Genomic DNA, 57,345 nt, shown 5'->3' with positions numbered 1-57,345 from the left:
TGAGATCACAGCCGGCAGCACGCAGTTCTTCGGCCGCCCGATCACCTTCCCGGGCGTCGCTGATGAAGCCGACGTCCGTCACCTCGCAGTCCAAAGCGGACAGACGCTCGGCGACGCGGGCCGCCGACTTCCGCAGCTGGGGAAGGAGGTCGGGGAACTGCGGCCAGTAGGCACCGAGCCCACCGGAAACCAGACCGACTCGGGTCGGTCGGCGCGCAATTCGTGCGGGAAGGTTCACGGCCGGCTCAGAAGTTGTACTGGTCGATGTTGGCGCTGGTGAACACCGTGGGCGGGCCGAGCACGATCTCGCCCTGCGCGCCGATGGTGTACGGGCCGAGCTCACCGGCGGTGAACTTCTCCCCTTGCTTGCCGGTGATCTGGCCGGAGACGAGTGCGGCCGCGGCGTACCCGGTCAGCTCGCCGAGCTTCGCCGGGTCCCAGAGCGCGAACTCCTTGACCGTGCCGTCCTTGACGAACTGTTTCATCTGGTTCGGCGTGCCCAGCCCGGTGATCGCCACCTTGCCCTTGTAACTCGACGTGCTCACGTACCGCGAAGCGGCCGAAATACCCACCGTGGTCGGCGAAACGATCGCCTTCAAGTTCGGGTACGCCTGCAGCAGGCCCTGGGTCTCCTGGAACGACTTCTGGTCGTCGTCGTTGCCGTACACCGTGGTCACCAGTTTCAGCCCCGCGTACTGCGGCTTGGCCAGCTCCTGCTTGAAGACCTGGATCCACGCGTTCTGGTTGGTCGCGTTCGGGGTGGCCGACAGGATCGCGATGTCCCCGGTCCCGCCGGTGACCTCGGAGGTCATCTTGGCGAGCGACTCCCCGACTCCGGCCGTGGTGGCCTGGTTGACGAACAGGTCGCGGCAGGACGGGCTGGCGTCGGAGTCGAAGGTGACGACCTTCGTGCCGCCGGCACGCGCCTGGTTGAGCGCCGGGCACACCGCGTTCGGGTCATTCGCCGCGATCACGATGGCGTCTTGCTGCTGCTGCACCAGCGTGTTGATGTAGCTGACCTGCGAACTCGCGCTGGCCTCGTTGGGACCGACCAGTTTGTACACGCCCTTGAGCGCGTCGACGGCCTTCTTGCCGCCGCTGACCTCGATGTCGGAATACGGGTTGTTGAGCTGCTTGGGCAGGTACGCGATCTTCAGCCCGGTCTTGATGGTCGCGTTCGGGTTCGCCGCGGCGGTGTCGGACGGGGCCGCCCCACCGGTGGCCGTCGAGTCGTTGCGCGTCGTGCCCGAACAGGCGGACGCGATCAGCGCGACGGTGGCAACACCCACCGCCATGAACGTGAGCTTCCTTGCTCTCATGGACTGGTCCTCTCTCAGGGGATCTGGGAAGTAGGGTTAGCCCGGCAGGGCTCTGGCCCGTTGTCGCCGGGCTCTGGCGGCGCGGACGCGCTCGCCGACGTTCGGGGCGACCACGGAGATGATCAGCAGGCCGCCGGTGACAATGGTGAGGGTGTCGGCGGAGACGTCGGCTAGCTGCAGGGCGTTGGTCAACGTGCCGAGCAGCAGCACCGCGGCCACCACCCCGCCCATCGACCCCTTGCCGCCGAAGATCGACACCCCGCCGAGCAGGACGACCGCGACCACGGACAGTTCGAGCCCGGTGCCGTTGTCCGCGCGGGCACTGGCGTAGCGCAGGGTCCAGAAGATCCCGGCCAGTGCGGACACCGTCCCGGTGGCGACGAACAGCAGCAGCTTGGTGCGCCACACCGAAACCCCGCTGAACCGCGCGGCCTCGTCGTTGGCGCCCATGGCGAACAGCGTCCGGCCGAACGCGGTGTAGTGCAGCAGCACGGCGAACGCGATCGCCAGCACGACCAGCGGCAGCAGCACGATCGGGATCGACGTGCCGGGCAGGTTCGCCGTCGCCGCCTTGGTCCACGACGCCGGGAAGTCCGCGACAGCCTGGTCTCCGAGCATGACAGTGGCCAGCCCCCGGTACAACGCGAGCGTGCCGATGGTGACCGCCAGCGACGGCAGCCCGAGAATCGTGATGAAGAACCCGTTCACCAGGCCGAGGACGATCCCTAGCCCCAGGCACAGCACCACGGCCAGCTGGATCGAGTACCCGTGCAACCACAGCTGACCGAGGAAGGCGCTCGACAGGCCGAGCGTGCTGGCGACCGACAGGTCGATCTCCCCGGTCACCACGACGAGCGTCAGCGGCAGCGCGATCAGGCCCACCGCGACGACGTCCAGCAGCAGGAAGCTGAGGTTGCGACCGCTGGCGAACCCGTCGATGGAGAACGACGAGACGACGGCGACGACCACGACGGCCACGGCCACCACCACCGCCCAACTCGGTTGGTAGCGGCTTGTCTTTCGCGTCCCTGTATCAGCCATGAGTGGCATCCCCTCGAAGCCGTGCGGCCACCCGGACGGCGACGAGCCGGTCCAGTCCGATGGCTGCCAGGATGAGCGCGCCGACCACGGCCTGCTGCCAGAACGGGTTGATGCGCAGGACCGCGAGCGCGCTGCCGATGACTGTGAGCAGCAGAGCGCCGAGCGCAGCGCCCCACACCGAGCCACTGCCGCCGAAGATCGCCACCCCGCCGATGACCGCGGCGGCGACGACGGTGAGTTCCATGCCGCTGCCCGCGGTCGCGTCGATGGTGCCGAACCTGGCCGCGTACAGGACCCCGGCCAGCCCGGCCAGCGCGCCGTTGAGGATGAACGCCGAGAGCACACGACGTCCGACGGGAACGCCGGAAAGCCTTGCGGCCTCAGGGTTCGAGCCGATCGCGTAGAACTCCCGGCCACTGCGGTAGGCACGCAGCAGCCAGGCCGCGGCGGCCACCACGACCGCGGCGATGATCGCGAGCACCGGTACGCCGACGATGTCCGCCGTGCCCAGGTGCAGGAACCCGCTCGGGAAGTCAGTGGCGTTGATCTGCTGCCCGCTGGCCCAGGTGTAGTCGATCCCGCGGAAGATGTAGAGCGTGCCCAGCGTGACGACGAGCGCGGGCACCCGCGCCGCCGCGACGAGCGAGCCGTTGATCAGCCCGCACACCGCCCCGGCGACGATGCCGACGAGCACAGCCACGATCACCGGAGTCCCGGGCGCGGCGAGGAACAGCTTGCCGACGCCGAAGGAAACCAGGCCCACCACCGATCCGACGGAGAGGTCCACGCTGCGCGTCACGATCACGACCGTCTGCCCGACCGCCAGGATGACCAGGATCGCGGCGCCCAGCAACAGGTCCCGCAAGCTCTGCCCGTCAAGGAACCGCGGGTTGTCGATGGCCGTCACCGCGACCAGGATCGCCAGCGCCAGCACAAGACTGAGCTCGCGGACGCGCCGCAGCCGCCCGCCCGCGCGCGCCCTCGGATCGGGCGTCACCTCGGGTGCCGCGTCCGGCCGCGTCCCGGCTTCGGCGCTCATCGGAGCACCGCCGGCTGCCCGGTCGCGGCGAACATGACCGACTCCTCGTCGGCGTCGGCGCGGGCGATTTCCGCGCTGATCCGGCCCTCGTGCATCACCAGCACGCGGTCGGCCATGCCGAGGATCTCGGGCAGCTCCGAAGACACCATCAGGATCGCTATCCCGTCGTTCGCCAGCTTGGACAGCAACCGGTGCACCTCAGCTTTGGTGCCGACGTCGATCCCTCGCGTCGGCTCGTCGATGATCAGCACCTTCGGCGCGGTCGCCAGCCACTTGGCCAGCACCACCTTCTGCTGGTTGCCGCCGGACAGGGTCGACACCGCGTCGGACAGCGCCCCGGCCTTGAGCCGCAGGACGCCCGCCCACTCACGGGTCAGCGCGCTTTCCGAACCGCGCGTCAGGATGCCCATCTTCGACAGCGCGCCGCGCCGGGTCAGCGCCGCGTTGCCCGCGATCGACAGGTCCATCACCAGCCCCTGGTGCCGCCGGTCCTCCGGGACGAGCGCGAGCCCGGCCGCGATGGCTGCGGCCGGGCGACCGGGGCGCAACTTGCGTCCGCCGACCTTCACCTCCCCGGCGTCGTAGCGGTCGACACCGAAGACCGCGCGGACGACTTCGCTGCGGCCGGCGCCGACCAGGCCGGCAAGCGCGACGATCTCGCCGCCGCGGACGTCGAAGCTGATGTCGGAGAACACCCCGGCGCGCGTCAGTCCGCGGACTTCGAGCCGGACTTCCCGGACCTCGGCGTCAACCTTGGGGAACAGGCTTGTCACGTCACGGCCGATCATGCGGCGCACCACCTGCTCCACGGTGATGTCGGCGATCGGGTCGGTCGACACGTGCTCGCCGTCGCGCATCACCGTGATCCGCTGGCAGAGCGCGAAGACCTCCTCGAAGCGGTGCGAAATGAACAGCACCGCGGCCCCGGCGTCGCGCAGTGAACGGGCGACCGAGAACAGTCGCTCGACCTCGACCCCCGAAAGCGCGGCGGTCGGCTCGTCCATGATCAGCACTTTGGCGTCGAACGACAGCGCCTTCGCGATTTCGACGATCTGCTGGTCGGCGATCGACAGGCCGCGCGTGGGCCGGTCGGGATCGATGGCGACGCCGAGCCGGACGAACAGTTCGACGACCGTGCGGCGCATCGTCGCCCTGTCGATCCGGCCGAGGCTGCGCAGCGGCTGGCGGCCCATGAAGATGTTCTCGGTGACCGACAGGTCGGGGAACAGCGTCGGTTCCTGGTAGATGACCGCGATCCCGGCTTTCCGGGCGTCCGCGGGGGATTCGAGGTCGACCGCGACGCCGTCGAGCAGGATCTGCCCGGTGTCCGCGCGCAGCGCCCCGGCCAGGATTTTGATCATGGTCGACTTGCCCGCGCCGTTCTCCCCCACCAGCGCGTGGGCCTCACCCGCGAACAGGCTCAACCGGGCGTTCGACAGGGCTGCCACGGCTCCGAACACCTTCGAGACGCCCCTCATCTCGAGCAGCGGCTCCCCGGTGCCCGGTGTCACGACCACGGTGTCGCCTTTCGCTGGATGAATCGTTTCATTTTCTGAGCGCGTACGGTAGTGTCGCCGCTCATACGATGTCAAGAAGCCGCAGGATTTCTTTGGTGAATAGCCGCCATTCAGCCGTGAAACGATTCAGAACCAGGGGGTAATCAGTGTCCGGCATCCGTGACGTGGCCGAGCTGGCGGGCGTGTCGATCGGCACGGTGAGCAACGTGCTCAACGGCCGCAGCACGGTGTCGCCCGCCAACCGCACCCGGGTGGAAGCCGCCATCCGCAAGCTGGGCTTCGTGCGCAACGAATCCGCGCGCCAGCTCCGGGCGGGCAGCAGCCGGGTCCTCGCGCTGATGGTGCTCGACCTGGCGAACCCGTTCTTCTCCGACGTTGCGCGCGGGGTGGAAGACGTCGCCGACGAGCACGGGCTGATGGTCAGCGTGTCGAGCACCGGGGAGTCGCCCGACCGCGAACGCCGCTACCTCGACCTCATCGAGGAACAGCGCGTGCACGGCCTGCTGATAACTCCGGTGAGTGACGACGCCGAGCGCCTCGACCAGCTGGTGAACCGCGGCACGCCGGTCGTGCTCGTCGACCGCGGGTCCGCCGGGCCGCACCGCTGCTCGGTCGCGGTCGACGACGTCGAAGGCGGCCGGATGGCGGCCCGGCACCTCCTCGAAACCGGCCACCGCGACCTCGTCTACCTCGGCGGGCCGTTCGACGTCCGCCAGGTGCGCGACCGCCTCGCCGGCGCGCGGGAAGCCGTCGGCGGTGACGCCATGCTGGCGGTCGTCGAAACACCGTCACTCACCGTCGAAGCCGGACGCGCCGCCGCACGCGCACTGCTCGAAGACGTCGCGAACCGGCCGACCGCGGTGTTCTGCGCCAACGACCTGCTCGCGCTGGGCGTGCTCCAGGAGGTGGTCGGGCGAGGCATCCGCGTGCCCGACGACCTCGCGATCGTCGGTTACGACGACATCGTCTACGCCGCCGCGGCGGCCATCCCGCTGACGTCGGTCCGCCAGCCCCGCGAGGACCTCGGCCGCGCTGCCGCACAGCTGCTGATCGAGGAAGTCGACGACCCGAGGCACCGGCACCGCCAGGTGGTCTTCCAACCCGACCTGGTCATCCGGGCGTCGAGCTCGCGCCGGTAGGCCCGTCTCGTCGTCGATCGACTCAATCATGGGTGAATGACCTGATTTGCGAGCAGCAGGAAGCTCAGCGCGCCCCGGTCGAAAATAACCGAATTAAACCTTGACTGGTATAGACCAATCAGGTTGACTGCCCTCAGTCCCCCCGTGAATGCCTCGAATGCCGTGACCGACTGTAAGACCACCAGACTCAGGCGTCGAGTCGGCCCGATCTTCGAGTAAGTGCGGATCCTTTGCGCACAAAGGAGTGATCGAGTGTCGATTAAACGCATAGCGGCAGCTTTGACGGCGATGGCCATCGCGGGCGCGCTCGCGCTCGTCTCCCCCGGCCTCGCCACGACCGCTTCCGCCGCCCCCGCCTGTGTCGGAGCCTGGAATTCCTCAGCCGTGTACACCGGCGGAATGACTGCTTCGCTCAACGGCCACAACTACACCGCGAAATGGTGGACCCAGAACGAGGCCCCACCCGGCACCACCGGCGTCTGGGCCGACAACGGCGCCTGCGGCAGCGGCGGCGGCACGACCCCGCCGAGCAGCTGCAGCTACCCGGCGTGGGTCGCGGGCCACAACTACTCCGCCGGCGCCATCGTGCAATACACCAACGGCCAGTACTACCAAGCCAGCCACGACAATCCGGGTTACGACCCGGTGATCAGCACCTGGTACTGGTCGCCGTACAGCTGCAGCGGTGGCGGCACGACCCCGCCGAGCTCGGGCGGATTCGTCGTCAGCGAAGCGCAGTTCAACCAGATGTTCCCTGGCCGGAATTCGTTCTACACCTATGCCGGCCTGACTGCGGCGCTCAGCGCGTACCCCGGATTCGCCACCACGGGCAGTGCCACCGTCCAGAAGCAGGAAGCCGCCGCGTTCCTGGCCAACGTCGCCCACGAAACCGGCAACCTGGTCTACATCGTGGAGCAGAACACGTCGAACTACCCGCACTACTGCGACACGAGCCAGTCCTACGGCTGCCCGGCAGGCACGGCGGCGTACTACGGTCGCGGCCCGATCCAACTGAGCTGGAACTTCAACTACAAGGCCGCCGGTGACGCGCTCGGCATCGACCTGCTCCACAACCCGTACCTGGTCGAGCAGGACGCCTCGGTCGCCTGGAAGACCGGCCTTTGGTACTGGGACACCCAGACCGGTCCGGGCACCATGACCCCGCACAACGCGATGGTCAACGGCGCGGGCTTCGGCGAGACGATCCGCAGCATCAACGGCAGCCTGGAGTGCAACGGCCAGAACACCGCGGAGATGCAGGACCGGATCAACGACTACCAGAAGTTCGTCGGTGTCCTCGGCGTCCCGGCAGGCAATAACCTCAGCTGCTGAGCGTCGTCCCGGAGTAACAACCCCTCGGGGCCACCCTTGTGGCGTTAGAAGCCACGAGGGTGGCCCCGAGGGGTCTTCGGCGTACGACAAGTGCAGGGCGGGAACGTCGTGTGGTCGGGTGGCCTTGTGTACGAAACGTCCCCCGATACAAATGATTTGTACTAAACGTCCCCCGAGTCGCTCGCCCACGTCACAGACCGAGGTCGGCGCGGAGGGTGCCAATAGCGGCGTCGAGGCGGGTCCGGAGTTCCGGGTCCGCTGGGTCGGCGCCGTTCTCCAGCCGAGTCCGCCAGACGAGTTCGCCCGTCCTGGGGCGTCGTGACACGGTCACGGACGCGCGGTGTCCGTCGCCGAGATCGACGACGCTGGTGTTGACGTGCGTCGACGTGATCATGGTGTGCACGACGTCGGGCAGGTCACCCGGCACCGGCAGCCCGATGACCTCGTGTTCCGCGCCCGCGATCCGGAGCTCATGGTCGTCCTCGTGCCACCGCGCCTCGGACAGGTCCTCCCAGCCCACCCGACTCCAAGCGGCGTCACCGTCGCGGTAATAGAGCCCTTCGGTCGTCCCCACCGCCTCCGGAGCCTGCCCCGGTGTCCCCGCGGTCGCCAACACGCGCTCCCCCGGCCTGATCATCGCCCGCGCCGCCCGCTTGGTGGCACGCAGCGGCTTCGACGCGACGCCGAGCCGGATCGCGTAGACGACCGCGCTGGCCCCGAACATCGCGGCCGAGAGCAGCAGCCAGCGGCCGAGGTAGGGCGTCTGGTCGAGTCCCGTCGCCGCGTGAACGGTGTCCGCGCCCTGCATGATGATCCCCGGAAAGAACAACACAAAAGTCAGGCCGGCGCCCAGCACCGGCGTCCGCAGGTAGTTCAGCGGCGACACCAGCGCCGTCGCCGTCCCGGCACGCCGCGGCTTCAGCGCCCGCAGCGCGCCGGTGACCGACCAGTCGGCGAGCGCATAGAGCGGGAACAGCACCAGGTCGTGCCCGATCACCGCGGCGAGGAACCAGATCACCAGGCGCGGCAGCAGCGGATCGTCGAGCCAGAACGTCACCGCATACCCGGCGAGCGCGAAACAACCGAGCAACGCCAGCAGGTGCAGCGGGTTCGCGCCGTAGAAACCCTTGGCCCGCAGCAGAATCGACCGCATCTCACACGCTCCTGAAGTCGAGTGCGGTGACCCACTTCGTACAGTGGACCCCGGGTAGCGCAGGCACGATGATGCGCGCCGGGTACCCGTGATCGAGGCTGAGCCGGGCGCCGTTGACGCGCAGCGCGAGCAGCGCGTCGGGGTGCAGCACCTGGTTGCTCTGCAGCGTCGCCTGGGTGTACCCGCCGAACCGCTCGACCGAACGCACCCGGGCCGACGCCGGGTTGGGCACCCCGGCCAGCGCGGCGAGGTCCCGCAACGGGACACCGGTCCAGGTCTGGGTGACCGACCAGCCCTCGACGCACGCGATCGGCAGGTCCGCGGTGCGCTGGGCCAGGGCCGTCACCCCGTCGAGGTCGAGTACGACAGCCTTCGGCCCGCCGGTCAGGGTGAGCCGCCACGCGTCGCCGACATCGCCGGGCCGGATGGCGGCGGTGGCCGCGGTGCGGTTGATCTGGAAGTCGTTCGGGCCGTCGCCGTAGGAACGGCCGCGCGGCACGAGCAACGCGGCCTTGCGGGTGAACCCGCCGACCGTCTCACCCAGGGTGAGCGCCGCCACCAGCAGCGACCCACCGCCGACGAGCCCGAGCGCGCCGCGCCGGCTCAACGTCGGCTTGGCAGGGTGGGTGGCCACCAAGCCGCCCTCGTCCAGCGGTTCCGGGACGGTGTCCGCGCGGGAGGTCTTCAACTCCTGCCGCAGCGAGCGCGACCGCAGGGACCTGATCATCGTCGGGAGCTTGATCGCGACATGGGTGACGAACGCGGCCATGAACACCCAGGCCCCGTAGTAGTGAGCGGTATAGAAGCTGAACCCGAACACGTAGTCGTACTGTGTGTTCAGCACGCCGGTCGCGATCTCGAACAGGATCCCGCCGACGAGCAGCAGCAGCGAGAGCCGCTCGACGACGTGCGCGATCGACCGCGCCGGCGGCCAGCTGAACAGCTTCGGCACCACCGACCACAGCTTCGCCAGCACCACCGGGATCACGATGAAACCGACCCCGACGTGCAGGCCCTGGGTCAACCGGAACAGCCACGACGGGGTGGTCGGCCAGTTGAAGAACGGCAGGTGGAGCCAGCCGACGTTGCCCGGGATCGACTGGTGGAACTGCGGGCCGTACGCGATGTAGTCGAGCAGGCCGGTGAGGATGACCAACGGCAGAGCCGCCAGCAGGATCGCGCCGAACACCGACGTGAGCCACGGCCCCCGCAGTGGGCTGCGCCACAAGCGGGGGTTGCCCAGGCCCGGCGGGCGAGCCTTTTCGATCGCCTTCCACAGCTTCGCGGGAAACCCGTACTCGGGCGCCGCCGGGCGATCATCCTTTGTGGATTCCGCCGTGGGTTCGGCTTCCGGTGGCGTGTTCGCCGCTGACATGGTGGCCCTTCCGAACGAATACCGAAATGCGGCGTGATCGCCGCAAGTGGACGGTAAGCCAGGAGACCACCCCGCGGCGCCCGGAAGGCCCCATCGGTAAGCAACCCATAATCACCCGACCGGGGGCCACGGCGTCAGGAAAGCCGGGCAGGGCGTTCGGATCCCGTGAGGATCCCGACGGACGAAGGCCGCATCGTTCGTTCTTCGTAAGGATTGTCGTATGCGCGACGTCTACTACGAACAGCTGGAGCGGCTCGCTGACCGGCTACTGGACATGTCCCGCATGGTCGGCGAAGCGATGGACCGGGCGACGATGGCGATGTCCGGCGCCGACCTCGAACTGGCCGGGCTCGTGGTCGCCGGGAATGCTCGTGTCGAGCAGACCCGCGTCGACGCCGAGGACCACGCCTACGCGCTCTTGGCAGCGCGAAGCCCCGCCGCGACGGATCCGCGCGTGGCGGTCGCGGCGATCCAGGCCGCGACCAGCCTGGAGCGCATGGGACGTCTCGCCGTTCACGTGGCCGAAGCGGTGCAGCGCCGGTATCCCCAGCCCGTCGTGCCGTCGCCGCTGATGCCGCGGTTCACCGAAATGGGCCGCATCGCCGTGTGGCTGGCGACGATGGCCGGGCAGGTCATCGTGCGCCGGGACGCCACGCTCGCCCGCGCGCTGGTCAGCGTCGACGACGAGATGGACGACCTCCACCGGACCCTCTTCACCGTGATCGACTACCGGGAATGGACCTACGGCGCCGCTACGGCTGTCGACGTCACCCTGTTGAGCCGTTTCTACGAGCGGTTCGCCGACCACGCCGTCTCACTCGCGTGGCATTCGACCTTCCTCGTCCCCCGCCAGTCCCCAACGAAGGATCCGTTACCCCTGACCACCCCACTCCAGACTGCGAACACGCCATGTTGACCGTTACCCGAGCCGCCGCCCAGGCCATTGACCATCTCCTTGCCGCCCAAGGAATCCAACGAGACGACGGCGGCCTGCACCTCACCCTGGACCCGCTGTCCGTCGAAGTCGTCGCCCACGCTGACGCCGACGACGACATCATCGACACCGCCGGTACCCAGGTCTTCCTCGATCGCGAAACCCGGATCCGCTTGGCGGACAAGGTGCTCGACATCACGAAGGAGGACAACGGTCATCTCGCCTTCGTCGTGGTGTCCCCGGAATCGGCCCGGCGGCGCGTGGATCAGCGCAGGAAAGCGACGTCCGGATAGCGCGAGCTAGGCCCGTCGAGCAACTGTCCGTCGCCCTGGCGGAACTGCAGGTCGAGGTAGTCCCGGACCGTGGGCACCGAACGCACCGGCTCGATCGCACCCACCAAGCTGACGCGGCTCGCGTGCGTCATCAGCCCGGCCGCCTCCAAGTCCGTGGCGTCTGCGCCGAAGTCGGTGAACACGTGGTGCGCGGCAACGTTCAGTTGCGGCCAACTGGTCCGGCCGTGCTGGTGGGTCGGCAACTCCTGCCACGAACGGTCGATGTCGGCGTCGTGCCCTTCTCCGAACCGAACAGCAGCAAGGGCTTCGCGACGCCATGTTGCGCCACCAGCTCTCGATGGAAACCACCAGAGTCCTTACGTGGAGCGGAAACACCCCAGTTCGGGCACGGCCGGAAGCCGAACTTCCCCGTCCGGCTCGAAACGCAGCACAGCGGCACCGGATCCAGGCACAGCCAGGTTCAGCGACAGCCGTCGAACCCGGGCGGCACACCTGGGGCAAGACAACCATGACTCATCCGTCGAACGGCATGCTCCGGCGACATCTGCTCGCGCATCCAGGTCGCCGCGTTGATGAGCGCGAAGGCATCAGCTGCGGTGACGTCGGCTTGCAGAGCACCAGGCCGAGAACCGCGATTTGCTCCGTCAGGTGGTACCGACCACGGTCAGTGGACGCGCAACCCCTTGTGGGCCACTATGAAGTTCGGCCGGAAGCCCGGGGAGGGGTTTGATGCGGAAACCTGGATCACCAAGGAACGCTGGGGCAATGGCTCGACGGACGCTGCTCACGGGCACGATCGCCGTCACGGCCGCGCTGTCCGGCTCCACAATGGCATTCGCCGCACCGGGTGCGCGGCCGCGCGCTACCGCCAACCGGGTGGCCGTCCTCGGCGGTGGGGTCGGCGGGCTGACCGCGGCACACGAACTCGCCGAACGCGGTTTCGCCGTCACCGTCTATGAACGCAAGGCACTCGGCGGCAAAGCCCGCAGCATCCCGGTGCCCGGGACGGCCACGGGCGGGCGGCTGGACCTGCCTGGTGAGCACGGGTTCCGCTTCTTTCCCGGGTTCTACCAGAATATCCCGGACACGATGAGCCGAATCCCGTTCAGCGGCAACGCCGGCGGCGTCCGGGACAACCTGGTGAACGCCGCCGACGAGATGGGCGCCTGGAACGGCAAGACGTTCGAGCTGCCGACCGCGGGCAGCCTGGAAGGCAACCTCACCCCGCAGGCACTACTGGAGTATCTCAAGCTGCTGGCGACGGTGACCGGCGCCATTCCGCTGGCGGAGATCGCCGTGTTCGGCAGCAAGATCCTGACCCTGCTGACCAGCGGCCCGAAGCGACGACTCGGCCAGTGGGAGAACACCAGTTACGCCGACTTCATCGTCGCGGCGAAGATGTCGGAGAACTACCGCACGGTCATGGTCGACCTGCTCACCTCGACCCTGGTCGCCGCCAAACCCGACAAGGCCAACACGCGCACCATGGGCCTGATGGCCGAGGCGTGGTTGTACAGCTCGCTCGGGCTGGGCGGGTACGGCTCCCCGGACAGGCTGCTGTCGGCGCCGACCAGCGAAGCGTGGATCGACCCCTGGGTGAGCCACCTCAGTTCCTTGGGCGTCGGGTTCCGGACCGCGACCGTCACCGAACTGACCTACGGCAGCGGCCGGATCACCGGCGCCCGCGCGCTCGACGCCGCCGGAGCCGCGACCACGATCGAGGCGGACTGGTACGTCCTCGCCGTCCCGGTCGAGCGGGCCGTACCGATGCTGGGCCCGCAGCTCCTCGCCGCCGACCCGCGGCTCGCCCGGCTGAAGAACCTCACCACGTCGTGGATGAACGGGGTGATGATCTACACGACCAGACCGGTCGCGATCAACAACGGGCACGTCGGCTACCCGGGGCAGCCGTGGGCGCTGACGTCGATCAGCCAGGGACAGTTCTGGCGCAAGAACTTCGCGGCGTCCTATGGGGACGGCACCGTGGTGGACTGCCTGTCGATCGACCTGTCCAACTGGGACGCTCCCGGCATCCTCTACGGAAAGGCCGCCCGGGATTGCACTCCGGACCAGATCATCGCCGAAGTCCTCGCGCAGCTGAGGAAAGCGCTGCCCAACGGCGACTCGCTGCTACCCGACTCGATCATCCACTCGTGGTTCATCGACCCCGCGATCACCGGCGCCGGTACCCCGGGCGTGGTGAACGACGAACCACTGCTGATCAACACCCCGTCCTCGTGGCAGAACCGTCCGGACGCGGTCACGGCCGTGCCCAACCTGTTCCTTGCCGCCGACTACGTCCGCACCGACATCAACCTCGCCACCATGGAAGGCGCGAACGAGGCAGGTCGGGCGGCCGCCAACGGGGTGCTCGCCGGGTCCGGCTCCTCCGCCGCGCCTGCCAAGCTGTTCAAGCTCTACGCGCCGCCGGAGATCAAGCTCTTCTGGGACGTCGACGACTTCCGCTACCTGATCGGCTTGCCGAACCAGTTCGATCTCCTCTACCCTGCGTGGCCTTGACCTGCCCGTTTTGCCCGGCCGGATCGGGGGTACACCCAGCTCATGGCGCACATCGGCCCTCTGGGGAGAACCGGCGCGGGCTGGCGCGAGCCCATGCTCGCCACGCTGACCGACCGGAGGTTCTCCGACGAGGGCTGGATCTTCGAGCGCAAGCTGGACGGCGTCCGCGCGATCTGCTCCCGCAACGGCGACACTCCGCAGCTGTGGTCACGCAACCGGAAGGCGCTCAACGACGCGTTTCCCGAGATCGTCGACGCGCTCGCCGCGCACGGTGGTGACAGGTTCGTCGCGGACGGCGAGATTGTCGCGTTCGAAGGCACCCGGACGAGCTTCTCGAAGCTGGCGCCGCGTATCCACCTGACCGACCCGGTGCGGGCTCGTGAGTCGGGTATCCAGGTGTTCTACTACCTCTTCGACCTGCTGCACTTCGACGGTTCCGAGGCCGTCAGCCTCCCGTTGCGCCTGCGGAAGCAGCTGCTGCAGGACGCCTTCGACTATGAAGACCCGCTGCGTTTCTCCAGCCACCACAACACGGACGGCGAGCAGTACTTCGAATACGCCTGCGAGAACGGTTGGGAAGGCCTGATCGCGAAACGGGCCGCTTCGGCGTACCGTCACGGCCGCTCAGCGGACTGGCTGAAGTTCAAATGTGTCGCCGACCAGGAGCTCGTCATCGTGGGTTACACCGACCCGCAGGGCGCGCGCGAGGGTTTCGGCGCGCTGCTGCTGGGCTATTACGACGACAGCGGGTTCCGCTACGCCGGCAAGGTCGGCACCGGGTTCGATCGCAAGACCCTCCGCGAACTGCACGCGGCACTCGTCGCGCGCGAGGTGTTCCAGTCGCCGTTCCCCGGGCTCACCATCGACCCGGGGACTCACTGGGTCCGCCCAGAGCTCGTCGCGCAGATCGGCTTCGCGGAGTGGACAACCGATGGCAGGCTCCGCCACCCGCGGTTCGTCGGGCTCCGGACCGACAAAGACCCGGCGCAGGTGCGACGCGAACAACAACAACAGTGACAGCCGGTGCAAGCGCAGTTCACGACCGCTCGCGAGTGTTTCGCGAGCGGTCGTGGGCACCGGGCGGCTACTGACCGTCGGTCGTGGCCCCACGGACCTTGCGGACAGCGCCGTCGATCTTGTCCGAGTACTTCCCCTTGGTCTGCCGGTCGGCGAACCGGCCCGCCTGATCAGCGAGGCGAGCGACCTTCTCGGGGTTCTTCTTCGCGTATCTGCGGGCCGCTTCCGCGGCACCCGCGAGAACCGTCAGCCTGCGCAAAAAAGCCATGATCTTCCTTTCGCCCGGCGGTCTCTACACTCCTTTCAACGCCGTGACCCCGTCCGTAAGTTCCCCGAGGTCCGCTTCGTCCACTATGGAGCCACCCGACATCCGTACTGCGGGCGGCTGGTGCCGCCCCGAGAATGAGGGCATGACCGCACCAGCGGCACGAGTCGCGATAGCGGGTGCCGGCGGCTACGTGGGCACCCGGCTGGCGCACCACCTGCGCGGGGACCGGCCGGTGCTCGCACTGGGACGGACCCTCGACCACCTGCCCGAAGGCCTCGGAATCGAACGTCGCTCAGTAGACGTCTCGGACGTCGACGCCACCGCGGCCGCCCTTCGTGGTTGCGCCGTGGCCTACTACTTCGTCCACGCCATGGCCGGCGGTGACGACTTTGCCGAACGCGATCGCGAGTTCGCCCGAGCCTTCGCGACAGCGGCGTCGAACGCCGGTGTCGAACGCATCGTCTACCTGGGCGGACTCGGCCAGGGAAAGCTGTCGAAGCACCTGGCCAGCCGTCAGGAGGTCGGTGAGATCCTCGCCTCGGGCAACGTGGACACCGTGGAACTGCGGGCGGCGGTGATCCTGGGGTCCGGCAGTATCTCCTTCGAAATGCTGCGGTACCTCACCGAGCGCCTGCCCGCGATGGTCTGCCCGCGCTGGGTCGACAGCGTGCTGTGCCCGCTCGCCGAACACGACCTGCTCGACTACCTCGAGAAGGCCGCGGCCGTACCGCCGGGCGTGTACGAGATCGGCGGGCCGGACGAAGTCAGCTACGTCGACATGATGCAGGCCTACGCGAGGGTGCGGGGCCTGCGCCGCCGCCGGATCCTGCGGGTCCCGCTGCTCACGCCGCGGCTGTCCGCGCACTGGGTCGACTTCGTCACTCCCGTGGACACCTCGGTGAGCCATTCGCTGATCGAAAGCCTCACCAACGACGTCGTAGTCAACGACCGGGCGCACACCGACGCGGCGTTCAAGGTGCGCCCGCGAGGGGTGTCCGAAGCGCTGCGACTCGCCCTCGACGAGCAGGAAGAACGCCTTGAACAGACCATCTTCGACCAGGACGGCGGCCTCCACGACGGCGTGTATGTGTTCCGTTCCGGCGCGCTTCTCGACCTCGAAGCCCGGCAAGACGCCCAGCTCGACCTGCAGAACTGCGGCGGCGACCTGCGCTGGTACGGCCTCGCGTGGGCGTGGCGAGCGCGGATCCTGCTAGGCCGGCTGTTCGGGGAACGCCTCGGCCTCCACCACCCGACGACCCTCGACCGGGGTGAGCAGGTGGACTGGTGGACCGTGCGCGAACACGGCGAAACTGTGCTCGTACTGGCCACGCATCGCTGGTTCTGCGGCGAAGCCTGGCTGGCCTACCGGACGGTCACCACGCCACGAAGCGAGCTGCAGCAGGTCGGAGCGCTGCGGGCCAAGGGGCTGCCAGGGTGGCTCTACTGGCGTGCGCTGTGGCCCATCCACCTGGTGGTGTTCCGCCGCATGGCCGAGCGACAGGCCCACCGCGCCCACGCGATCGCGGCCTCCCGAAACCCGCCGGAATAGGAACGCGGGAGGCGGTGTTGGAACCCTCGGTCGACGCGACGCCGTGTCCCCCGGGCTCACCCCTTTGCCGGCGCGGACTATCTTCGGGAGCCGCGCCGCGCGTTCCGCCGAGAGGCGACCGGTCGCGTCGGCCCGCACAACTCGTCCCCGTCGGACTTCTCTTCCCGGCGGGGACGGCCTGTGTCCGCCGCAAGTACAGCGCCAGCCCAAGTACAGTGCGATTCGATGAGACGCAAGCTCAAGGGACCCCTGCCGCAGCGCCACGGGCTGGACCCCGCCCGGTTGAAGATGCCGGCCGAGGGCAGCTGGGCGACCCTGCGGGACCACCTCGTCGAACGGCTGCCCAGGGTCGATCCCGGGCGCATCGACGAAATGCTGCTGGAACAGGGGATCGTCGGGCAGGACGGCCCGCTCGCCCCGGACGCGCCGTTCGTGCCGAACTCGTTCGTCTGGTTCCACCGCGACCTGCCCGACGAGGTCACGGTGCCGTTCGGCATTTCCGTGGTCCACCGCGACGAGACCCTGCTGGTCGTCGACAAGCCGCACTTCCTCGCGACCATCCCCCGAGGTCAGCACATTGTCGAGACCGCGCTCGTCCGGCTCCGCCGAGAGCTGGACCTGCCGCAGCTCGTGCCGGCGCACCGGCTGGACCGGGTGACCGCGGGGCTGGTGATGTTCATCATCGAGCCGACCCGCCGCGGCGCTTACCAGACCCTGTTCCGGGACAGGCTGGTCAGCAAGGTCTACGAGGCCATCGCGCCGTACGATCCCGACCTGGAACTTCCGTGCACGATCCGCAGCCGCATCGTCAAGGAGCGCGGCATCATCACCGCGCAGGAGCTCCCCGGCGAGCCCAACGCCGAAACCCGCGTCGAGTTGATCGAGTACGTCAACGGCCGCGGCCGGTACCGGCTGGTCCCCGAGACCGGCCGGACCCACCAGCTCCGGCTGCACATGAGCGGGCTCGGCGTCCCGATCCTGGGTGACGACTTCTACCCCGTGCTCACCGAAACCCCGCTCGACGACTTCAGCCGTCCGTTGCAGCTGCTGGCGAAGGTGCTCGAATTCACCGACCCGATCACCGGTGCGCCCCGTCGTTTCGAAAGCCGCCTCGACTTGCAGGCCTGGACCGACTACGACGCCTGGGCCGGCGATTGGCACGCCACCCGATCGGGTACCTGATCGACCATGAGCCTTGAGTGGGAACGCAAATTTGACCTAGCCTCCGGAACTGCGGTCCCCCGGCTGGCGGGCGTCGGACCGATCGCGACCGTGACCGAGCCGCAGGAGATCCACCTCGACGCGACCTACTTCGACACACGTGGTTTCCGGCTGTCCCAGGCCGGAATCACGCTGCGGCGGCGGACGGGCGGTGAAGACGAGGGCTGGCACCTCAAACTCCCCGTCGGTCCGGAACAACGCGAGGAGATCCACCTTCCGCTCGCCGAAGGCCGCACCAGCGTGCCTGCCGAACTCGCCCGACTGGTGACGGCCCGGACGAACGGCAAGAAGCTGGTCCCGATCGCCCACCTCGCCACCACGCGGCTGTCGTCCGAGCTCGTCGACGCCGAGGGGCGGACGCTGGCGATCCTTGCTGACGATCACGTCACCGCGGAAGTCATGGGCGAAAGCGCGCGTCTGGACGCATGGCGGGAGCTGGAGGCGGAACTCGCGCCGGGCGCCGAGGACGCCGAACTGCTCGACGACGTCGAGAAGGCGCTCAAACAGCAGGGCGCGAAGCGGTCGAAGTCGTCGTCCAAGGTCGCCCGGCTACTTGGTGACCGAGTTCCTCGCAGCGACCGGCCGACGCCAGGCCCGAAGTCTTCGGCCGGCGAGGTGGTGCTCGCCTACCTCGCCGAGCAGTCCTCCCTGCTGCGCGTGCACGACGTCGGGGTCCGCACCGGCACTGACGACGCGGTGCACCAAATGCGGGTGGCCTCCCGCCGCTTGCGAAGCGCGCTCAGCGCTTTCCGGCGGGTACTGGACCGCGACGCGACGAAACCGCTCGCGGACGAGCTGAAATGGCTGGGCGGTGAGCTCGCGCTCGCTCGGGACACTGAGGTGCTGGAGAAGCTCCTTCACGACCAACTGGCCGCGCAGCCGTCCCGGCTCGTCATAGGGCCGGTGAAGGCTTCGCTGACGGCGCATTTCGCCCGCGCAGCCGCCGACGGCCACGAGAAAGCCCTTGGTGCGCTGGACAATCCGAGATACGTCGGCCTGTTGAAGGCGTTGGACAAGCTCCTCGATACACCTCCATTGACAGACAAAGCCACGCGGCCCGCGCGCAAGGAGCTGGAGCGAGCCATCAGTCACGGCGCGAAGAAGGTCAAGCGCGCCCACAAGACGTTCGTCCGCGAAGGCCACGGGCACGGGCGGGATGCCGCGCTGCACGAAGTCCGCAAGAAGGCCAAGCAAGCGCGCGACACGGGCGAGGCCGCGCAACCGGCTTTCGGTAAGAAACTGAAAGCTTGGACCAAAAACGTCAAGAAGATCCAGAGCATCCTCGGTGACCACCACGACAGCGTGGTCGCCCGGGAAGTACTTCGCGAACTCGGCGTGCGCGCACACCTGTCCGGCGCGAACGCCTTCACCTACGGGTTGATCCACGGTCACAACACCGCCGAAGCCGAACGACTGGAGCGGGACTTCGAGAAGCGCCACTAGGTCCCCGGCGGGGCATCGCCAGTGGTTTGGTGCGCGATGTTGGACGGCTTCCCGTAGTAGAACGCCCGAACTCGGTAGGTTGCCTGCTTTTCGGTGGGCAGCGTGGTCAGCCCGACCGAGGTGATGTTCGGGTCGAGCACCTCGACCTCGTTGTAGGTCGCGCTGCCCTTGGGCTTGCTTTCTAGCAGGTAGCCATCCTCGTCACTGGCATGGTCTGTCCAGGTGAACTTGATACCGTTGGGGTCCATCACGGTGGCTGTGAACTCGGTGGGAGCGCCGGCGGTGGACCGTCCCGCGCCGCGGATCGGTTGCTTCGCAACGGATCCGGACGGCACCGGGAGCGGCTGGGCCCACGCGTGGTCGTCCGCGGCCGCCTTGTCGTCGTAGGCGCCGGGCGGCAAGTCGACTTCGACCGCCGCCGACGCTGGGCCGTAGAACGGCCGAAGCCGGTAGTAGAACGGGGTTTGCGGGATCAGGTCGGGATGGGTGTACATCGTCTGACCCGCCTGAACGTACTGCAGGACCGTGTACTCGCTGCCGGGGGTGCCGGTCGCGAATTCGACCGTGTGACCGGCCGCCGCCGGGTCGTCGTCCTGCCATTTCAGCATGATATCGACGGGCGAAACCAACGTTGCGGACAAATCCGGGGTGGTACTCACGGGAGCGGCCTGGACGGGCGAAGAACAACCCGCGAGGGCAGCGACAAGCAGGACCGAAAGCGGGCACAAGACTTTTGCGGACACGGCGAACCTCGGCAGTGGGGACTGCGCGCGGCCGCACCGGGCAGCACCGATACGGCCGCGCGAAAGGAAGAAGGGGACCCAGGGGAAAGACCCAGGGGTTATTTGTGCCAGAACTGGATACCGCTCCACACCACGGTGATCGGCCCGTTGCCGCTACTCGTGCGATAAGCGCCGAACTTGTCGTAGTAGCTTCCACTCGGACTGGAAACGGTGTTCTTCAACGAACCGTTGATATAGGTCTGGTGGTTCGAACCGGGGGTGTTGATGGTGTTCACCCGGACCGTCGTGCCGACCGTGGCACCGCTCGCGATCGTCGCGCCGCCCTCGACGGCGTACATCCGGCCGCCCTGCTCCACGGCCAGCAGGAAGTACGGGCCGGGGACGGAATCGCTGAAGGTCTGCTTGAGGCTGATCCGGCTGCCACCCATACTGGTGATCTTGAACGAACCCTGGAACTGGTGCGTGCCACCGGTGTAGGTGACGTACCGCCGCTCGGCGCGCTGCTCACCACTGGTACTCGAACACGTCAGCTGGAAGGTGAGCCCGCTGGCGAGCCCGCAGCCCACCTGCTGCGTGTTGTATGACGGGGAATAGGAAATCCAGCCGCCGCCGGATACCTGTGCGTTCGCTGTCGGAGCCATCAGGACCATAGCGCCGAGGACCGCCGCGCCGGCGACGGCGCGAAGTTTCTTCCGCATATCCAACCTTCTTAATCTCAAGGCGGCGGTAGGGTCGACAGTCCCGTTAAGCGTTTCCTGACCAGCGAAAGTCACCATACGAGAAGGACCAACCACTAACAAGGAAAAGTTTTGGCCTAGACCACATTGGCGTAGCGGCCAACCATTCACATATGTGGCGCTCACGTCTTATCCGTGGCCGGCCGGCAGGGATGGCCCCGCAACACGCCGTCGACTTGCGATCGTTGCAGAGTCAACTACCGCAACTCGACGGCGAGTTGCGATAGTTGCGAGCCCTCAGCATCGCAACTCGACGGCGAGTTGCTAGACCGCGTCGGCTGGTTTCCAGCCGAGGGCAGGGCCGAGTTTCGTGGCGATGTCGGTGAGGATCTGGACGTAGTCTTCGTGTTCGAAGGTGAAGGGCAGCGCGAAGGCGACCTCGTCGATCTCCCGGAACGCCACGTCGGAGTACAACCGTTCGGCGATTTCGTCGGCGGTGCCGACCAGGTCGGGGGCGAACAGCAGGCGGGCCGGGCCTTGCGGCGTGGCCGTACGCGGCAGTCGCTTGCTCGCGTACTCCTCGTACTTCGCGCGCTGTTCCGGCGTGGCGGAGTCGGTGGGGATCACCACCAGGCCCTGGGAAACGCGGGCGCGGTCGCCATCGGGGTGGTGGGCGCGGAACTTCCGGACGAGCGCAAGCTGGATCTGGGTGAAGTCCTCGATTTCCTCCGCCTTGACCACGCTGCTCGTCAGGAAGTTCATCCCGTGCTCACCGGCCCACTGCGCCGACCGCAGGCTCGCCCCGCCGTACCACAGCCTGCTGCCCAGCCCCGGCGAATGCGGCTGGACGCGGTCGGAGAAGACCTCGAAGCCCTCGACCCCGCCGGCGTCGGTGACCGCCTCGCCGCGGACGAAGTCCAGCAGCCGTTGCACCCGGTCGTAACCGAAGTCCTCGACGTCGGCGGTGTCGGGGTACAACGCGCCCTTCACCTGGTCATAGTTCCTCGGCGGACCGACGCTGATCCCGGGGTTGAGGCGGCCGCCGGACAGGATGTCTACGGTCGCGAGGTCTTCGGCGAGCCGCAGTGGGTTCTCCCAGCCCAGCGGGATGACCGCGGTGCCCAGCTCGATGCGGCTGGTGCGCTGCGACGCCGCCGCGAGGACCGCCACCGGCGAGGAGATGCCGTATTGCAGGTGGCGGTGACGGACCCAGGCGCTGTCGAACCCCAGCCGTTCACCCAGCTCGATGATGTCCAATGTCGACTCGTGGCCGCGGCGCGGATCGGCCTCGTCGAACAACCCGATGGTCAGGAAACCCAGCTTGCGCAACGGTTCCGAGTTCAGCGGCACAGGATCACTCCTCGTCCGGGACAGTCTTCCCGTTCGACTTTAGACGAACATCAGCCGGCGGAGAGGAGCTGTCTCAGTGCCCGAGAGGCCGGGGTGCCCGGATCCGCGGTGATGAAGACGACCTGCTGGTCGTCTTCGGGAACGACGAGCACGTCGCAGTTGACGCGCAGCGGCCCGACCTCCGGATGGTTCATCGTCTTCACCCGGTGACCGGGGGCGCGCACCGGGTTGGCGTCCCAGGCGGCGACGAACTCCTCGCTTCCGGCACGCAGCTCCGCCAGTAGGCGAGCGAGCGGCTCGTCGCGCGGATAGCGGGCGGCCGAGGCGCGCAACCGCCCCGCCACGATGGGGGCGAACTCCTCGGTGCTGGAACTCTCAGTGCTGGAACTCCCGGTGCTGGAACTCTCGGAGCGACCGGTGCGCAGGAAACGCCGCCGGGCCAGGTTCGGTTCGGTTTCGAGGTCGCCCAGCAGCGCGTTGGCCAGGGGGTTCCAGGCAATGACGTCGTAGGAGGCATCGGTGACGATGGCCGCGGTGTCGGTCATCCGGTGCAGCAGGCCGGCTACGTACGGCCGGACCTGGCGAACCGGGCCGGCCGGCGGCTCCGGGTTGACGCCGGCGAGCCGGAAGACGTGCATCCGCTCAGCCGGGGTGAGCCGCAGCGCGTCGGTGACGGCATCCAGGATCCGCGACGACGGATGCGGGCCGCGGGCCTGCTCGAGCCGGACGTAGTAGTCGACGGACATGTTGGCCAATCCGGCGACCTCCTCCCGGCGCAGGCCCGGAGTGCGACGCCGTGGGCCGGTGGGCAGGCCGACGTCGACCGGGCGCAGATCCTCGCGGCGTTCGCGCAGGAAACGGGCCAGTTCCTGGCTCGCCATTCGTCACCTCCACTCCCAGGTACGGGTTATACCTGGATCAGCTGGGCCGCCGGCGGCATCGTCGACACCATGAACACTTCCACCGCACTGGTCACCGGCGCCAACAAAGGCATCGGCAAGGAGATCGCCCGGCAACTCGCGGACGCCGGTCTCACCGTCTACCTCGGCTCCAGCGACACCGAGCGAGGCCAGCGTGCGGTCGACGAGATCGGCGGCGACGCCCGGCTCCTGATCCTCGACGTCACCGATGACCAGAGTATCGCCAAAGCCGCCCACCAGGTTCCTGACCTGGACATCCTCGTCAACAACGCCGGCATCATGGTCGATGGCAGCTCCGCTGTCGACGCCGACGTCGACAGCTTCCGTCGCACCTACGAAACCAACGTGTTCGGGGTCATCGCGGTCACGAATGCCTTCCTGCCGGCCTTGCGGCGGTCCGCGAAGCCCCGCATCGTGAACGTCTCCAGCGGGACCGGCTCGCTGACCCGGAGCACCGGACCGGACCCGCAGTTCCCGCCGACGGGCTCGGGCGCCGCCTACCGTTCGTCGAAGACCGCGCTCAACGCGGTGACGCTGTTCTACGCCCAGTCGCTCGGTGCCGGTTTCAAGGTGAACGCGCTCGCCCCCGGTCTCCGGTCGACCGACCTCAACGCGCGCGCCGCCGCCAGCGACGCCGACCCGGCCGAAGGCGCGGCGGGCGCCGTCCGGCTCGCGCTGCTGGCGGACGACGGCCCCACCGGCGAGTTCCATGACTGGGACGGGAATCCCCTGCCCTGGTAACCGCTCGGCTCACCGCGTGATCAGTGCCCGGAGCGCCTTGACCACGTCGGCGGGGGCTTCCTCGGCCATGAAGTGGCCACAGGTCACGGTGCGGTGGTCGAGATCGGACGCCCACGCCCGCCAGAGTGCCACGGCATCGTAACCGAGGGCGCTCCCCCAGTCCTGTTGCAGCACGGTCACCGGCATGCGAAGCCGGTTGCCCGCTTGCTTGTCCGCGGTGTCGTGTTCGACGTCGACGGTGGCCGTGGCCCGGTAGTCGGCCACGATCGACGTCACCGCGTCGCGCGACGCCCGCAGGTACTCGGCGCGGACGTCGGCGGGGATCGCGTCGGGGTTCTGCGTCCAGGCGTCGAGGAAATAGCCGAAGAACGCGTCGGCGCTGGCGCTGATCATCTGCTCGGGCAGCCCCGGGGCTTGAGCCATCAGGAACAGGTGGAAACCGACGGCGGCGGTGGTCCCGCTGAGCACGTCCCACATGTCCAGTGTCGGCAGGACGTCGAGCGAAGCCAGGTGGGTGACCGAGCCAGGGTGGTCGAGCCCGGTCCGGATGGCGACCAGCGCGCCGCGGTCGTGTCCGGCGAGGGCGAACCGCTCGTGGCCGAACGCCTTGGCGACGGCGACGACGTCGGCGGCCATGGTGCGCTTGGAATACGTCTGCCCGTCCACGTCGGCGGGCTTGTCGCTGTCGCCGTAACCGCGCAGGTCGGGACAGATGACGGTGTGGTCGGCCGCGAGGTCGGCGGCGACGTGCCGCCACATCAGGTGGGTCTGCGGGAAGCCGTGCAGCAGCACGATCGGAGAGCCGTGGCCGCCCACGGCCACGTTGAGCGCGACGCCGTCGGCGGCGGTCACGCGCTGATAGTCGAATCCGGTGATCTGCATGTGAGTCAGCGTCCGCCCGGCGAATCAGCATCCGGTCAGCGTCGACTGAGCACGAGCGCGAAACCGTCCGCGGCTACAGTGCGTGGATGGGTTCGCCGGCGCGGTTTCGTGTGCTCGGCCCGCTGGTAGCCGAGGACGCGCGCGGTCTGTTGGTCCTGAAAGGACCGCGTCACCGGGCGGTGCTGGCGCGGTTGCTGGTCGCGCGCGGCCGGGTGGTCCCGGTGGCGCGGCTCGTCGACGACCTGTGGGACGACCCGCCGGAGGGCGCGGTGGGGGCGATCCAGACCTTCGTCTCGGCGCTGCGACGGGCGCTCGAACCCGATCGGCCGCCGCGCGCTCCCGCGGAACTGCTGGTGACGATGGCGCCCGGTTATGCCCTGCGCACGGCTCCGGACACAGTGGACGCGATGCGCTTCGAGACCGCGGTGGTCGGTTGCGGAGAGCTGCTGGCGCAACGTCGAGCCGGAGCGGCGTTGTCCCAAGTGGACGAAGCACTGGCGCTGTGGCGAGGGCCCGCCTACGCCGAGTTCGCCGATCAGGCGTGGGCGCGCGGGGAGATTTCCAGCCTGGACGAGCTGCGGCTGGTGGCACGGGAGTGGCGTGCGGAGGCACTGCTGGCGCTGGGCCGGGCCGCCGAGGCCGTCCCAGCGCTGGAGACGCAGGTCGCGGGGCATCCCTGGCGCGAAGACGGCTGGCGGCTGCTCGCACTGGCGCTGTACCGGGCCGGGCGGCAGGGCGACGCGTTGGGCGCGCTGCGTCGGGCACGGCAGGTCCTCGCCGAAGATCTCGGCGTCGATCCGGGTCCTGCCCTGCGGGAGCTGGAGGCAGACATCCTGGGACACGAACCCCGCCTGTACGGCACGGCAGAACCAGCCGCGACGCGAGTCCGGGCCCGGCAGCTGATCGGACGCGCCGAGGAAACCACGCAGCTGGCCGACGTCGCGGCAGCCACGGTCAATCAGGGATGGCTCAGGCTCGTAGTGGTCTCTGGTGATGCCGGGGCGGGCAAGACAGCGCTCGCCGAATCGTTCGCTGCCCAGCTGGCAACACAGGGATGGACGACCGCGTGGGGCGGCAACCCGGAACACGAGGGCGCGCCCTCGGCCTGGCCGTGGCACCAGATCCTGGCCGCGCTCGCCGACGGGCACGACAAGCTCGATGAGCCGCCGTCCGGCCCGGACTCCGACAGCGACCCCATGGCGGCCCGGTTCCACTGGTACCGCGCCGTCGGCGCCCAGCTCACCGCGGTCGCACGGCGGGCTCCCCTGCTGCTGGTGCTGGACGACCTGCACTGGGCCGGTGAGGAAACGTTGGCCCTGCTGGCGTCGGTGGTGGCCGAGCCCGTCGCGCAGCCGGTGCTGGTGGTCGCGACCTACCGCACCACCGATCTCTCCCCCGAGCTGGCCGACTTCCTCGGCCGCGTCGCTCGAGCCGAGCCCACTCGGATCTACCTCGGCGGACTTGCGCGAGCAGAGGTGCCCGAACTCGTGCGCGAAACGATCGGCCGAGAGGTGGACGCGGCGACCGCGGACGTGATCTACCAGCGCAGCGGCGGCAACCCGTTCTTCGTCCGGGAGCTCGCGAGGCTGTTCGACGCCGACGGTGCCGACGGGCTGGAGTCGGTGCCGCCGGGAGTGCGCGACGTCGTTCGCTTCCGCGTAGCCAAGCTGCCCGAGCCGGACCGGACGATCCTGCAGCAGGCCGCGGTGCTCGGCAGCGAGGTCGATCTCGAGGTGCTGACCGCCGTCTCGGGCGAGCCCACCGCGCTCGACGTCGTCGAGTCCGCAACACAGCGAGGTTTTCTGGTCGAACGCGGGCCGCGGCTGTTCCGGTTCGCACACGCGCTGGTGCGCGACACCGTGTACCACGACATCTCGCACTCGCGACGGGCTCGCTGGCACGCCACCGTCGGCGAGGCGATCGAGCGGCTGCGTCCGGACGACGTCGACGCGCTGGCTCACCATTTCTTGCTGGCTGAGGACCCGGCGACCGCGGGGCGCGCCGCCCGCTACACCCGAGCCGCTGCCGAACAGGCCGAACGTCGTTTCGCGCCGAGTGAGGCGGCCCGGTTGTGGGAAGCCGCGCTGACCGCCCAGGAACGCTCGGGTGACAACGACGTCCGGGTCCGGCTCGGCCTGGTCATGGGCATGGTGCGGGCGCTCGCCGTGGCCGGTGCGCTCGCCCGGGCGCGGCACCACCGCGCCGAAGCGATTGCCCTGGCCGAGAGCCTCGACGACCCCGCGCTCACCGCCCGGGTGATCGGCGCTTTCGACGTGCCCGCGCTCTGGACCGACAACGACGACCTCGACCTCGCCCACCACATCGCCGAAGTCACCGAGCGCACACTGGCCGCGCTGCCGCCCGGCGATACCGCGGTTCGCAGCCGTTTGCTGGCCACGCTGGCCGTCGAACTGCGCAACACCGGTGGTGACCGCGCACGCGCGGCAGCGCACGAAGCCGAGGCCATCGCACGCGGGCTCGACGACCCGGCGCTGCTCGCCTTCGCTCTCAACGCCCGGTTCATGCAGTCGTTCGACCGGACCGGGCTCGCACCTCGACGAGCCGGCATCGGCAGGGAACTGGTCAAGATCGGCGCCCGGCACGAGCTGGTGACCTTCGAGGTGCTCGGCCACCTTGTTCTTGTCCAAGCCCATTCCGCGCTCGCCGAGTTCACCATCGCCGACGAGCACGCCGCGGCGGCCGACCGGCTCGGCGAGGACTACCGATCCCCGCTCGTGAGCGTGTTCACCCAGTGGTACCAGGCACTTCGTACTGCGGTGTCCGGGAAGCCCCGCGAAGCCGAGGCCGCCTACCGCGCTGCGGCCGCACGGCTGGCCGGCACCGGGATGTCCGGAATGGACAATGGAATCCTTGCCCTTTCCCTGCTGTGTCAAGGAGTCCAGCGGGGAGGTCCACTGGAGACGGACGGAGACTTCGGCGGCTACGAACCCTGGTGCCGTCCGTTCACCCTGCTCGCGGCAGGTCGCCGAGACCGGGCGAGGGCGGCGGCCGCGGAAATCCCCACGTCACCTCACGACCTGCTCTATGAAGCCCGCGCCTGCCTCCACGCCGTCCTCGCCATCGAATTCGACGACCACCCGACGATGGAACGGCTCCACGCCGAACTTCTGCCCGCGTCCGCCGAACTCGCCGGAGCCGGCAGCGGACTGCTCACGCTCGGCCCCGTCGCGCAGTACCTCGGCGACCTCGCCGCAGCCCTGGGCCGACCGAGCCAAGCCGCGGACCACTACCGCCAGGCACTGGCCGTCGCTACCCGCGCCGACGCTCCACAGTGGATCGCCGCCGCACAGTGTGCACCCGGTGCTGTCGATGAGCCCTACATCCGGTTCCGTCACCAGCCGCAACTCGACGGTGACTTGCCCGGGAGTCGACCCGCCCACCGGCGTGCCCGCCGTCCCTGCACACGTGTCGGCGATCTGTGAACGCGTGTTGGCCGAGTCGCGCAGGATGTCAGTTTCGGCCGAGCACCTCGACCGTGGAGACGTGGAGCCGGGCAGCGGTGGCAAGTGACCAGGCCGAGTACGTTCGATCCATGGAGAGTGGACTTCCCCCTGCGACTGACCTAACGCGCAAAGCCGACGAGTCGGTCGCGCTGCTGGCCGAACATGCCGGCGAGGCCGACCGCCTCGGCAGGCTGCCGGAGGCGGTCACCCGGCGGCTCCGCGAGGCCGGTTTCCTCAGCCTTTGTGTGCCGCGCCGGTCGGGCGGGCCAGAGGCCAGATTCCGGACGGCGTTCGAGGTGTACGCCGCGTTGGGGCGCGGCTGCGGGTCCAGCGCGTGGGTGGCGATGATCCTGTCCGGTGGCTGTTTCATGGCCGCCCTGTACGGCGAGCGCGCCCGCGAAGAGGTCTGGGGTGCCGATCCCCGCGTGACGGTGTGCAGCCATCTGACGATCGTCGGCACCGCTCGCCCCACTGAGGGCGGTGTGGTGATCTCCGGCCGGTGGGCGCCGATGTCCGGGATGCACCAGTCCGACTGGGCGATCGTCGCTGTATCCGCCGGCGAAGGAACCGAGGACTCCGACCTGGCGCTGCTGCCCCTGAGCGCCGGAACGATCGAGAACACGTGGCAAGTCGCGGGTATGAGGGCCACCGGTGGTGACACGCTTGTCTACGAGGAGGTCTTCGTCCCCGACCACCGCGTGATCTCGCGCGGCAAAATGCTCAGCGGCGGGTACAGCGGCGCTTTTCCGGACGAGCCGCTGTATGGCGCGACAGTCATCACCGCACTCACCCTCACTGTCGTGGCGCCCCTGCTCGGGATGGCCGAGGCCGCACTGGCCTCGACCTTGGAGAAGCTCGGCGACACCGCGAAGAGCCCGCGCCGAGCCGATTCCGCGACCGTCCAGCTCGCGGTGGCCGAAGCGGCGTCGCTCATCGACACCGCCAGGTTGCGCCTGTACCGCGCGCTCGACGACGTCGAACGCGGAATCGAGACGCAGACCCAGCTCGACCCGCCCACCCAGGCCCGTGCGGGAATGGACGCCGGGACCGCGGCGAGGAGCATCCGGGAGGCGGTGAACCTGCTGCTCACCGCTGTCGGTACCGCGGGATTCGCCCAAACCAATGCGCTGCAACGGATCTGGCGCGACGTCGAGGTCGCCGTGCGGCACGCGACGATCGCTCCCGATCTCGCCAGGGAACACTACGGGCGGACCCTGCTCGGTATCGAACCCTGAACATCAAGGCTCGGCGGGCTGTCGGGGCACCATCTCGGTGATCCAGATGGGCGCGTACGGCGACGTGCAGTTCGGGGGTGTCGGGTAGTCCTTGAGCACCTCGAGTCGCTCGCCGATGCCGAGTGCGCGGGCTCGGTGCTCGGCGTGCTCGATCCCGATCTGGGCGAGGCAGTGGTTCATCGCCCACTGCAGGCGATCCGGGGCGTCTTTCATGTCCGCCTCAATGACTACCAACAGCCCCTCGAGGTCGAGGCCCTCAGGCTCCTTGGCCACGCGTTCGGTGGTCAGCGCCCAGCCGGCACTCGCCACTACCGGATCCTGATCGGTGAACCAGGCCACGCGCAGCTCTTCGGCATGCGGGTTCTGTTTCACCACGTAGTTCACCAGCCAGTCGTGCACCTTGGGGCTGCGCGCGTCGCGCACCAGGACGTCCAACTCGTCACGCTCGAACGCCTTCGGCCGACAGATCAGGATCGCCAGCAGGCTCGCCGCGGTGTCACCGGTCTCCCAGAGCTGGCGCGCCAGTTCCTGCTGCGTCTTCAACCGCTTCGCGAGCGCGCGCAGCTTACCGAGGTTCACCCCGTGATCGTCACCATGTTTCTCGTTGACCTTGCGTGCCTTCGGGTTCTCGAGCGCGGCCAACTCGGCCATCACCTCGGCCAACGTCGTCTCGGCCACCTCAGCCTCCTGTCCGTCGCGTGAGATTCAGCTTACGAGGAAACCATAGTCGAACACATGTTCGACGTTGGGGTACAGTCGAGGTATGTCGCAGGCTTTGCAGGGTTCGCTCTTCGACGACATCGGGGTCACCGGGGTCACCCGGGTCCGCTCGCTCGCGCCCGCCCGCCGCACGGAGTTGCGGGACGGGGCCTGGATCGACGTCCTCCCTGGCTGGCTGACCGGGGCGGACAAGCTGTTCGAGCGGCTGGCCGACGAGGTGCCGTGGCGGGCGGAGCGGCGCCAGATGTACGAGCGGGTCGTCGAAGTGCCGCGGCTCCTCAGCTTCTACGACGAGGCCGACGAGCTGCCGGACGACGTGCTTCGCGAAGCGCGCGATGCACTCAGCGCGCACTACGCCGCTGAGCTGGGCGAACCGTTCCGCACCGCGGGTCTGTGCTTCTACCGGGACGGACGGGACAGCGTCGCTTGGCACGGCGACACCATCGGCCGCGGGAGCACCTCGGACACCATGGTCGCGATCATTTCGATCGGCGCCCCACGAGCGCTGCTGCTGCGCCCGCGGGCCGGCGGGCCCGCGCTGCGGCACCAGCTCGGCCACGGGGACCTGATCGTCATGGGCGGGTCCTGCCAGCGCACCTGTGAACACGCCATCCCCAAGACAGCGAAACCGGTCGGCCCGCGCATCAGCATCCAGTTCCGTCCCCGCGGTGTGCGGTGAGGGCTCAGGGGTGCAGCGCGACGGCGGCTTCGCTGGTGTACATGAGGAAGGTCAGCGACTCCTGGAAGTACAGCTCGATACTCGTCGAGTCGTGGGAGGAGTAACCGATCGACAGGTCCTGCCCGAGGTGCAGCTCGTAGTCGCCGCCGCGGGTGGACAGCACGAACGCGCCGTCGATCGCCGGGGCCCAGATGATCTCGCCGTCGACGACCCGCGAGAGGTGGTCGCGAATGGGGAAACCATGGTCGGCGGTCTCGTTGACGGCCGTGTACGCGTCCGCGCTGAGCAACAGCGAGTACGGGCCGTTGACCCCGGCCAGCCGCAGCGAGCTGATCGCCTGGCTGACGACGTCCGGGTAGTCACGGACTTCGTCGGGCAGCGTCAGCGCCGGGTTCGACGAGCTCTCGCGGATACCCGCGATGCCGGCCGCCGCGTAGCCCTCGAACACGGCCCTGTCCTCGGCGAACGCGATCTTCGTCGCGGCGTCCTTGACGGGCTGCCAGTCCGAGTCCTGCGACCCTCGCTCGACGTCGTCGACGGCGTCGCGACTGACGACGAACGGCACCCTCAGCTCCACGATCGGCTGAAACAACCGAGCCCGCGAGATGACCCCTTCGGCGGGCGGATCGAGGCGCGCCAAGTGCCCGGTGCCGACCGCGGAGAGTTCGGTGCCGGCCGGTCCCTGCAGGTCGACGACGCGGCGGCCGGCCACGTTGCGCTTGAAGGTGCGCTTGGCCTCGGACTCGATGTCCGCCCAGGCCGCGTCCGAGATCGGGGCGAGTTCGCGGTGCAGGTTGTTCATGACACAACGCTCCTTTTCAGACTGCCGATGCCGAGGGAACCGGCGGCGAGCGGCGGGGTTTCGAGGGTCACGGCCGGTTCGGCCGCTTCGGGAAGGTCAGGCTGGTTTTCGAGGAAATCGGCCGTGGGCACGAAGAACAGTGAACCGGTGACCGCGGTGGAGAAGTCGAGGATCCGGTCGTACACCCCGGGCGGGTTGCCGATGAACATGTTCTCGAGCATCTGCTCGGTGACGTCGGGAGTACTGGCGTACCCGATGAAGTAGGTACCGAACTCACCCCGCCCCGGGCTGCCGAACGGCATGTTGTCGCGAACGATCTGCCGCTCGGTGCCGTCAGCGTCGGTGATCGTATTCAGCGCGACATGGGAGTTCGCCGGTTTGACGTCGTCGGCCAGCTCGATGTCGGACAGCTTCGTCCGGCCGACCACTTTTTCCTGCTCCTCCACCGCGAGGGCGTCCCACGCGGCCATGTCGTGCAGGTACTTCTGCACGATGACGTAACTGCTTCCGGCGAACTCCCCGTCCTCGTCGCCGACGAAAACAGCGGCGCCGGCGTCAGCACCGTCGGGGTTCTCCGTGCCGTCGACGAACCCGAGCAGGTCGCGCTCCTCGAAGAACTTGAAGCCCTGAACCTCATCACACAGCGTCACCGAACCGGAGAGCCGGTCCATGATGCGGGTGGCCAGCTCGAAACACAGGTCCAGCTGCCAGGCCCTGATGTGGAACAGCAGGTCACCAGGGGTGGAAACAGCCTGGTGCACCTCCCCGGCGAGTTCGCGGAACGGGTGCAGCCCAGCGGGACGCGGACCGGTGAACAACCTGTCCCAGGCCTCGGATCCGACACCGGCCACTGCGGTGAGGTTCCCGGTGGGCACTCGGAAACCCACCGAGCGCCGCAGCCCGGCGAGGTCTTCCAGCAGCTCGCGAGCCGCCGTCTCGCCACCGGGATCGATGGTCACCACCAGGAAGATCGCGGCGGAGGTGAGCGGGCCCAGCACCGGCTGCGGGGTGGTCATGTCTGCACGCTACCCATTGTCCGCGGGTGTCGCGCGGCCAGCCCGGGGACGGCGAAAAAGGAGTCGAGTGAACACGCTGGGTGTAGCTACTGTCGAACGATGGGGTTGACCGTTCCACCTGCCGATCCGGGTACGCCGGATCTCCGCGGTGCCGTCCGTTACCTGTTCTGGCTGGTAAAAGCCCAAGCCCCACGGGTCTGGCGGGGCGTACTGCTGGGCAGCCTGTGGATGGTCGGCCTGATGCTGGCGCCGCTCGTACTGTCCCACGCGATCGACGACGGGATGCGGGCCCGGAACCTGACGGCGCTGTGCTGGTGGAGCGGTGGTCTCGTCGCGCAGGGCGTGCTGGTCGCGGTGCTGGGCATGGCCCGTCACCGCACGATGACGTTCATCCGGATCGACGCCTCGATCAGGACGGCCCGGCTGGTCGTCCGGCACGCGACACGGCTTGGCTCGACGCTGCCGCGGGAGATCTCCGCCGGCGAAGTCGTCAGCATCGGCGCGGCCGACCTGGCCACGATCAGCCAGGCGATGACGATCACCGGACCGGGTGTCGGCGCCGTCGTCGCGTACACCGTGGTGACCGTGCTGCTGCTGCGAATCTCCGTGCTGCTGGCCGTAGTGACCGTGGTCGGCGTGCCGCTGCTGGCGGTCTTGCTCGGTCCACTGCTCAACCGGCTGCTGCACGTCGAAACCGGCTACCGTGACCTGCAGGGGGTGGTCACGGCGCGCGCCGGCGACCTGGTCACCGGGCTGCGGGTGCTCTGCGGGATCGGCGGCAAGGACCTGTTCGCCCAGCGGTACCGTGCCGACTCGCAGGCGATGAAAGCGCTCGGGTACCGCGTCGGCGCGGTCAGCAGCTGGATCGAGGCGCTGTCGGTGGGGCTGCCGGGGCTGTTCCTCGCGGCCGTCACCTGGCTGGCGGCGAGAATGGCGGCGAGCGGGCAGATCACGATCGGCGAGATGGTCGCGGTGTATGGCTACGTCGCCGCGCTGGTGGTGCCGGTGGCCTTCTTCATCGAAGGAAGCGACCAGGTCGGCCGCGGCGTGGTCGCCGCACGCCGGGTGGTGCGGATCCTGACGCTGGAACCCGCCTTTCCTCCCGGCGGCGACGGAGTTCCCGGGCCGTGCGGACAAGCGGAACTGCGCGATCCGCGATCCGGGCTCCTCGTCGCGCCCGGCGGGTTGACGGTGCTCGCGGCGACCCGCCCGGAGGACGCCGTCAGGCTCTTCGACCGGCTCGGCCGCTACGAGGAAACCGACGTCACCTGGGGCGGGATTCCCGTGGCGGAGATGGCCGTCGACGAGGTCCGGCGGCGGATCCTCGTCGCCGACAACGACGCGCACCTGTTTGCCGGTTCGCTGCGCGAAATGGTTGGCGGCCAACGAGGAAACGCTGTCGTGGCGGCCATGGAGACCGCCGCGGCGCTCGACATCACCGACGGGCTCCCACTGGGCCTGAACTCCTTTGTGGACGATCAGGCGCGCACACTTTCGGGTGGGCAGCGCCAGCGGCTGCGACTGGCCAGAGCGGTACTGGCCGACCCGGATGTCCTGCTGCTCAACGAACCCACCTCCGCCGTCGACACGCACACCGAGGCCAGGATCGCCGCCCGGTTGCACGAGGCCCGCCGCGGCCGGACGACCGTGGTCGCGAGCACGTCCCCGCTCCTGCTCGATCAGGCGGACCACGTGGCCTATCTGCGCGACGGACAGGTCGTCGCGACCGGCTGCCACGCGGATCTGCTCACCACTGTCCCGGACTATCGCAATCTGGTCTTTCGCGGAGCGGAAGAGGAGGCGACCCGATGACGGCGGCGACGCGGCGGCTGCCAGTCGCGGATGCGGCAACGGTCCGCCGGGAAACCTGGCGGCTGATCCGCGACGACGGAGGCGCGATGACCGTCGTGCTGATGCTCAACTGCCTCGCGGCGTTGGCGGGGCTGGCTGGTCCGTGGCTGCTCGGCAAGATGGTCGATCAGGTCCAGGCCGGCACCGGGACATCCGCGATCGACCGGCTGGGGCTGCTCATCACCGGTCTCACCGTCTTGCAGGTGGTAGTGGCCCGGTTCGCGCGTTATGCCGGGCACCGTTATGGCGAACGTGCCTTGGCCCGGCTGCGCGAGGAGTTCGTCGACCGCGCGCTCGCGTTGCCGACTTCGGTGGTGGAACACGCCGGCACCGGTGAGCTGATGACGAGGAGCACCGGCGACGTCGCGACCGTCGGGACGACGCTGCGCGACGCGGCGCCCGAGATCTTCGTGTCGGCGCTGCAGATCGTGTTCCTCTTCGCGGCCGTGTTCGTGCTCAACCCGGTGCTAGGGCTATGCGGGTTCATCGGGCTGCCGATCCTGTGGCTGGTGAGCCGCTGGTACCTGAAGCGGGCCCGCGAGGCCTACCTCGCCGAAGGCGACGCCAATTCGGGACTGTCGGAGACGCTGAACGCGACCGTCGAAGGCGCACGGACGGTGGAGGCCTCGGGATTGCGGCAGTCCCGCGTCGACGACGGCGACCGGCGCCTCGCGGCGGTGTACACGACGCGGCGCAGGACGCTGAGCCTGCGCACTGTGCTGTTCCCGGTGTGCGACCTGACGTACTGCCTGCCGGTGGCGCTGATCGCGTTCGTCGGCGGGCTGCTGTACCTGCACGGCGGCATCGAGCTCGGGACGGCCGTCGCGGCGAGCCTGTACATGCTGCAGCTGGTCAGTCCGGTCGACGCGGTGCTCATGTGGCTGGATCAGCTGCAGAGCAGCGCCGCGTCGCTCGCGCGCATAGCAGGGATCGCCGAGGCCACGAACGCGGAGCGGCCGACCGACGCCGTTCCCGTGGACGATCGGATCGTCGTCGCCGGCGTCCGGTACGCCTACACGGGTTCCCGCGATGTGCTCGACAACGTCGACCTCGCGGTGCGGCCCGGTGAACGGCTGGCGATCGTGGGGCCGTCCGGCGCGGGCAAGTCCACGCTCGGGCGGCTGCTGGCCGGGGTGGACGCGCCGCGGACCGGCCGGGTCACCGTCGGCGGGGTGGCGGTCCACGAACTCCCGCCGGCCGAACTCCGGCGCCGGATCCTGCTGGTCACCCAGGAGCACCACGTGTTCCTCGGGAGCCTGCGGGACAACCTGGTGATCGCGGCGCCGTCAGCCGGGGACGACGCACTCCTCGCGGCGCTGGCCGCTGTCGACGCGGGTTGGGCGAACACGCTGCCGGCCGGGCTCGACACCGTGCTCGGCCCCACCGGGACCACGCTCGACGCGTCGCAGGCGCAGCAGCTCGCGCTGGCCAGGGTGGTGCTGGCGAATCCGCACACCGTCATCCTCGACGAGGCCACGGCTCTGCTCGACCCGGCGACCGCGCGCCAGGCCGAGCGCTCGCTGTCCGCCGTGCTCGACGGGCGGACGGTCATCGCCATCGCGCACCGGCTGCACACGGCGCACGACGCCGACCGCGTCGCGGTCATGGAGGGCGGCCGGATCACGGAGCTGGGCAGCCACCACGACCTCGTCGCCGCCCACGGCGCCTACGCCGCCCTCTGGCACTCCTGGCACGGCGGCTGACCGGGAACGGCTCGTGAGCGTTCCGGCCGGTTAGAAGCGGCCGGAACGCTCACGAGTCCGGGCGGGGACGGCGGCCGGTCGGTCGCAGGTGCTGGACACGGTGACCGCGGCGCCGGACTCGGCAGCCGCGAGCAGGGATTCCATGACGTCGAGGACGTGGAACGCGAGTTCGCCGTTCGCGCGATGCGGTGTGCCGTCGGCGATGGCCCGCGCCAGGTCCGCGATGCCGAAGCCCCGCGACGCCGACGGGTAGCCGCCGTTGACGCCGACGTCCAGCCACGACGGCTCCTTGCCGCGGAACACCTGCACAGAGCCGTCGAAGCCGTTGGGGTCGGGCACCGACAGCGAACCCTCGGTGCCGTAGATCTCGATCCGCGGCAGGTGCCCCGCCCAGACGTCGAAGCTCGTGACCAAAGTGGACAGTGCGCCGCCATCGTGTTCCAGCACGCCGGTGACGTGCGTCGCAACCTCGACACCGAAGCTCGTACCCGCTCGTGGCCCGCTGCCGATCGTCCGCGAGGACCGCGGGGTGGACGCCATACCGACCACCCGGCGGACCGGGCCGAGCAGCGTCACGAGCGCCGTGAGGTAGTACGGCCCCATGTCCAGCAGCGGGCCGCCACCAGTGCGGTAGTAGAACTCCGGCGCGGGATGCCAGCGCTCGTGCCCGGGCGTCACCATGAACGCCGTCGCCGCCACCGGCGCCCCGATCAGCCCCGCGTCGAGCCCGGCCCGCGCGGTCTGGACGCCGGTGCCGAGCACGGTGTCCGGCGCGCAGCCGACCCGCACCCCGGCGTCGGCGGCCGAGGACAGGATTCCCCGGGCCTCGACCGTGTTCAGCGCCAACGGCTTCTCACCGTAGACGTGCTTGCCGCCGGCGATCGCCGCGAGCGCGACCTCGGCATGGGCCGCGGGGATGGTCAGGTTCAGCACGAGGTCGACGTCTTCGGCTTCATACAGCTCCGGCAGCGCGAGCGCCCGCACGCCCTCACGTCGTTCCGCGCACGCCTCCGCTCGCATCGGGTCGAGGTCGGCCACCGCCACCAGGTCCAGGTTTTCCAGCCTGGGCAGCGTTCTGAGGTAGGCGTCGCTGATCGTGCCGAGGCCGACGATCCCGATCCTCATCTGGTCGCCCACGCGAGCCCCCTGGTGATCATCGTGTCGACCTCGGGCACTTCGAGGTCTTCGAGCCGGTGCCCGAGCGCCGTGACGAACACCCGGCCCTCGCCCCAGCGCCGGACCCAGGTCACCGGGACCGTGCCGAGCGGTGCGGGCGCCGCGGGGTCGCGGACCAGTTCGGTGACGGCCAGCACCTCGTTGCCCGGATCGACGTGCAGCCAGTACTGCTCGGTGGTCACCCGGAACGGGCCGAGCCCGGCCACGATGGGGTGCTCCGACACCCGCCGCACCCCGTAGTCCACAAAGGACTTCGGATGGTGGACGAACTGGCCGCCGGTGATCAGGTGGTATCCGGGTTCGGCGCGGAACGAGTCGATGATCCCGCCGTGCCACCCGGCGAACCCGGTGCCCACGCGCACCGCCGCCGACAGGCCCGCCAGCTGCTGCCCGGTGATCTCGCCCATCGTCCAGCACTGCACGATCAGATCGGTCGCGGCGAGCGCCTCGGTGTCCAGATACGAGTCGAGCGAATCCGACACCGTGACCTCGTAGCCGGCCTTTTCGAGGACCAGGATGTAGCGGTCCGTGGTCTCGACGGGCGCGTGTCCGGGCCAGCCGCCCCGGACCACGAGCGCGTTCTTCTCAGGCATTCCGCCACCCATGTTTCGCTGTGAAGCCGAGCAGTTCACGACTTCGGTCGATACTGAACAGTGTCTCGAACTCGCCGAGTTGTCGCTCCACCACGGTATCCGGGTGGTAGCGGGCAAGCAGCTCCCGCGTCGGCATCGCGGACGAGGTGTCCGGCGCGGTGACGTTGACGAGGTGATACCCGCTCAGCGGCACACTGAGCGCGGCCAGCACGGCCCTCGCGGCGTCCCGCGTGTCGAGCCACCCCCAGAGCCCGCCCCTGTCGACCCCGGGGTCTTCGCGGATCGGCCGGAGATGACGCTGGAGCCGCTCCCCCGAACCGAGGAACGGGAACCGGAGCGCGACCGTCGCCACGTCCCAGCGACGGCTTGTAGTCGCCGCGACGGCCTCGCCGATCTGTTTGGTCAGGCCGTAGACGTCGTCGCCGAGGTACGGATGCTCCTCGGTGACCGGCACCGAGACCGGCGCCGCGCCGCGCTTCGACCACGCCAGCCCCAACGCCGACGCGCTGGAGATGTAGACGATCCGGCCGACCTTCGCCCGCCCTGCGGCGTCCAGCACGTGGTAGGCGGAGTCGACGTTGTTGGCGAAGATCCGCTCCTCGGTGTCGCCCAGCGGCGACGGGTTGGCCGCGGCATGCACGACCGCGTCGACACCCTCGACGAGCTCGGCGACGTGGTCACGGTCCCCCAGGTCGCCGACGATGGCTTCACCGGCACGGCAGTTTCCGAGCGGGACGCGGTCATGCGCCCGCACCTGGCGGCCCGCGGCGATCAACTGCGCCGTCACGAGCGCGCCGAGTGTCCCGCCGGCCCCGGTGACCAGGACCTTCACGGTTGTCCCCTTTCTGCGCGGGTCCGGACGCGGTCAGCCCTTGACCGCGCCGACCAGACCGTTGATGAAGTACCGCTGCAACAGAACGAACAGGACGATCACCGGGATGACGATGATCAGCGACGCGGCCATGATCACGTTGTATTCCGGGGCGGTCGAGGACGTCAGGCTCTGCAGACCGAGTGGCAGGGTGAAGCTCGCCGGGTCGTTCAGCGAAACCCTGGTCAGCACGTACTCGTTCCACGTCGGGATCGCGGTGAGCAAGGCGATCGTGACCAGCGCCGGGCGGCACACCGGGAGGTAGATCGAGAAGAACGTCCGGAACTCGCTCGCGCCGTCACACCGCGCCGACTCCCGAAGCTCACCCGGAACCGAGCGAAAGCTGTTGGTGAGCAACAGGATCGACAGGGGCGCGGTCCCGTTGACGAACGGCAGGACCAGCCCCAGTTTCGTGCCGAGCAGCCCGAGGTCGGACTGCAGGATCACCACGGGGAGCAGCACGGTGATCCCCGGCACGAACAGCAACGCGATGAACCCCGTGTAGATCGCACGCCGCCCCGGGAACTTCAGGACCGCGAAAGCGTACGAAGACAGCGAATAGACGACGAGCACCCCGAGCACGGTCGCAGCGGTGACGATGAGGCTGTTCGCGAAGTAGTGCAGGAAGTTCAGCTGCCCCCACGTCCGGGCGAACGTGCTGAGCGTGGGGTGTTCCGGGATGAGGTGTCCGTCTTGGCGGACCTCGTCGGTGTTCTTGAACGCGGCGGAGACCATCCACGCGAACGGGTACAGGCTGATCACCGTGTACACCGCGAGGATCAGGTACGCGAGCGTCCGCGCGGAGAAGAAGCGACGGTTCATGTGCGGCTCCGCAGCACCCGGACGTTGACCGCGGCCAGTACCAGCGCGACGACGAACAGCAGCCAGCCCAAGGCACTCGCCAAGCCCAGTGTCGGGCGCAGGTTCGAGAAGAAGGCGAGGTCGTAGGACTCGAGCCCGAGCACGTTCGTATGGCCGCCGGGACCGCCGTTCGTCATCACCAGGAACATCTGGAAGCCCTGCAGCGCGTCGCGCAGGTTCAGCATGACCACCGCGGCGGTGATGGGCCGCAGCAAGGGCCAGATCACCGCCGTCGTTGTGCGCAGCCCGCTCGCGCCGTCGACCTTCGCCGCGTCGAGCACCGCGGGATCGATCGACTGCAGGCCGCTGAGGTAGAGCAGGATCGACACCGGGATCGAAGACCACGCCAGCACCAGGATCAGCGTCGGCAGCGCGGTCGCCGGGTTACCGAGAAATCCCTGGGGCTGGGACAACGTGCCCAGTCCCAGGGATTTCAGGATGAAGTTCAGCGATCCCTGGGGCTGGAACACGTACGTCCACGCGTAGAACACCGCGATCCCGGTGGTGACATACGGCAGGAAGAACACCGTGCGCAACGTCGTCCGCAGGAACTTGATCCGGTTGAGCGCCAACGCGAGCGGCAGTCCCGCGAACACCGCGAGCAGGGGCACGGCGACCATTACCACCGCGGTGTGCAGCCCGGCGCTGCGCACCACCGGCGCCAGGCTCGGATCGCTGAACAGCAGGTCGCGGTAGTTGCCGAGCCCCACCCAGATCCAGTGCGGGCTGAACCCGTTCCAGCGGGCGAAACTCAGCAACAGGCCGTAGACGACGGTGTACACCCCGAGCACTGCGAACAGCACCAGCGCGGGCAGGACGAACGCGTAGCCGGTAAGCGCTTCCCGGAGGCGTTTGCGCCGCCGGTACCGGACGCGGGGAGCAGACGTCACCGCGTCACTTCCAGGAGTTCGCGACCAGGGCGCCGAGGGCCTGGTTCGTCGCGGCAGGCGTGGTTTCCTTGAGCGGCGACATCTTCACCAGCACGTCGGCCGCATCGGTGTCCACATAGGCCGGACTGAAGATGTCCGTGAAACTGGCGTCGTAGGCTCCCTGCGAGGCTTCACCGAGCGTCTTCTGCAGCGCGAACAGGTTCGGGCCGAGCAGCTTGGCGCTGTCTGCGCCGAGGTCGGTACCGGTCAGGTCCAGCGAGCCCTGGGCGAACTTGCCTGCCTCGTCCGACTTCGTCAGGAAGTCGAGCCACTTGACCACGTCGTCCTGTTTCTTGCTCTGCGCGGAGATCGACAGTCCGGTCAGCGGGATCGGCGCCAGCTTGAGATCGGCGGACGCGCCACCCTCGGCCGCCGGGAGGCTGAACGAGACGACGTCGTCGGCCTTGAGGCCGTTCTGCCCGATCGCGGCGAGGGTGAACGTGCCGCCGAGGTCGAAGGCGGACTTACCCTGCGCGAAAGCGCGGTCGGCGTCGTCGATGCTGAGCGTCTGCGTGCCCGGGGTCCAATACGGGGTCAGCTGGTTGTAGAGCTCGAGCACGCGCTGTCCGTCCGGGCTCCCGAACGCGCTCGCCGGGTCCTTGGCGAACAGCGCCTGGTACTTGGCCTTGCCAAGGTAGGCGTACGCCAGCGGCTCCAGCAGCCAGTTGAACCCGGTCGTCGACGACTTGAGCCCGACGGTCAGGCCGCCCGCCTGCGGATCCTTGGTGTTGGTGGCCTTGAGCCACGACACGAACTGGGCCCAGGTTTTCGGCGGGTTCGCCGGGTCGAGCCCGGCCGCGGTGAGCTTCGCCTTGTTCGCGTAGACGATGCCGAAGGCCCCGATGGTGAACGGGACGCTGAACATCTGCCCCACCTGGATGCCTACGTCCGGTGCCTTGGGCTTGAGCGAGCGCTGGTAACGGTCGTTGCTCACGACTTCGGAGTCGGCAGTGCCGTGGACGAACCGGGCCTTCCACGCGTCGTTCACGCTGGGCGCGAGGTCGGCGAGGATGCCGGACCCGCCGAGGACGAAGTCCTCTCCCACGGCGTGGACTTCGAGCACGTCAGCGACGTTCTTGGTCTGCGCGGCGCTCTGGATCTTGCTCTTGTAGGCGTCGTCGGGGGTGTACGCCGTGACGTCCACGGAGATGCCGGTCTGTGCCTTGAAGCGGGCGGCCGCGTCCTGCAATGGTTTGACGTGGGCCTGTTTGAACGTCCACATCTGCAGCGTGGACCCCGACGACGAGTCGGAGGAGCCGCCGCACGCGGTCGCACCGCCGGCGGCCAGTGCCATGGTCAGGGTGACCGCCGCCAGTAGCCGGATTCTGGGCCGAGATACCCGCATGTGCCCTCCAGGATGTTTCCGACGAAGGGGCAAGCGGCTGCGGCGCGCTCGGCCCTGAACGTGACGCAGACCATAAAGTCACGGGGTTTAACATGTCAAGCGGCTTGATCCACTCGGCCGAATGTGACTCAGCGTCGCCAATCGCTGGGATTAGCATGCTAAGTTGACCCGGTGCCTCCCCTCTACCAACGGGTTAAACAGGAGCTACTGGCTGCCATCGCCTCGGGCGAGTACTCGCCGGGGCGCCCGTTCGTGACGCAGCGGGAGATTTGCGAGCGGTTCGGGGTCAGCCACGCCACCGCGGTCCGGGCGCTCAACGACCTCGCGACCGAGGGGTACGTCGTGCGCCGCCGCGGGCAGGGGACCTTCGTCGCCGACCGGCAGCCGGCCGTCACCCCGCCCGCCGACCGCACGATCGCCTGCATCCTGCAGAACCACGGCCCGCACGTCTCGCAGCTGCTCGCCGGGGTCGAGGCGACCAGCACCGAGCTGGGCTACCGGATGTTCCTCAACCACTGCGAAGGCGACACCGCCCGCGAGGACCAGGCTTTGCGCACCGCGCTCGAACACGACGTCAGCGGCATCATCGTGTACCCCGCGGAAGGCAGTGAAACCGTTGGCGCGTATGCCGAAGTACGCCGCCGCGGGGTGCCGCTGGTGATGGTCGACCGGTATCGCCCCGACCTCGCGACCGACGTCGTCGTGGCCGACAACTACGGTGCCGGCCACCAGCTCACGACGGCGCTGATCGAGGCCGGCCACACCGTCATCGCGACGCTGTGGGACGAGACCGAGGCCACCAGCGTCCGGGACCGGCTCGCCGGGCACATCCAGGCGCTGCGGGAAGCGGGGATCGCGGTGCGTCCCGATCTGACGCGGTTGCGGCCGTACCGGACCCTGCCTGCCGAAGAACGTCGCGAACTGCTGGCCGAGCTGCTCGCCGGAGCGCGTCCGCCGACGGTGTTCCTGTGCGTCAACGGGTACGCGCTCGCGGCAGCGGCACAGGACCTGGTCGCGTTGGGCTACGGCATCCCCGGCGACGTCGACCTCGCGGGCATGGACGACGCCGGCCCGTTCGACGTCCTGCCGCTGACGGCGGCGGCCGTCGTGCTGCCGTCGCGGGAGATGGGCAGCCGGGCGATGCGGCTGCTGCACGAACGCGTGCTCGGCGATTCGGGCGATGGGCCCGAACTGCTGGTGCTCCCGGTAACCGTGCGGACCCGGCAGTCCTCGGAAGGGCATCTGCGGGTCGTCGGCGCGACCCGCACCCCGGAGGCGCACCTGTGAGCGCTCCGCTGGCAGTCGCCCCGTGGCCGTCGACGTCCGGTACGAAAATCACCGCCGTACGGACGTTTCTCACCGCACCGCAAGGATCGCCTTATCTGATCGTGCGGGTCGAAACGGACCAGCCCGGACTGTACGGGCTCGGCTGCGCGAGCGATCCACAACGGACACTCGCGGTGAAGTCCGTTGTGGACGACTACCTCGGGCCGATGGTGCTCGGCCGCGATCCCGGCGACATCGAAGACCTGCATCGGCTGCTGCTCAACAGTGGGTACTGGCGAGGCGGGTCGATCGCCGGCAACGCGCTCGCCGGCGTCGACGTCGCGTTGTGGGACCTCAAGGCCAAAGCGGCGGGCGTGCCGCTGTACTCGCTGCTCGGGGGGCGCGTACGCGAGGCCGCCGACGCGTATACGCATGTCGACGGCGCGTCGGCGTCCGAGATCGCAGAAGGGGTGGAAGCCGCCGCGGAGAAGGGTTTCCGGCACGTTCGTGTGCAGGTGTCCGTGCCGGGTACCGATACCTACGGCACCGGCGGCACGGACCCTGAGCTGGCCCACGCACGCAACGCCCGGTGGGACTCGCTCGCGTACCTCCACCACGTGCCGGGCGTGCTGCGCGAAGTCCGGTCGAAGATCCCGGCCGGCCTCGAACTCCTGCATGACGCGCACGAACGCCTCACTCCGGCGCAGGCGCTGCGCCTGCTACCGATGCTCGCCGAGGTCGACCTGTTCTTCCTCGAAGACGTCCTCGCGCCGGAAGACGCCGACTACTTCCCGCAGCTGCGGAACTCGTCGTCGATCCCACTCGCCATGGGCGAACTCTTCCATGACGTCAAGCAGTTCCTGCCGCTGCTCCGGGACCGGGCGATCGACTTCGCGCGCATCCGGATCCCGACGCTGGGCGGGCTCACACCGGTGCGCAAACTCGTCGCCGCGTGCGAACTCGCCGGTGTTCTCATCGCCCCGCACGGGCCCGGCGATGTCAGCCCGCTCGGTCACGCCGCGAACCTCGCACTGGACGTCTCATCGCCGGCGTTCGGCGTCCAGGAGGCCGCGACACTGCGGGAAGGCACCCTGGAAGTCTTCCCGGGCACGCCGGTCCCCGAGCGCGGCGCCCTGCGGCCGTCAGCGGCGCCGGGCCTCGGTGTCGACTTCGACGAAGCCGCCGCCGCGAAGTACCCACCACCCGAACCCGGCGTCCACGACCGCTGGGCCCTGCTGCGCGCAGCCGACGGCAGCGCGCAGCGTCCCTAGAGCCCTGGGGGCTCTAGGGACGCTGGGGTTGGTGCACTGCGTGGGGCGCAGCTACTTGCCGAAGGCTTCGACTTCGGCGAGGGACAGGTAGTTCGTCCCGTTGAGCTGGACCATCACGTACCTGGCCGGGACACCCGGGGTGACGGTGGTGACCTGCGGGGCGGGGCCGGTGCGGTGGCTCGACCAGACACCCGGTTGCGCGGCCTGTTGCTGCGGGGTCAACGTCGTGTCGAACGGCGTGGCCGAGGTGAAGACCCAGAAGTCGTTCAGCCGTTCCGGGCAGCAGTCCGTGCGGTTCCAGACGTTGACCGAGGACAGGGTCGATACCGCCCCAAGATCGACCTGCAACCACGGTTGCGGGGTCTGGTCGGAATGGCTCACCGAGTTGTTGGTGAAATTGCCGTTGGTGTCGCCGTCCACCGCCCGAGTCGGGACGCCGCCGAAGTCCGCCGAGGACGCCGTCACCGGCTTTCCGAGCGCCAGGTCGGGATTTCCGGCGAGCGCCACCGCGAACACGTGCAGCGCGGGAACGTTGACTCCCACCTCGCCGCCGACGTTCGGCAGCTGCACGCTCTTCACCGTCTTGCTCGCGTCGAGCGAAACACCGGCGTAGTAAACGTGGACCTGCCTGTCGTCGCGGCCGTTCGGACCGTTGCGGTACGGCAGCGTGATCACCGGGTCGGCGCCGTCGGGCGGGGTGCCCTCCCAGTTCGGGACGCTCAGCGTGTAGCTCTGGGTTGTCCCGTCGCTGTAGTTGACCGTGCCGGTGCCCGACGCCGGATAGGTGCTGGTGACCAGGAATCCGAGCGTCGGCGAAGACCCGATCAGGCCGACCGTCTGCGCGGCGGCCAGCGCGTTGTCCGGGTTGCCGGGCGACGCCGTCGGCCAGGTGAACGTCGTGCCGTGCGAGGTGAACAGCGTGCCGGGGTTGATTCCCTGCGCCGCCAACGCGTCCGCCGAGAAGCTGTACCCGGAGCCGTCGATGTTGCCCGCGCCGGTGTTCGAGTCCGAGGTGATGCCGACGTTGCCGAAGCCGGTGCTCAGCCCCTGGCAGAGGGTCGAGTTCGCGGCGACGTCCACCGCGCTGGTGCCCGAGTTCGTGGTCACCGAAACCGCGCCGCCCGCCGAACCTGCCGGCAGCTGCACCGACAGGTGGCTGGTCGAGATGAACGTGACCGACTTGACCTGCGTGCCACCGACGCTCACCTTCGAGTCGGCGGTGAAGCCCGAGCCGGAGATCAGGACGTTCCCGGTGCAGGTCGGGCTGGCGAGCGCGACCACGGGCGGGAGGCTGGTCGACAGCGCGGCGAAAGCCGGGCGCAGCCCGGCGGCGGCGAGGATCGTGTTGGGGATTTCACCGGCCTGCGGGTTCTGCGAGATCAGCTTGTTGCCGCCGAGGTCCTCCATCCCGACGGGCGGCGGTGAGCAGCCGAACGAGTTCAGCGTGCCGACGTGGTAGTTGCCGCCGCGCCGCAGGTGCCCGGTGGTCGAGCAGCCGCCGTTGAACCCGCCGGTGTCGTTGTACTGAACGTTGCCCGTGATCGTGACGTAGTCGCCGCCCTCGTCGTCGTAGACGGTGTTGGCCGTCTTCAGCCCGCTGAAGTTGACGTTGCCGGACACGGTCAACCCGTGCTCGTAGCTGGTGCCCTGCGGTCCGTTCGTGTAGACCGCACCGCCGTCGAACCGGGTGAGCATGTCTCGGTAGATCAGGTTGTCGGAGATCGTGTTGTCACCGTTGATGTTCGGGTTCTCGTGCGGACGCTCCGAGTCGGTGTGCCAGCCGCCCCATCCGGACGAAATACCGCTGTAGGGAACGTCGCCGATCTCGTTGTGCGTGATCGACGTGCCGCGCGAGTAACCGTTGACGATCGCCGGCGCGCCGGTGTATTCGACGCCGACGTTGTGGACGTAGTTGTCGTCGATCGTGTTGCCGGTCGCGATCTCACGCTGGTCGCCGCCGAGCGGCTGCGGGTCGTCGACCGCCCCGAGCAGGATGCCGATCCCCGAAACGTCGGTGACCGTGTTTCCCTGCACCAGGTCCGACAGGATCCCGTGCTGCAGACCGAGTCCGGCGCCGCCGAGGTGGGTGAAGGTGTTGCGCAGGAAGCTGACGTTCTTCGTCCCGGTCAGGTCGACCGCGGCGCCGGGCCGGGTCCACGACGCGAACGGGCAGGTACCCGCGGGGCTCGAGTACTGGCACAGGCCCTGACTCTGGCCGGCGTTCGGGCCGGTGAGGGTGAAGTTGGCCTGTATCTCGACAAAACCGTCGTTGCCGCTGGGCTGAAGCCAAGTGGCATAGGCGAACTGGAGTCCTTCGAAAGACACGTCGTGGAGCGGGTTGGCCGCGGTGGTCGAACTCGTCACGAGCTTTTCCAGCTTCGGCGCGACGAAGTCCATCTTTCGCGGGTCTTCACCGGTCTTGGCCTGGTAGTAGACGACGTGCTGCGTCTGGTCGAGATACCAAGTACCGGCGCCGAGCAGCTCGAAGGCGTTCTCGATCTTCGTCGGCACGGCGTCGGTCGGGTAGGACGGGAACCCGCCGGCGGGGTTGTCACCGTTCGCCGCCGTGGGCAGGTCGGCGAGTTTCATGTTGTTCCAGCAGGGTTCCTTCATGGTGATCGCGGTGCCGGTGATCGACGCGACGTCGCAGCGCGGCTCGCTCCACGAACCGTGACCGTTACCGAGGACCATTTCAATGCTCGACGGGTTGCGCCAGCTCGCCATTTTCGTGTCCGGGGTGGCGAATCCGGTCGCGGTCTGCGTCCAGCCGGAAGGCACGTCACCGCTTGACCGCGGCACGCGCGCGCCGTCGGCGTACAGCTGGCGGGTGTCGAGATCCGCGGGCACCTTCGCGCTCCACAGGCCCGCGGTCCCGGTGGCGGTCCAGCCCTTGACCGGGACACCGCCGCTGATCGTCGGCGCCCGGCCCGTCGCCGCGACCCATCGGATCCGGTGTCCGTTCTGGCCGGAGTCGGCGGCGGTGAAGTTCAGTGGCGCCTTGAGCTGATACGTCCCGCCGGCGAGGCTGACGACGAGGTCACCCGGGACGACCGGCGCGAGCCACCGGACATCCTGTTGCGCCTGCGTGATCGAGCACGGCGCGAACGACGCGCACCACGGGCCGCTGCCGCCGGGAGAGGCGTACAACGTCGTGACCGGAGCCGGCGCGGCGTTCGCGCCGACCGCGCTCGCCGTGAGCCCGGTAGCCGCCGTGACTAGGGCAAGAACGGAAAAACCCAGTCTTTTCCACACCATTCCGCGTCCTTTCGTGGATCAACGATGGTGAAACAGTCGCATTTTCAAACAGAGCAATTTCAGTGCGCTTCAGCGATTCCAGCCGAGTAGCTCGCGCAACCGCGAAGTCGCCGCGGTGAACTGCGCGCGATCGAGGACCGCGCCGTCGAGCCGCCCGCCATCAACGGGCAGGGTGAAAAAACGATCCGGCAGGACGTCGTCGGCCGACGTCAGACCTTCACGCAGGTTGTATTGCCGCATCAGGGAAAGCCTTCGCCTGCCCCAGTCCCGTACGTCGGCGGGTTTCACGTCCCAGCCGGTGACCGCGGAGATCAGTTCGGCGGCCGAATCCTCGCTCAGGTTGCGAGTGGGCGGCGCCGCGAACAGGCAGAGTCCGACGGCGTCGTAACCGCTCCACAGCTGCATGAGGTCGGCCACCAGTTCGACCTTGACGTCGGGCAGTTCGGCCATCGCCAACCCGTCCGGCGGGCAGCCGTTCCTGGCCGCGTTGGCGATGAACAGCGCTTGCCCGTCGATGGGATCGAAGTCGATATCGTGCTCGACCGCGTCATACCGCGGCCCGAGCGGGTGGACAGCGTAAGCGAGCGCGAGCCCGTGTGAACCTCGGGGATCGAATCCACACATCTCGATTCCCTTGCTGTGCAAGGCGAACTGCTCGATGTACACGCCGAGTGCCACCGCGGCACGGGCGACGCCGTCAGCCAACAGCGCACCGGCACCATCGCGCCGGACCACCTGACCGGCTAAGTTTCGCAACGCCGCCACGTCCCCGAAAGCCGGTCCGTCAAGCAAGTCTCGCTCCGCGAGCTCACACCGGAACGCGAGGACCCCGGCCAGCGAGACCGGGTCCACACCTTGTCGATGGCACCATGCGTTCAGTTCCAGCACGGCGTCGAGGTCGGTGATCGCCAACGCCCCGGCGAACGCAGCCACGGCTTCCTGGTGCAGGAGCCCCGAACCATTGTCGGTGCCATTGTCAGTGCCATTGTCGGCGCCATTGTCGGCGCCATTGTCGGCGCCATTGTCGGTGCCATTGTCGGTGAACGACTTCATGCAGTCCTGCGGGCAGCCGGGGCAGTTTCCCTCGGACGTTCCCATCCGCTCGAGATAGGCGTCGGCGGTGAACTCGGCCAGCTCGACCTTCGCGGTCCTGTAGTTCCGTGCGCCGAGATAGCCTTCAAGTCCTTCGGCGGGCCACGTCCCGAAACCCGGCGGCTGATGTTCGCTGTGTGTCAACGGGTTCGCGGACATCCTGGCGACGTAGTCAGCGGTGATCCGCTCGACCCCAGCCGGGTCGGCAACCCCCGCTTCCTGGCTGTCTGAATCCGAGCTGCCTGATTCCGGGGCACCGATGACCACCAGCGCCTTGCAGTTCTTGGCACCCAGCACCGCGCCCAACCCCATGCGCGCCGCCGCGTTACCGTAGTCGGCGACGATCGAGGCGAACCGGACCAGGTTCTCCCCCGCCGGGCCGATCGCGGCGACATGTGCCTGCTCACCGTGGCGAGCGACCAGCCGCTCGGTGACTTCGGCCGTGTCGAGTCCCCACAAGCCTTCGCCGTCGAGGACCTCCGCGCGTCCAGCGGACACGAGCACATACGACGGACGCGCAGCCCGCCCGGTGAGCACGATCGCGTCGTGGCCGGTGTCGCGCAGCGCCGGGCCGAACGGACCCTCCACTCTGGACTCCGCGATCCCACCGGACAGCGGCGATTTGCCGACCACACTGAACTTCGGCAACGCCAGCATCCGCCGTCCCGCCACCGCGCCGACGCCGAACACGACCGGCTGATCGGGGTGATACACGTCGCGCCCTGCCGGGGTCTCGCCCAGCAGCAATCGGACACCGAACAGGCCGAAGCCGGGTTCACGGCGTCGCTCGTCATCAGTGAGCTGCTGGATCCGCGCCTGGCCGGTGCCGAGGTCGACCCGCAGGACGGTGTTCACGCGACCGGCTCGTCGGCGTGGATCAAGCCCATCACCCGGCGGCTCGTCGGGCCGTACTCGCGGTCGTTCTCGACCTCGCCGCAGACATGGAAGTCCCGCATCACCAGGATCCGGTCGGCCAGTGTCACCATCTCGACCAGGTCGCTGGTGATCAGCAGCACCGCGAGCCCGTCCGCGGCGAGCGTCGAGATCAGCTCGTGGAATGCGGCCTTGGTGCGGACGTCGATGCCGACGGTCGGCTCGTCGATGATCAGGATCTCGGTCTCGGCGGCCAGCCATTTCGCCAGGCTGACCTTCTGCTGGTTGCCGCCGGACAGCCGGCCGACCAGCTGGTTCGAGGACGAAAGCCGGATGCCGAGCCGCTCCACGTAGTCCTCGGCCAGCGCGCGCTCCCGTTTCGCCGACACCCCGCCGACGCGCCGCCCGATCCGGTCCCACACCGCGACGGCGATGTTGCGCGTCACGGGCTGTTCGAGGAACAGGCCCTCGCCCTTGCGATCCTCCGGGACGTACCCGATGCGGTGGCGCCGCAGCGCGTCGCGGACGTCGCGGATGCGCACCGCACGTCCGCGGACCCGGACCTCGCCTTCCGTGATCGCCGACAGCCCGAGCAGCGACTTCGCCAGCTCAGTGCGCCCGGCGCCCACGAGCCCGTAGAGCCCGAGGATCTCGCCCTTGCGGAGCGACAGCGAGACACCGTGATGCCCATACGCCGTGCCGACCTCGTCGAGTTCGAGGATCGGGTCCGGTTCGAACCGCGGCCTGGCGGGCAGTTCGAGCGCGCTGTGTTCGCGGCCGACCATCGCGGTGATCAACTCAGGCCGGTGCAGCTCGGACAGCGGTACTGATTCCAGCACCGACACCCCGTCCCGCAGCACGGTGACAGTGTCGCAGAGGTCGTAGACCTCCTCCAGCTTGTGGCTGACGAACAGGATCGCCGTACCGCCCTCGCGCAGCTTCCGGATCACCCCGAACAGCCGCTCGACCTCGCTCGGAGTGCTGGCGGTGGTCGGCTCGTCGAGCAGCAGGACCTTGCTGTCCATCGACAGCGCCTTCGCGACTTCGATGAGCTGGAGCTGCGACACCGACAGCCCGCGGACGCGCCGATCCGGGTCGACGTCGAGCTCCAGCAGGTCCAGGTACCGCTGGGCCTCCCGGCGGACCGAGCCGCGGTCCAGCAGGCCGCCCTTGACCGGCAGCCGCTGCAGCATGATGTTCTCGGCCACCGAAAACTCCGGCACGAGGTTGCGTTCCTGGTGGACGACGCCGACTCCGGCTCGCGCGGCCGCCTGCGGTGAATCGAGCGCGACCGGGTGGCCCGACACTTCGAGGCTGCCACCGTCGGGGGTGTAGACGCCGGTCAGGATCTTGATCAGGGTCGACTTCCCGGCGCCGTTCTCGCCGAGCAGCGCGTGCACCGAGCCGGGTTCGACGCGCAGGCTCGCGCCGTCGAGCGCCCGGACCCCGGGGAACAGCTTGACCAGTTTGTCCGCTTTGAGGGCTGGCTCGGTAATCACGCGTTCGCTCCCCTGCGGTGTGTCACCACGACCGTGCCGAGGACCACGGCCCCGACCACGAAGTTGACCCAGCTCGGGTTGAGGGAGAACTGGGCGCGGGCGACGTCGACCAACCGGACGATCAGCGCCGCGAGCACGGTTCCGGACACCGACACCGCACCGCCGGACAGCGCGACGCCGCCGATGATCGGCGCGGCGAAACTCGACAGCAGCCAGTCACCGCCGATGCTCTGGTTCACCCCGGGCGAAGACATCAGCGTCACCACCGCGGCGACCCCGATCAGCAACCCCGACAGACAGTGCGCGAGCACCACCGACCGGTCGTTGGAGATCCCGGAAAGCCTTGCAGCCAAAGGGTTCCCACCACTGGCAAGCAGGCGCCGGCCCCAGATCGCGCGGCGCATGAACAGCGCGAGCAACCCGGCCACGACCAGCGAAACGATAAAGATGACCGGGATGTGGAACACCGCGGCGGTGCCGAGGGAACGCAGGCCCGGCGAGTAGTTCGCCACTGTTTCGGTGCCGACCAGCTGGTACTGCAACCCGGCCAGGATGGTCATCGTCGCGAGCGTGACGATGAAGCCGTTGATCCTGGTCAGGACGACGAGCACGCCGTTGATCGCACCCACGGCCGCGCCGAGGACCAGTGCGCCGAGCACCGCGATCCACGCCGGAACTCCGGCGTGCGCCATCGCGATCCCGGCGGCGACCGCGACGAACCCGCCGAGCGCGCCGACCGAGAGGTTCATCTGGCCCACCGACAGCGCGACGAGCTGCGCCAGGCCGATCAGCACCGGCACCGCGAGATACGTGAACAGCGTCTGCAGCGAAGACCCGCTCAGCAGCGAACCCCCGGATGCGATGGCCAGCCCGACGAACCCGGCGACGGCGAGTGCGAGCAGAGTCATCTCGTTGGCAGGCAGGGAGAACTTCGACCTGGTGAGGGAAGGTTCCTTCGTCTGGGTGGTCATCGCCGGACCGCCTTCCGGTCGGAAACGAGCTGGCGTACGCGGTCCAGCGACAACGCGGCCAGCAGGATCGTGCCGAGTGAGATGGCGAGGCTTTCCACGCTCGCGCCGAGCATGGTCAGCCCCTGCTGGATGACCTGGGTGAGCGACGTTCCCAGGAAGGTCCCGATGATCGACACCGCGCCGCCGGTCAGCAGGGTGCCGCCGAGCACCGGCCCGAGGAACGACGGGAGCATGAACTCCGAGCCGATGCTCGCGGTGAACGAACCGCTGGTCACCGCGAGCAGGAACCCGGCGAGCGCGGCAAGCCCGCCGGACAGGGCGTGCGCGCCGATGATCCGGCGGTGCACCGGGATCCCGGAAAGCTCGGCGGCGATCGGGTTGGCGCCGACCATCAGCATCTCCCGGCCGGTCCTGGCGCGGGAAAACAGGTAGCCGACCACGCACATCGCGATCACCGCGAAGATCGCGAGCTGCGGGATCGCCCCAGACCCGCAGACGTTGCCGACGCAGACGTCGGCGAGGGAGTACTGGCGGAGCTCCTCCATGCCGTCGGGCTTGACGGTGAACGCGGCGCTCGTCGTGAAAGACGAGTACACCAGCGAAATCAACCCGAGCAACGCGAAGTCCATCGCCAGGGTCACCACGAACGAGTTGACCCCGGAGGTGGTGATGATCAGCCCGGTCAGCGCGCCGATCGCGGTACCGGCGATCAACCCGATGACCAGCCCGACATAGAGCGGCAGATGCCATTCCTGGTACGAGATGCCCATGAACATCGCGCCGAACGAAGCCATCCGGCCGACGGCGATGTTCAGGTGCCCGATCGACAGCACCGCGAGCTGCGACAGCCCGACGACGCTGAGCGTGGCGATGTCGCGCAGCAGCGGGAAGATGACGAACCGCTCGTCGAAGAACGTACTGCGCAGCGAGCCAAACACGATGACCAGCACGACGATCAGGATCAACAGCCCGGTCCGCTGGTCGGCGAACACCTTGCCCACTATCCGGCGGCCGCGGTCGCGCTGCGGCGGAGGCGAAGACTTCGGCTGCTGGGTGGGCTCGGCGAGCAGGGTCATGCCACCCTCCGATCGTCCATCGCGTTGCGGTCCCAGGCGATGCCGAGGCCGGGTGTCTCCGGCGCGACGGCGTGCCCGGTGTCGATGGTCATCTCCGCGGTGGTGATCGCGCGGAGCTGCGGGATGTGCTCGACGTAGCGTCCGTTCGGGATCGCCGCGGTGAGGCTGACGTGCAACTCCATCAGGAAGTGCGGGCACACCTCGACGTTGAACGACTCGGCGAGGTGCGCGACCTTGAGCCACGGCGTGATACCGCCGATACGGGCCACGTCGACCTGCACGATCGACGCCGCGCCGCGCTCGAGGTAGTCGCGGAACTGCGAGATCGAGTACATCGACTCCCCCACCGCGATCGGGATCGTGGTCGACTCGGCGAGCCGCCGGTGTCCGCTCACGTCGTCCGCGGGCAGCGGCTCCTCGAACCAGAACAGGTTGACCGGCGCGAACGCCGCCGCGCGGCGGATCGCTTCGGCCGCGGTCATGGACTGGTTCGCGTCGACCATCAGATCGACCCGCGGCCCGATGGCTTCGCGGACCGCGGCGAGGCGTTCGAGGTCTTCGTGCGCGGTCGGCTTCCCGACCTTGACCTTGATCCCGCCCCAGCCGGCATCGACCGAGGCTTTCGCTCCGACGACGAGCTCGTCGGTGGTCAGGTGCAGCCAGCCGCCTTCGGTGTCGTACAGGGGAACTCGCGGCCGGAACCCGCCGGCGACCCGCCACAGCGGCTCGCCGGCGCGCAGGCAACGCAGGTCCCACAGCGCGGTGTCGACGGCCGCGAGCGCCAGCGAGGTGATCGCCCCGACGGTCGTCGCCCGCGTCGACGCGAACAGGTCGCGCCACAGGCCTTCGATCAGCCTCGCGTCCTTGCCGACGAGGCGTGGGAGCAGGTGATCCTTCAGCAGCGCCAGGACCGCCGAGCCGCCGGTGCCGATGGTGTAGGAGTACCCGAGGCCGACGGCCCCGTCATCGGTGCTGACCTCGACGAACAATGTTTCCTGAGCCAGGAAGGCTTGGACGGCGTCGACCCGGGTCTGCTCGACCTCGAGGTTGACCAAAAACGCTTCGGCCTTGACGATCACGGCCACGCAAAACCTCCGGTTGCTGGGGAGATGCTCAGGAGCATTTCAGGACGGAGGTCTTGAACTCGGTCATGAGCTGCTCGGTCTTCGTCTTGCGCTCGGCGTCGTAGGTCGCGACGTTCGCCGTGGTGACCACAAAGGACCCGGAGTCGACGGTCTGGCCGGGCTGGCGCATGGTGCAGGCGCCGGTCGCGAGCTGCTCAAGTGCCCAGGAACCGACATAAGCCTGACCGGTGGGGTTCTGCCCGACGGTCGCCGACACCGAGCCGTCGCGGATACCGGACAGGATCGACGGGTCGTCGTCGATGGCGACCACCTTGATCGGCAGCTTCGCCGCCTTCACCGCGTCGGCCGAGGCGACCGCCGGGTTGTACGCCGTGGTGACGATGCCCTGGATTTCCTTGCCGTGCGCGGAAAGCAGATCCGAGACGGCCTTCTGCGCGGTCTGCAGGTCCTTGTCGACGTCGGTGATCGTGGTCAGCAGCGTGACCTTGCCCGCGGTCTCGTCGACGGCCTTCTTCACCCCGGCGATACGTCGCTGGGTATTGGCGTCGACGTTGTTGCCGGTCAGGTGTACCAGGACGCCGTGGCCGCCCATGGCGTCGATGGTCGCTTTGGCGGCCTTGTACGCGGCGTCACCGACGTCCGTGGACAGACAGAAGTCCGCCTTGTCGGGTTCGGTGGCCGGGCACGACCCGAGCGAGGCGACGGTGGCGCCCTTCGACTTCAGGTCGCTGAACGTGCTGTTGATGTCGGTCGGCGAGACCCCGAAGATGCCGAACGCGTTGTAGCCCTGCGAAGCGAGCGAGTTGACCAGGCTGTTCTGTTTGGACTGGTCCCACTCGCTGGTCTCGTCGAACGTGGTCCCGCCGAGCTTGAAATCGGCCTTGGCCTGGGTTATCGCGGCCTTCCACGGCTGGAAGTACGGGTGCGGGCCGCCGGGGATGAGGGCCACCTTCACCTGGGACGAGGGCTTGGCCGTCGGGGCGTCGGCGGCGGCTTGGCCGGCGTTCGCCCCCTTGGTGCTGCAGGCGCTGATCAACAGCAGCAGCCCGAGGCCTGCCGCGCTTGCCCTGACCCGCTTGACGTTCGGCGTCATTGCCAACCTCACTGGTAAATCCTATAGGATATTGGATACCCGATTTCTACGACACCAGCGACGTCTTGTCAACAGTCGGATCGGGGCTCCGCGGCGGGAGACGGCAAGGTTGCCAGCGGTTGACATGGATCACACACACCCGGTTATTCACAACCGGAGCAGGCTGCCGAACATCTTTGTAGAAATACAGCGAAGTTCCCCGCAGCAAAGGAGATGACCATGACTACCACCGGCAAAACGGCCCGGATCATCCGCGGCGGCCTCGCCACCGCGGCGGCCTTGGGCGCGGCAGGCCTGCTCGCCGCGTGCAGCGGTACGCCAGCCCCGGCAGCGTCGGCTCCAGCTCCGGCGACGACCTCTCCGACAGCCACGTCCCCAGTCGGCTCGCCGGCAGCTGCGACGGGGGCAGACGACGCGGACGACCAGGCCTCCAGCGTGTCTTCTCCGAAGGGGCCGAAGTACTGCAAGGCCGCGGACCTCAACGTCGCCTTCGCCGAAGGCAACGGCGCCGGTATGAGCCACGACAACGTAAACCTGCGCTTCACCAACAAGAGCCGGCAGACGTGTGATCTGCAGGGTTCGCCAGGAGTGTCCTTTGTGGCCGGCACCGACGGCCACCAGGTCGGCGCTCCCGCCACCAGGCAGCCAAAGAGCCAGGGCAAACTGCAGGTCCTTACCCCGGGCAAGAGTGCGCAGGCCTCGCTGACGTTCGTCAGCGCCGACGCCTTCCCGCCGGAGCAGTGCACGAAGGTCGATGTCAACGGTCTGCGTGTCTACGCCCCGGGCGACACGGCGTCGATGTTCCTCCCGAAATCCGTGCAAGCCTGCGCCAACCTCGCCACCGTGCTGATGGACGTCAACACCGTCGCGTAATCATTCACGTACCGTAGTCGGGGTGACCGCTCCCCCACCGCCGACAGATTCCCTTGACCTCCTTGATGATTGGGAAACCGAACCCACACCGAGGTCCGGCCGGCGCCGGGGTTGCCTGGTGGCGGCCTTGGTGGTTGTCGTGGCCCTGCTGGGTGCCGGGGTCTGGGTCGTCGTCAAGATCGACCACTCAGTGCGAGCGGCACTGCCGGATCCCGGGCCGCCGCCGTTCACCGTGGACGAGCTGACGCCGGCTCCCCGCTCCGCCATCCCCTCCGCGCCGGGCACGGTGCCCCCGGCCGCGACGCTTTCCGCGTGGGTCACCAGGGTGTCGGGCAAGACTGATATCCCACCGCGAGTGCTGCGGGCATATGCCGAAGCCGAGAGGGTCACCCGGACGAAGACCCCGGACTGTCACCTCACTTGGGCGACGGTCGCCGGGATCGGCCGGATCGAGTCGCTCAACGGTGGTCACGACGGTTCCGAGATCGACGCGAACGGCTTGGAAACGCCACCGGTGATCGGTATCCCCCTCGACGGTTCGGACGGGGTCCTGGCAGTGCACGACACCGACAGCGGCAAGCTGGACGGCGACCCCACCTGGGATCGTGCGATCGGGCCCATGCAGTTCCTGCCCGATACTTGGCACCGCTGGGGAGTCCGGGCCAACGGCGACGGCAAAGCGCCCGACGCGCAGAACATCGACGACGCCGCACTGACCACCGCCCGCTACATGTGCGCGAAGGGCGGTGACCTGGCTACGCCGGAAGGCTGGTGGACCGCGGTACTGACCTACAACAATTCCACCGACTACGGCCAGGAAGTGTTCAGCAACGCCACCTCCTACGGCGCCGCGAACCTCAAGCCTTAACCTGACGAGCCTTAACCTGATCAGGCCCGACCTGATCAGGCCCAACGTGATCAGACATCGCCCTGGACCCTGGCGTGCAGGTGCATGTCGTGCCAGCCGTCGGTGTGCAGGGCGGAACTCCGCAGGGTGCCCTCGTAGGTGAATCCTGCTTTCTCCGCGACCCGGCAGGAAGCGGAGTTCGCGACCGAATGCTGGATGTCGAGCCGGTGCAGGCCTTCGGCGGGATGAACTCCGGCACCCCGTCCACCATCCGCATCGACCAATCCGAATGATGTAATTGCCGATGGTGGTAATCACAGAGCAGCGTGAGATTGCCGAGGTTGGTGAGCCCGCCGTCCACCCACGCCACGACATGGTGCGCCTCGCAGAACCGTGGGGGCCGGTGACAGCCGGGGTGGGCGCAGC

Annotated in this window: 50 protein-coding genes and 1 pseudogene (1 of these 51 only partly in view); 19 read left to right on the top strand and 32 right to left on the bottom strand. The window is 68.6% G+C overall.

Annotation, left to right across the window (positions count from 1 at the left end):
- The 5 genes in view from JWQ81_RS36190 to JWQ81_RS36170 are tightly spaced (at most 36 nt apart) and all read right to left on the bottom strand, a layout consistent with a single transcriptional unit that may run on beyond the window.
- A protein-coding gene (locus JWQ81_RS36190) for an L-fucose/L-arabinose isomerase family protein (RefSeq protein WP_297548761.1) crosses the window boundary here: on the bottom strand, nt 1–238 show its start. The gene continues 1,184 nt to the left of window position 1, outside the view; only the first 238 of its 1,422 coding nucleotides appear in the window; the start codon lies at nt 236–238; the stop codon falls past the left edge of the window.
- Nucleotides 239–245: 7 nt separating this feature from the next.
- Nucleotides 246–1,319 (bottom strand): rhamnose ABC transporter substrate-binding protein, encoded by a 1,074-nt coding sequence (gene rhaS, locus JWQ81_RS36185; protein ID WP_297548759.1) that lies wholly within the window; start codon nt 1,317–1,319, stop codon nt 246–248.
- 36 nt (nt 1,320–1,355) lie between these two features.
- Complete coding sequence (locus JWQ81_RS36180) at nt 1,356–2,360, bottom strand: ABC transporter permease (RefSeq protein ID WP_297548757.1); 1,005 nt, start codon at nt 2,358–2,360, stop codon at nt 1,356–1,358.
- Nucleotides 2,353–3,399 carry an ABC transporter permease gene (locus JWQ81_RS36175; RefSeq protein WP_297548755.1) on the bottom strand — a complete coding sequence of 349 codons (1,047 nt, stop codon included), beginning with the start codon at nt 3,397–3,399 and terminating at the stop codon, nt 2,353–2,355. Before JWQ81_RS36175 ends, JWQ81_RS36180 begins: the two co-directional genes overlap by 8 nt.
- Nucleotides 3,396–4,877 (bottom strand): sugar ABC transporter ATP-binding protein, encoded by a 1,482-nt coding sequence (locus tag JWQ81_RS36170; protein ID WP_297548793.1) that lies wholly within the window; start codon nt 4,875–4,877, stop codon nt 3,396–3,398. Before JWQ81_RS36170 ends, JWQ81_RS36175 begins: the two co-directional genes overlap by 4 nt.
- Before the next feature lie 185 nt (nt 4,878–5,062).
- Between JWQ81_RS36170 and JWQ81_RS36165 the strand changes: the two genes are divergently transcribed.
- Both JWQ81_RS36165 and JWQ81_RS36160 read left to right on the top strand, forming a co-directional pair.
- Nucleotides 5,063–6,055, top strand: a complete 993-nt coding sequence (locus JWQ81_RS36165; RefSeq protein WP_297548753.1) for a LacI family DNA-binding transcriptional regulator — start codon at nt 5,063–5,065, stop codon at nt 6,053–6,055.
- A gap of 252 nt (nt 6,056–6,307) precedes the next feature.
- Nucleotides 6,308–7,387 (top strand): glycoside hydrolase family 19 protein, encoded by a 1,080-nt coding sequence (locus JWQ81_RS36160; RefSeq protein WP_297548751.1) that lies wholly within the window; start codon nt 6,308–6,310, stop codon nt 7,385–7,387.
- Between the two features lie 190 nt (nt 7,388–7,577).
- Here JWQ81_RS36160 and JWQ81_RS36155 read toward each other — a convergent pair whose 3' ends face one another.
- Together JWQ81_RS36155 and JWQ81_RS36150 are read right to left on the bottom strand one after the other, a co-directional pair.
- Entirely contained in the window at nt 7,578–8,540 is a 963-nt protein-coding gene (locus tag JWQ81_RS36155) for a hypothetical protein (RefSeq protein ID WP_297548749.1), read from the bottom strand.
- A 1-nt stretch (nt 8,541) separates the two neighbouring features.
- Nucleotides 8,542–9,915, bottom strand: a complete 1,374-nt coding sequence (locus tag JWQ81_RS36150) for a molybdopterin-dependent oxidoreductase (protein WP_297548747.1) — start codon at nt 9,913–9,915, stop codon at nt 8,542–8,544.
- Between the two features lie 220 nt (nt 9,916–10,135).
- Here JWQ81_RS36150 and JWQ81_RS36145 point away from each other — a divergent pair, with 220 nt between their 5' ends.
- On the top strand, nt 10,136–10,831 hold the full coding sequence (locus JWQ81_RS36145) for a PhoU domain-containing protein (RefSeq protein WP_297548745.1): 696 nt from the start codon (nt 10,136–10,138) through the stop codon (nt 10,829–10,831).
- Nucleotides 10,825–11,142: an iron-sulfur cluster biosynthesis protein gene (locus JWQ81_RS36140; protein WP_297548743.1), complete on the top strand. Its 318-nt coding sequence runs from the start codon at nt 10,825–10,827 to the stop codon at nt 11,140–11,142. The genes JWQ81_RS36145 and JWQ81_RS36140 overlap by 7 nt, the downstream gene beginning before the upstream one ends.
- Here JWQ81_RS36140 and JWQ81_RS36135 read toward each other — a convergent pair.
- Complete coding sequence (locus tag JWQ81_RS36135) at nt 11,115–11,384, bottom strand: hypothetical protein (RefSeq protein WP_297548740.1); 270 nt, start codon at nt 11,382–11,384, stop codon at nt 11,115–11,117. The genes JWQ81_RS36140 and JWQ81_RS36135 overlap by 28 nt on opposite strands.
- A gap of 523 nt (nt 11,385–11,907) precedes the next feature.
- Here JWQ81_RS36135 and JWQ81_RS36130 point away from each other — a divergent pair.
- Complete coding sequence (locus JWQ81_RS36130; RefSeq protein ID WP_297548738.1) at nt 11,908–13,662, top strand: FAD-dependent oxidoreductase; 1,755 nt, start codon at nt 11,908–11,910, stop codon at nt 13,660–13,662.
- 42 nt (nt 13,663–13,704) lie between these two features.
- Entirely contained in the window at nt 13,705–14,679 is a 975-nt protein-coding gene (ligD, locus tag JWQ81_RS36125; protein ID WP_297548736.1) for a non-homologous end-joining DNA ligase, read from the top strand.
- A 67-nt stretch (nt 14,680–14,746) separates the two neighbouring features.
- Here ligD and JWQ81_RS36120 read toward each other — a convergent pair whose 3' ends face one another.
- A complete protein-coding gene (locus JWQ81_RS36120) occupies nt 14,747–14,947 on the bottom strand; it encodes an antitoxin (protein WP_297548734.1) in 201 nt (66 codons plus the stop codon).
- A gap of 142 nt (nt 14,948–15,089) precedes the next feature.
- Here JWQ81_RS36120 and JWQ81_RS36115 point away from each other — a divergent pair, with 142 nt between their 5' ends.
- From JWQ81_RS36115 to JWQ81_RS36105, 3 genes are all read left to right on the top strand, one after another.
- Nucleotides 15,090–16,496 carry a DUF2867 domain-containing protein gene (locus tag JWQ81_RS36115; RefSeq protein ID WP_297548732.1) on the top strand — a complete coding sequence of 469 codons (1,407 nt, stop codon included), beginning with the start codon at nt 15,090–15,092 and terminating at the stop codon, nt 16,494–16,496.
- Between the two features lie 225 nt (nt 16,497–16,721).
- On the top strand, nt 16,722–17,678 hold the full coding sequence (locus JWQ81_RS36110; protein WP_297548730.1) for an RluA family pseudouridine synthase: 957 nt from the start codon (nt 16,722–16,724) through the stop codon (nt 17,676–17,678).
- A 6-nt stretch (nt 17,679–17,684) separates the two neighbouring features.
- Entirely contained in the window at nt 17,685–19,160 is a 1,476-nt protein-coding gene (locus JWQ81_RS36105; RefSeq protein ID WP_297548729.1) for a CYTH and CHAD domain-containing protein, read from the top strand.
- Here the strand turns inward: JWQ81_RS36105 and JWQ81_RS36100 are convergent.
- From JWQ81_RS36100 to JWQ81_RS36085, 4 genes are all read right to left on the bottom strand, one after another.
- Nucleotides 19,157–19,768 (bottom strand): fibronectin type III domain-containing protein, encoded by a 612-nt coding sequence (locus JWQ81_RS36100; protein ID WP_297548727.1) that lies wholly within the window; start codon nt 19,766–19,768, stop codon nt 19,157–19,159. The genes JWQ81_RS36105 and JWQ81_RS36100 overlap by 4 nt on opposite strands.
- 233 nt (nt 19,769–20,001) lie before the next feature.
- A complete protein-coding gene (locus JWQ81_RS36095; protein ID WP_297548725.1) occupies nt 20,002–20,601 on the bottom strand; it encodes a hypothetical protein in 600 nt (199 codons plus the stop codon).
- A gap of 303 nt (nt 20,602–20,904) precedes the next feature.
- Nucleotides 20,905–21,930, bottom strand: a complete 1,026-nt coding sequence (locus JWQ81_RS36090) for an LLM class flavin-dependent oxidoreductase (protein WP_297548723.1) — start codon at nt 21,928–21,930, stop codon at nt 20,905–20,907.
- Nucleotides 21,931–21,980: 50 nt separating this feature from the next.
- Nucleotides 21,981–22,811: a helix-turn-helix transcriptional regulator gene (locus tag JWQ81_RS36085; protein WP_297548721.1), complete on the bottom strand. Its 831-nt coding sequence runs from the start codon at nt 22,809–22,811 to the stop codon at nt 21,981–21,983.
- A gap of 69 nt (nt 22,812–22,880) precedes the next feature.
- Here JWQ81_RS36085 and JWQ81_RS36080 point away from each other — a divergent pair, with 69 nt between their 5' ends.
- Complete coding sequence (locus JWQ81_RS36080) at nt 22,881–23,591, top strand: SDR family oxidoreductase (RefSeq protein ID WP_297548719.1); 711 nt, start codon at nt 22,881–22,883, stop codon at nt 23,589–23,591.
- 9 nt (nt 23,592–23,600) lie between these two features.
- Here the strand turns inward: JWQ81_RS36080 and JWQ81_RS36075 are convergent, their stop codons facing one another.
- Nucleotides 23,601–24,473: an alpha/beta hydrolase gene (locus JWQ81_RS36075; RefSeq protein WP_297548717.1), complete on the bottom strand. Its 873-nt coding sequence runs from the start codon at nt 24,471–24,473 to the stop codon at nt 23,601–23,603.
- An 86-nt stretch (nt 24,474–24,559) separates the two neighbouring features.
- On the opposite strand from JWQ81_RS36075, the gene JWQ81_RS36070 reads away from it, so the two are divergent.
- Nucleotides 24,560–27,916 (top strand): BTAD domain-containing putative transcriptional regulator, encoded by a 3,357-nt coding sequence (locus tag JWQ81_RS36070; RefSeq protein WP_297548715.1) that lies wholly within the window; start codon nt 24,560–24,562, stop codon nt 27,914–27,916.
- Between the two features lie 110 nt (nt 27,917–28,026).
- The gene (locus JWQ81_RS36065; RefSeq protein WP_297548713.1) at nt 28,027–29,172 is read left to right on the top strand and encodes an acyl-CoA dehydrogenase family protein; all 1,146 of its coding nucleotides are present in this window, start codon (nt 28,027–28,029) and stop codon (nt 29,170–29,172) included.
- A 3-nt stretch (nt 29,173–29,175) separates the two neighbouring features.
- Here the strand turns inward: JWQ81_RS36065 and JWQ81_RS36060 are convergent, their stop codons facing one another.
- The gene (locus tag JWQ81_RS36060) at nt 29,176–29,850 is read right to left on the bottom strand and encodes a DNA alkylation repair protein (protein ID WP_297548711.1); all 675 of its coding nucleotides are present in this window, start codon (nt 29,848–29,850) and stop codon (nt 29,176–29,178) included.
- An 85-nt stretch (nt 29,851–29,935) separates the two neighbouring features.
- Here JWQ81_RS36060 and JWQ81_RS36055 point away from each other — a divergent pair, with 85 nt between their 5' ends.
- Nucleotides 29,936–30,571, top strand: coding sequence for an alpha-ketoglutarate-dependent dioxygenase AlkB (locus JWQ81_RS36055; RefSeq protein ID WP_297548709.1), 636 nt, complete (start codon nt 29,936–29,938; stop codon nt 30,569–30,571).
- A gap of 4 nt (nt 30,572–30,575) precedes the next feature.
- On the opposite strand, the gene JWQ81_RS36050 is transcribed toward JWQ81_RS36055, so the two are convergent.
- Nucleotides 30,576–31,373: a family 1 encapsulin nanocompartment shell protein gene (locus JWQ81_RS36050; protein WP_297548707.1), complete on the bottom strand. Its 798-nt coding sequence runs from the start codon at nt 31,371–31,373 to the stop codon at nt 30,576–30,578.
- Nucleotides 31,370–32,389 (bottom strand): Dyp-type peroxidase, encoded by a 1,020-nt coding sequence (locus tag JWQ81_RS36045; RefSeq protein WP_297548705.1) that lies wholly within the window; start codon nt 32,387–32,389, stop codon nt 31,370–31,372. Before JWQ81_RS36045 ends, JWQ81_RS36050 begins: the two co-directional genes overlap by 4 nt.
- Nucleotides 32,390–32,488: 99 nt before the next feature.
- On the opposite strand from JWQ81_RS36045, the gene JWQ81_RS36040 reads away from it, so the two are divergent.
- Both JWQ81_RS36040 and JWQ81_RS36035 read left to right on the top strand, forming a co-directional pair.
- Nucleotides 32,489–34,201 (top strand): ABC transporter ATP-binding protein, encoded by a 1,713-nt coding sequence (locus tag JWQ81_RS36040; RefSeq protein WP_297548703.1) that lies wholly within the window; start codon nt 32,489–32,491, stop codon nt 34,199–34,201.
- Nucleotides 34,198–35,943: an ABC transporter ATP-binding protein gene (locus tag JWQ81_RS36035; protein WP_297548701.1), complete on the top strand. Its 1,746-nt coding sequence runs from the start codon at nt 34,198–34,200 to the stop codon at nt 35,941–35,943. The genes JWQ81_RS36040 and JWQ81_RS36035 overlap by 4 nt, the downstream gene beginning before the upstream one ends.
- Before the next feature lie 30 nt (nt 35,944–35,973).
- Here JWQ81_RS36035 and JWQ81_RS36030 read toward each other — a convergent pair whose 3' ends face one another.
- From JWQ81_RS36030 to JWQ81_RS36005, 6 genes are read right to left on the bottom strand one after another with little or no spacing between them, the layout of a single operon-like run.
- A complete protein-coding gene (locus JWQ81_RS36030) occupies nt 35,974–37,080 on the bottom strand; it encodes a Gfo/Idh/MocA family oxidoreductase (RefSeq protein ID WP_297548699.1) in 1,107 nt (368 codons plus the stop codon).
- Nucleotides 37,065–37,712: a ThuA domain-containing protein gene (locus JWQ81_RS36025; protein ID WP_297548697.1), complete on the bottom strand. Its 648-nt coding sequence runs from the start codon at nt 37,710–37,712 to the stop codon at nt 37,065–37,067. The genes JWQ81_RS36030 and JWQ81_RS36025 overlap by 16 nt, the downstream gene beginning before the upstream one ends.
- The gene (locus JWQ81_RS36020) at nt 37,705–38,544 is read right to left on the bottom strand and encodes an NAD(P)-dependent oxidoreductase (RefSeq protein ID WP_297548695.1); all 840 of its coding nucleotides are present in this window, start codon (nt 38,542–38,544) and stop codon (nt 37,705–37,707) included. The genes JWQ81_RS36025 and JWQ81_RS36020 overlap by 8 nt, the downstream gene beginning before the upstream one ends.
- 33 nt (nt 38,545–38,577) lie before the next feature.
- Entirely contained in the window at nt 38,578–39,405 is an 828-nt protein-coding gene (locus tag JWQ81_RS36015) for a carbohydrate ABC transporter permease (protein WP_297548693.1), read from the bottom strand.
- Nucleotides 39,402–40,334: a carbohydrate ABC transporter permease gene (locus JWQ81_RS36010; protein ID WP_297548691.1), complete on the bottom strand. Its 933-nt coding sequence runs from the start codon at nt 40,332–40,334 to the stop codon at nt 39,402–39,404. Before JWQ81_RS36010 ends, JWQ81_RS36015 begins: the two co-directional genes overlap by 4 nt.
- 4 nt (nt 40,335–40,338) lie before the next feature.
- A complete protein-coding gene (locus tag JWQ81_RS36005) occupies nt 40,339–41,718 on the bottom strand; it encodes an extracellular solute-binding protein (RefSeq protein ID WP_297548689.1) in 1,380 nt (459 codons plus the stop codon).
- Between the two features lie 171 nt (nt 41,719–41,889).
- Between JWQ81_RS36005 and JWQ81_RS36000 the strand changes: the two genes are divergently transcribed.
- A complete protein-coding gene (locus JWQ81_RS36000; RefSeq protein WP_297548687.1) occupies nt 41,890–43,005 on the top strand; it encodes a LacI family DNA-binding transcriptional regulator in 1,116 nt (371 codons plus the stop codon).
- Entirely contained in the window at nt 43,002–44,255 is a 1,254-nt protein-coding gene (locus JWQ81_RS35995; protein ID WP_297548685.1) for an enolase C-terminal domain-like protein, read from the top strand. Before JWQ81_RS36000 ends, JWQ81_RS35995 begins: the two co-directional genes overlap by 4 nt.
- A 51-nt stretch (nt 44,256–44,306) precedes the next feature.
- Here JWQ81_RS35995 and JWQ81_RS35990 read toward each other — a convergent pair whose 3' ends face one another.
- The 7 genes from JWQ81_RS35990 to JWQ81_RS35960 form a co-directional block, all read right to left on the bottom strand.
- Complete coding sequence (locus JWQ81_RS35990) at nt 44,307–47,510, bottom strand: discoidin domain-containing protein (RefSeq protein WP_297548683.1); 3,204 nt, start codon at nt 47,508–47,510, stop codon at nt 44,307–44,309.
- Nucleotides 47,511–47,579: 69 nt separating this feature from the next.
- The gene (locus JWQ81_RS35985; protein ID WP_297548681.1) at nt 47,580–49,457 is read right to left on the bottom strand and encodes an aldehyde ferredoxin oxidoreductase C-terminal domain-containing protein; all 1,878 of its coding nucleotides are present in this window, start codon (nt 49,455–49,457) and stop codon (nt 47,580–47,582) included.
- Nucleotides 49,454–50,974, bottom strand: a complete 1,521-nt coding sequence (locus JWQ81_RS35980) for a sugar ABC transporter ATP-binding protein (RefSeq protein WP_297548679.1) — start codon at nt 50,972–50,974, stop codon at nt 49,454–49,456. The genes JWQ81_RS35985 and JWQ81_RS35980 overlap by 4 nt, the downstream gene beginning before the upstream one ends.
- Nucleotides 50,971–51,945: an ABC transporter permease gene (locus JWQ81_RS35975; protein ID WP_297548677.1), complete on the bottom strand. Its 975-nt coding sequence runs from the start codon at nt 51,943–51,945 to the stop codon at nt 50,971–50,973. The genes JWQ81_RS35980 and JWQ81_RS35975 overlap by 4 nt, the downstream gene beginning before the upstream one ends.
- Nucleotides 51,942–53,021, bottom strand: coding sequence for an ABC transporter permease (locus tag JWQ81_RS35970; RefSeq protein WP_297548676.1), 1,080 nt, complete (start codon nt 53,019–53,021; stop codon nt 51,942–51,944). Before JWQ81_RS35970 ends, JWQ81_RS35975 begins: the two co-directional genes overlap by 4 nt.
- Complete coding sequence (locus JWQ81_RS35965; protein ID WP_297548674.1) at nt 53,018–54,106, bottom strand: mandelate racemase/muconate lactonizing enzyme family protein; 1,089 nt, start codon at nt 54,104–54,106, stop codon at nt 53,018–53,020. The genes JWQ81_RS35970 and JWQ81_RS35965 overlap by 4 nt, the downstream gene beginning before the upstream one ends.
- 28 nt (nt 54,107–54,134) lie before the next feature.
- Nucleotides 54,135–55,211 (bottom strand): substrate-binding domain-containing protein, encoded by a 1,077-nt coding sequence (locus tag JWQ81_RS35960; protein WP_297548672.1) that lies wholly within the window; start codon nt 55,209–55,211, stop codon nt 54,135–54,137.
- A 207-nt stretch (nt 55,212–55,418) separates the two neighbouring features.
- Here JWQ81_RS35960 and JWQ81_RS35955 point away from each other — a divergent pair, with 207 nt between their 5' ends.
- Both JWQ81_RS35955 and JWQ81_RS35950 read left to right on the top strand, forming a co-directional pair.
- Entirely contained in the window at nt 55,419–56,072 is a 654-nt protein-coding gene (locus JWQ81_RS35955) for a DUF4232 domain-containing protein (RefSeq protein ID WP_297548670.1), read from the top strand.
- Nucleotides 56,073–56,190: 118 nt separating this feature from the next.
- Nucleotides 56,191–56,940: a lytic murein transglycosylase gene (locus tag JWQ81_RS35950; RefSeq protein ID WP_297548668.1), complete on the top strand. Its 750-nt coding sequence runs from the start codon at nt 56,191–56,193 to the stop codon at nt 56,938–56,940.
- A 50-nt stretch (nt 56,941–56,990) separates the two neighbouring features.
- Here JWQ81_RS35950 and JWQ81_RS35945 read toward each other — a convergent pair whose 3' ends face one another.
- Both JWQ81_RS35945 and JWQ81_RS35940 read right to left on the bottom strand, forming a co-directional pair.
- Nucleotides 56,991–57,203 carry a GNAT family protein gene (locus JWQ81_RS35945; RefSeq protein WP_297548795.1) on the bottom strand — a complete coding sequence of 71 codons (213 nt, stop codon included), beginning with the start codon at nt 57,201–57,203 and terminating at the stop codon, nt 56,991–56,993.
- A pseudogene (locus JWQ81_RS35940) lies at nt 57,158–57,345 on the bottom strand (HNH endonuclease); the annotation flags it as partial. The pseudogene JWQ81_RS35940 and the gene JWQ81_RS35945, both read right to left, overlap by 46 nt.

Origin of the sequence: Amycolatopsis sp. (assembly GCF_025464955.1) — a bacterium.
Lineage (GTDB): Bacteria > Actinomycetota > Actinomycetes > Mycobacteriales > Pseudonocardiaceae > Amycolatopsis.
This window is presented reverse-complemented; position numbering and strand designations above follow the sequence as displayed.

Excerpts from the sequence above, each read along its gene's own strand:
- rhaS (WP_297548759.1), bottom strand. The coding sequence starts at position 1,319 with ATGAGAGCAAGGAAGCTCACGTTCATGGCGGTGGGTGTTGCCACCGTC.
- JWQ81_RS36180 (WP_297548757.1), bottom strand. The coding sequence starts at position 2,360 with ATGGCTGATACAGGGACGCGAAAGACAAGCCGCTACCAACCGAGTTGG.
- JWQ81_RS36175 (WP_297548755.1), bottom strand. The coding sequence starts at position 3,399 with ATGAGCGCCGAAGCCGGGACGCGGCCGGACGCGGCACCCGAGGTGACG.
- JWQ81_RS36170 (WP_297548793.1), bottom strand. The coding sequence starts at position 4,877 with ATGAGGGGCGTCTCGAAGGTGTTCGGAGCCGTGGCAGCCCTGTCGAAC.
- JWQ81_RS36155 (WP_297548749.1), bottom strand. The coding sequence starts at position 8,540 with ATGCGGTCGATTCTGCTGCGGGCCAAGGGTTTCTACGGCGCGAACCCG.
- JWQ81_RS36150 (WP_297548747.1), bottom strand. The coding sequence starts at position 9,915 with ATGTCAGCGGCGAACACGCCACCGGAAGCCGAACCCACGGCGGAATCC.
- JWQ81_RS36145 (WP_297548745.1), top strand. The coding sequence starts at position 10,136 with ATGCGCGACGTCTACTACGAACAGCTGGAGCGGCTCGCTGACCGGCTA.
- JWQ81_RS36140 (WP_297548743.1), top strand. The coding sequence starts at position 10,825 with ATGTTGACCGTTACCCGAGCCGCCGCCCAGGCCATTGACCATCTCCTT.
- JWQ81_RS36130 (WP_297548738.1), top strand. The coding sequence starts at position 11,908 with ATGGCTCGACGGACGCTGCTCACGGGCACGATCGCCGTCACGGCCGCG.
- ligD (WP_297548736.1), top strand. The coding sequence starts at position 13,705 with ATGGCGCACATCGGCCCTCTGGGGAGAACCGGCGCGGGCTGGCGCGAG.
- JWQ81_RS36120 (WP_297548734.1), bottom strand. The coding sequence starts at position 14,947 with ATGGCTTTTTTGCGCAGGCTGACGGTTCTCGCGGGTGCCGCGGAAGCG.
- JWQ81_RS36115 (WP_297548732.1), top strand. The coding sequence starts at position 15,090 with ATGACCGCACCAGCGGCACGAGTCGCGATAGCGGGTGCCGGCGGCTAC.
- JWQ81_RS36110 (WP_297548730.1), top strand. The coding sequence starts at position 16,722 with ATGAGACGCAAGCTCAAGGGACCCCTGCCGCAGCGCCACGGGCTGGAC.
- JWQ81_RS36105 (WP_297548729.1), top strand. The coding sequence starts at position 17,685 with ATGAGCCTTGAGTGGGAACGCAAATTTGACCTAGCCTCCGGAACTGCG.
- JWQ81_RS36100 (WP_297548727.1), bottom strand. The coding sequence starts at position 19,768 with ATGCTGAAATGGCAGGACGACGACCCGGCGGCGGCCGGTCACACGGTC.
- JWQ81_RS36095 (WP_297548725.1), bottom strand. The coding sequence starts at position 20,601 with ATGCGGAAGAAACTTCGCGCCGTCGCCGGCGCGGCGGTCCTCGGCGCT.
- JWQ81_RS36085 (WP_297548721.1), bottom strand. The coding sequence starts at position 22,811 with ATGGCGAGCCAGGAACTGGCCCGTTTCCTGCGCGAACGCCGCGAGGAT.
- JWQ81_RS36080 (WP_297548719.1), top strand. The coding sequence starts at position 22,881 with ATGAACACTTCCACCGCACTGGTCACCGGCGCCAACAAAGGCATCGGC.
- JWQ81_RS36075 (WP_297548717.1), bottom strand. The coding sequence starts at position 24,473 with ATGCAGATCACCGGATTCGACTATCAGCGCGTGACCGCCGCCGACGGC.
- JWQ81_RS36070 (WP_297548715.1), top strand. The coding sequence starts at position 24,560 with ATGGGTTCGCCGGCGCGGTTTCGTGTGCTCGGCCCGCTGGTAGCCGAG.
- JWQ81_RS36065 (WP_297548713.1), top strand. The coding sequence starts at position 28,027 with ATGGAGAGTGGACTTCCCCCTGCGACTGACCTAACGCGCAAAGCCGAC.
- JWQ81_RS36055 (WP_297548709.1), top strand. The coding sequence starts at position 29,936 with ATGTCGCAGGCTTTGCAGGGTTCGCTCTTCGACGACATCGGGGTCACC.
- JWQ81_RS36050 (WP_297548707.1), bottom strand. The coding sequence starts at position 31,373 with ATGAACAACCTGCACCGCGAACTCGCCCCGATCTCGGACGCGGCCTGG.
- JWQ81_RS36045 (WP_297548705.1), bottom strand. The coding sequence starts at position 32,389 with ATGACCACCCCGCAGCCGGTGCTGGGCCCGCTCACCTCCGCCGCGATC.
- JWQ81_RS36040 (WP_297548703.1), top strand. The coding sequence starts at position 32,489 with ATGGGGTTGACCGTTCCACCTGCCGATCCGGGTACGCCGGATCTCCGC.
- JWQ81_RS36035 (WP_297548701.1), top strand. The coding sequence starts at position 34,198 with ATGACGGCGGCGACGCGGCGGCTGCCAGTCGCGGATGCGGCAACGGTC.
- JWQ81_RS36025 (WP_297548697.1), bottom strand. The coding sequence starts at position 37,712 with ATGCCTGAGAAGAACGCGCTCGTGGTCCGGGGCGGCTGGCCCGGACAC.
- JWQ81_RS36015 (WP_297548693.1), bottom strand. The coding sequence starts at position 39,405 with ATGAACCGTCGCTTCTTCTCCGCGCGGACGCTCGCGTACCTGATCCTC.
- JWQ81_RS36005 (WP_297548689.1), bottom strand. The coding sequence starts at position 41,718 with ATGCGGGTATCTCGGCCCAGAATCCGGCTACTGGCGGCGGTCACCCTG.
- JWQ81_RS35990 (WP_297548683.1), bottom strand. The coding sequence starts at position 47,510 with ATGGTGTGGAAAAGACTGGGTTTTTCCGTTCTTGCCCTAGTCACGGCG.
- JWQ81_RS35975 (WP_297548677.1), bottom strand. The coding sequence starts at position 51,945 with ATGACCACCCAGACGAAGGAACCTTCCCTCACCAGGTCGAAGTTCTCC.
- JWQ81_RS35970 (WP_297548676.1), bottom strand. The coding sequence starts at position 53,021 with ATGACCCTGCTCGCCGAGCCCACCCAGCAGCCGAAGTCTTCGCCTCCG.
- JWQ81_RS35955 (WP_297548670.1), top strand. The coding sequence starts at position 55,419 with ATGACTACCACCGGCAAAACGGCCCGGATCATCCGCGGCGGCCTCGCC.